At 65.4% G+C, this 57671-nt stretch carries 52 protein-coding genes (2 of these 52 only partly in view); 20 read left to right on the top strand and 32 right to left on the bottom strand.

Annotated elements, in window-relative coordinates; translation table 11 throughout:
* Together QOL68_RS16310 and QOL68_RS16305 are read right to left on the bottom strand one after the other, a co-directional pair.
* Window positions 1-42 carry the start of a hypothetical protein gene (locus QOL68_RS16310; protein WP_156416488.1) on the bottom strand. The gene continues 465 nt to the left of window position 1, outside the view, so the window shows 42 of its 507 coding nt (coding positions 1-42); it begins with the start codon at window positions 40-42; its stop codon lies off the left edge, out of view.
* Window positions 43-65: 23 nt separating this feature from the next.
* Window positions 66-1658, bottom strand: coding sequence for a peptide chain release factor 3 (locus QOL68_RS16305; RefSeq protein ID WP_058454797.1), 1593 nt, complete (start codon window positions 1656-1658; stop codon window positions 66-68).
* A 77-nt stretch (window positions 1659-1735) separates the two neighbouring features.
* Here QOL68_RS16305 and QOL68_RS16300 point away from each other — a divergent pair, with 77 nt between their 5' ends.
* The gene (locus QOL68_RS16300; protein ID WP_058454798.1) at window positions 1736-2383 is read left to right on the top strand and encodes a hypothetical protein; all 648 of its coding nucleotides are present in this window, start codon (window positions 1736-1738) and stop codon (window positions 2381-2383) included.
* Between the two features lie 22 nt (window positions 2384-2405).
* Here QOL68_RS16300 and QOL68_RS16295 read toward each other — a convergent pair whose 3' ends face one another.
* The 11 genes from QOL68_RS16295 to QOL68_RS16245 all read right to left on the bottom strand — a co-directional run bounded on the left by QOL68_RS16295 (window position 2406) and on the right by QOL68_RS16245 (window position 11498).
* Window positions 2406-2945 carry a 3-hydroxyanthranilate 3,4-dioxygenase gene (locus tag QOL68_RS16295; protein ID WP_058454799.1) on the bottom strand — a complete coding sequence of 180 codons (540 nt, stop codon included), beginning with the start codon at window positions 2943-2945 and terminating at the stop codon, window positions 2406-2408.
* A 4-nt stretch (window positions 2946-2949) separates the two neighbouring features.
* Entirely contained in the window at window positions 2950-3378 is a 429-nt protein-coding gene (locus QOL68_RS16290; RefSeq protein WP_058454800.1) for a RidA family protein, read from the bottom strand.
* Window positions 3375-4154: a 2-keto-4-pentenoate hydratase gene (locus QOL68_RS16285; RefSeq protein ID WP_282950110.1), complete on the bottom strand. Its 780-nt coding sequence runs from the start codon at window positions 4152-4154 to the stop codon at window positions 3375-3377. The genes QOL68_RS16290 and QOL68_RS16285 overlap by 4 nt, the downstream gene beginning before the upstream one ends.
* 9 nt (window positions 4155-4163) lie before the next feature.
* Complete coding sequence (locus tag QOL68_RS16280; RefSeq protein WP_282950109.1) at window positions 4164-5657, bottom strand: 2-hydroxymuconic semialdehyde dehydrogenase; 1494 nt, start codon at window positions 5655-5657, stop codon at window positions 4164-4166.
* Window positions 5654-6481 carry an alpha/beta fold hydrolase gene (locus QOL68_RS16275; protein ID WP_282950108.1) on the bottom strand — a complete coding sequence of 276 codons (828 nt, stop codon included), beginning with the start codon at window positions 6479-6481 and terminating at the stop codon, window positions 5654-5656. Before QOL68_RS16275 ends, QOL68_RS16280 begins: the two co-directional genes overlap by 4 nt.
* Window positions 6481-7230, bottom strand: a complete 750-nt coding sequence (locus QOL68_RS16270; RefSeq protein ID WP_282950107.1) for an ABC transporter ATP-binding protein — start codon at window positions 7228-7230, stop codon at window positions 6481-6483. The genes QOL68_RS16275 and QOL68_RS16270 overlap by 1 nt, the downstream gene beginning before the upstream one ends.
* Window positions 7227-7979, bottom strand: coding sequence for an ABC transporter permease (locus QOL68_RS16265; RefSeq protein WP_282950106.1), 753 nt, complete (start codon window positions 7977-7979; stop codon window positions 7227-7229). The genes QOL68_RS16270 and QOL68_RS16265 overlap by 4 nt, the downstream gene beginning before the upstream one ends.
* Window positions 7976-8545, bottom strand: a complete 570-nt coding sequence (locus QOL68_RS16260; protein WP_282950105.1) for a VOC family protein — start codon at window positions 8543-8545, stop codon at window positions 7976-7978. The genes QOL68_RS16265 and QOL68_RS16260 overlap by 4 nt, the downstream gene beginning before the upstream one ends.
* On the bottom strand, window positions 8542-9582 hold the full coding sequence (locus QOL68_RS16255; RefSeq protein WP_282950104.1) for an ABC transporter substrate-binding protein: 1041 nt from the start codon (window positions 9580-9582) through the stop codon (window positions 8542-8544). Before QOL68_RS16255 ends, QOL68_RS16260 begins: the two co-directional genes overlap by 4 nt.
* 5 nt (window positions 9583-9587) lie before the next feature.
* Entirely contained in the window at window positions 9588-10502 is a 915-nt protein-coding gene (locus QOL68_RS16250; protein WP_282950103.1) for a fumarylacetoacetate hydrolase family protein, read from the bottom strand.
* Window positions 10503-10670: 168 nt separating this feature from the next.
* Window positions 10671-11498: a sulfite exporter TauE/SafE family protein gene (locus tag QOL68_RS16245; RefSeq protein WP_282950102.1), complete on the bottom strand. Its 828-nt coding sequence runs from the start codon at window positions 11496-11498 to the stop codon at window positions 10671-10673.
* A gap of 174 nt (window positions 11499-11672) precedes the next feature.
* On the opposite strand from QOL68_RS16245, the gene QOL68_RS16240 reads away from it, so the two are divergent.
* Window positions 11673-12476: an aspartate dehydrogenase gene (locus QOL68_RS16240; RefSeq protein WP_282950101.1), complete on the top strand. Its 804-nt coding sequence runs from the start codon at window positions 11673-11675 to the stop codon at window positions 12474-12476.
* A gap of 13 nt (window positions 12477-12489) precedes the next feature.
* The gene (locus tag QOL68_RS16235; protein WP_058454809.1) at window positions 12490-12936 is read left to right on the top strand and encodes a VOC family protein; all 447 of its coding nucleotides are present in this window, start codon (window positions 12490-12492) and stop codon (window positions 12934-12936) included.
* 78 nt (window positions 12937-13014) lie between these two features.
* Here QOL68_RS16235 and QOL68_RS16230 read toward each other — a convergent pair whose 3' ends face one another.
* Complete coding sequence (locus QOL68_RS16230) at window positions 13015-14031, bottom strand: amidohydrolase family protein (protein WP_282950100.1); 1017 nt, start codon at window positions 14029-14031, stop codon at window positions 13015-13017.
* 161 nt (window positions 14032-14192) lie between these two features.
* Here QOL68_RS16230 and QOL68_RS16225 point away from each other — a divergent pair, with 161 nt between their 5' ends.
* Window positions 14193-15185 carry a LysR family transcriptional regulator gene (locus QOL68_RS16225; protein WP_058454810.1) on the top strand — a complete coding sequence of 331 codons (993 nt, stop codon included), beginning with the start codon at window positions 14193-14195 and terminating at the stop codon, window positions 15183-15185.
* On the opposite strand, the gene QOL68_RS16220 is transcribed toward QOL68_RS16225, so the two are convergent.
* The 8 genes from QOL68_RS16220 to QOL68_RS16185 form a co-directional block, all read right to left on the bottom strand.
* The gene (locus tag QOL68_RS16220; protein ID WP_282950099.1) at window positions 15137-16519 is read right to left on the bottom strand and encodes an amino acid permease; all 1383 of its coding nucleotides are present in this window, start codon (window positions 16517-16519) and stop codon (window positions 15137-15139) included. The two genes, QOL68_RS16225 and QOL68_RS16220, sit on opposite strands and share 49 nt — an antisense overlap.
* Before the next feature lie 22 nt (window positions 16520-16541).
* Entirely contained in the window at window positions 16542-17795 is a 1254-nt protein-coding gene (gene kynU / locus QOL68_RS16215) for a kynureninase (protein WP_282950098.1), read from the bottom strand.
* Entirely contained in the window at window positions 17785-19227 is a 1443-nt protein-coding gene (locus QOL68_RS16210; RefSeq protein ID WP_282950097.1) for an aldehyde dehydrogenase family protein, read from the bottom strand. The genes kynU and QOL68_RS16210 overlap by 11 nt, the downstream gene beginning before the upstream one ends.
* Entirely contained in the window at window positions 19224-20852 is a 1629-nt protein-coding gene (locus QOL68_RS16205; protein WP_282950096.1) for a thiamine pyrophosphate-binding protein, read from the bottom strand. Before QOL68_RS16205 ends, QOL68_RS16210 begins: the two co-directional genes overlap by 4 nt.
* Window positions 20853-20948: 96 nt before the next feature.
* Window positions 20949-21632, bottom strand: coding sequence for a fumarylacetoacetate hydrolase family protein (locus tag QOL68_RS16200; RefSeq protein WP_282950095.1), 684 nt, complete (start codon window positions 21630-21632; stop codon window positions 20949-20951).
* 16 nt (window positions 21633-21648) lie between these two features.
* A complete protein-coding gene (locus QOL68_RS16195) occupies window positions 21649-22566 on the bottom strand; it encodes a hypothetical protein (RefSeq protein ID WP_282950094.1) in 918 nt (305 codons plus the stop codon).
* Window positions 22567-22588: 22 nt separating this feature from the next.
* Entirely contained in the window at window positions 22589-24340 is a 1752-nt protein-coding gene (locus tag QOL68_RS16190; RefSeq protein WP_282950093.1) for an LVIVD repeat-containing protein, read from the bottom strand.
* A 16-nt stretch (window positions 24341-24356) separates the two neighbouring features.
* Window positions 24357-26735 carry a TonB-dependent receptor gene (locus QOL68_RS16185; protein WP_283404329.1) on the bottom strand — a complete coding sequence of 793 codons (2379 nt, stop codon included), beginning with the start codon at window positions 26733-26735 and terminating at the stop codon, window positions 24357-24359.
* A 287-nt stretch (window positions 26736-27022) separates the two neighbouring features.
* Here QOL68_RS16185 and QOL68_RS16180 point away from each other — a divergent pair, with 287 nt between their 5' ends.
* The gene (locus QOL68_RS16180; protein WP_282950091.1) at window positions 27023-28804 is read left to right on the top strand and encodes an LVIVD repeat-containing protein; all 1782 of its coding nucleotides are present in this window, start codon (window positions 27023-27025) and stop codon (window positions 28802-28804) included.
* Between the two features lie 10 nt (window positions 28805-28814).
* Here the strand turns inward: QOL68_RS16180 and QOL68_RS16175 are convergent, their stop codons facing one another.
* The 6 genes from QOL68_RS16175 to QOL68_RS16150 all read right to left on the bottom strand — a co-directional run bounded on the left by QOL68_RS16175 (window position 28815) and on the right by QOL68_RS16150 (window position 35516).
* On the bottom strand, window positions 28815-30131 hold the full coding sequence (locus tag QOL68_RS16175) for an MFS transporter (protein ID WP_282950090.1): 1317 nt from the start codon (window positions 30129-30131) through the stop codon (window positions 28815-28817).
* On the bottom strand, window positions 30128-30895 hold the full coding sequence (locus QOL68_RS16170) for an aspartate dehydrogenase domain-containing protein (RefSeq protein WP_282950089.1): 768 nt from the start codon (window positions 30893-30895) through the stop codon (window positions 30128-30130). Before QOL68_RS16170 ends, QOL68_RS16175 begins: the two co-directional genes overlap by 4 nt.
* A 23-nt stretch (window positions 30896-30918) precedes the next feature.
* Window positions 30919-33222 (bottom strand): TonB-dependent receptor, encoded by a 2304-nt coding sequence (locus QOL68_RS16165; RefSeq protein WP_282950088.1) that lies wholly within the window; start codon window positions 33220-33222, stop codon window positions 30919-30921.
* Window positions 33223-33818: 596 nt separating this feature from the next.
* On the bottom strand, window positions 33819-34166 hold the full coding sequence (locus QOL68_RS16160) for a putative quinol monooxygenase (protein WP_282950087.1): 348 nt from the start codon (window positions 34164-34166) through the stop codon (window positions 33819-33821).
* 46 nt (window positions 34167-34212) lie between these two features.
* Window positions 34213-34626 (bottom strand): nuclear transport factor 2 family protein, encoded by a 414-nt coding sequence (locus QOL68_RS16155; RefSeq protein ID WP_282950086.1) that lies wholly within the window; start codon window positions 34624-34626, stop codon window positions 34213-34215.
* Between the two features lie 107 nt (window positions 34627-34733).
* Window positions 34734-35516: an SDR family NAD(P)-dependent oxidoreductase gene (locus QOL68_RS16150; protein WP_282950085.1), complete on the bottom strand. Its 783-nt coding sequence runs from the start codon at window positions 35514-35516 to the stop codon at window positions 34734-34736.
* Between the two features lie 125 nt (window positions 35517-35641).
* Here QOL68_RS16150 and QOL68_RS16145 point away from each other — a divergent pair, with 125 nt between their 5' ends.
* A complete protein-coding gene (locus QOL68_RS16145) occupies window positions 35642-36403 on the top strand; it encodes a ThuA domain-containing protein (RefSeq protein ID WP_282950084.1) in 762 nt (253 codons plus the stop codon).
* Here the strand turns inward: QOL68_RS16145 and QOL68_RS16140 are convergent.
* Window positions 36400-38037 carry a GMC family oxidoreductase gene (locus QOL68_RS16140; protein WP_282950083.1) on the bottom strand — a complete coding sequence of 546 codons (1638 nt, stop codon included), beginning with the start codon at window positions 38035-38037 and terminating at the stop codon, window positions 36400-36402. The two genes, QOL68_RS16145 and QOL68_RS16140, sit on opposite strands and share 4 nt — an antisense overlap.
* 122 nt (window positions 38038-38159) lie before the next feature.
* Here QOL68_RS16140 and QOL68_RS16135 point away from each other — a divergent pair, with 122 nt between their 5' ends.
* The 5 genes from QOL68_RS16135 to QOL68_RS16115 all read left to right on the top strand — a co-directional run bounded on the left by QOL68_RS16135 (window position 38160) and on the right by QOL68_RS16115 (window position 45297).
* A complete protein-coding gene (locus QOL68_RS16135; RefSeq protein ID WP_282950082.1) occupies window positions 38160-38906 on the top strand; it encodes a glucose 1-dehydrogenase in 747 nt (248 codons plus the stop codon).
* Complete coding sequence (locus QOL68_RS16130) at window positions 38906-39619, top strand: SDR family NAD(P)-dependent oxidoreductase (protein WP_282950081.1); 714 nt, start codon at window positions 38906-38908, stop codon at window positions 39617-39619. Before QOL68_RS16135 ends, QOL68_RS16130 begins: the two co-directional genes overlap by 1 nt.
* Before the next feature lie 139 nt (window positions 39620-39758).
* The gene (locus QOL68_RS16125; RefSeq protein WP_282950080.1) at window positions 39759-42131 is read left to right on the top strand and encodes a TonB-dependent receptor; all 2373 of its coding nucleotides are present in this window, start codon (window positions 39759-39761) and stop codon (window positions 42129-42131) included.
* Between the two features lie 108 nt (window positions 42132-42239).
* Window positions 42240-43697 (top strand): carotenoid oxygenase family protein, encoded by a 1458-nt coding sequence (locus tag QOL68_RS16120; protein WP_282950079.1) that lies wholly within the window; start codon window positions 42240-42242, stop codon window positions 43695-43697.
* Between the two features lie 19 nt (window positions 43698-43716).
* Window positions 43717-45297 carry a fatty acid--CoA ligase gene (locus QOL68_RS16115; RefSeq protein WP_282950078.1) on the top strand — a complete coding sequence of 527 codons (1581 nt, stop codon included), beginning with the start codon at window positions 43717-43719 and terminating at the stop codon, window positions 45295-45297.
* Window positions 45298-45399: 102 nt separating this feature from the next.
* Here the strand turns inward: QOL68_RS16115 and QOL68_RS16110 are convergent, their stop codons facing one another.
* Entirely contained in the window at window positions 45400-46212 is an 813-nt protein-coding gene (locus QOL68_RS16110; protein WP_282950077.1) for an SDR family NAD(P)-dependent oxidoreductase, read from the bottom strand.
* A 10-nt stretch (window positions 46213-46222) separates the two neighbouring features.
* Window positions 46223-47221: an NADP-dependent oxidoreductase gene (locus QOL68_RS16105; RefSeq protein WP_282950076.1), complete on the bottom strand. Its 999-nt coding sequence runs from the start codon at window positions 47219-47221 to the stop codon at window positions 46223-46225.
* Window positions 47222-47339: 118 nt separating this feature from the next.
* On the opposite strand from QOL68_RS16105, the gene QOL68_RS16100 reads away from it, so the two are divergent.
* From QOL68_RS16100 to QOL68_RS16060, 9 genes are all read left to right on the top strand, one after another.
* The gene (locus QOL68_RS16100; protein ID WP_282950075.1) at window positions 47340-49463 is read left to right on the top strand and encodes a molybdopterin-containing oxidoreductase family protein; all 2124 of its coding nucleotides are present in this window, start codon (window positions 47340-47342) and stop codon (window positions 49461-49463) included.
* A gap of 9 nt (window positions 49464-49472) precedes the next feature.
* Window positions 49473-50489, top strand: coding sequence for an NADP-dependent oxidoreductase (locus QOL68_RS16095; protein WP_282950074.1), 1017 nt, complete (start codon window positions 49473-49475; stop codon window positions 50487-50489).
* The gene (locus QOL68_RS16090; RefSeq protein WP_282950073.1) at window positions 50486-51262 is read left to right on the top strand and encodes a ThuA domain-containing protein; all 777 of its coding nucleotides are present in this window, start codon (window positions 50486-50488) and stop codon (window positions 51260-51262) included. The genes QOL68_RS16095 and QOL68_RS16090 overlap by 4 nt, the downstream gene beginning before the upstream one ends.
* Window positions 51263-51337: 75 nt before the next feature.
* On the top strand, window positions 51338-52585 hold the full coding sequence (locus QOL68_RS16085) for a cytochrome P450 (RefSeq protein ID WP_282950072.1): 1248 nt from the start codon (window positions 51338-51340) through the stop codon (window positions 52583-52585).
* Complete coding sequence (locus QOL68_RS16080) at window positions 52582-53643, top strand: acyl-CoA dehydrogenase family protein (protein WP_282950071.1); 1062 nt, start codon at window positions 52582-52584, stop codon at window positions 53641-53643. Before QOL68_RS16085 ends, QOL68_RS16080 begins: the two co-directional genes overlap by 4 nt.
* On the top strand, window positions 53640-54032 hold the full coding sequence (locus tag QOL68_RS16075) for a Zn-ribbon domain-containing OB-fold protein (protein WP_282950070.1): 393 nt from the start codon (window positions 53640-53642) through the stop codon (window positions 54030-54032). Before QOL68_RS16080 ends, QOL68_RS16075 begins: the two co-directional genes overlap by 4 nt.
* Window positions 54029-55177: a thiolase family protein gene (locus tag QOL68_RS16070; RefSeq protein ID WP_282950069.1), complete on the top strand. Its 1149-nt coding sequence runs from the start codon at window positions 54029-54031 to the stop codon at window positions 55175-55177. Before QOL68_RS16075 ends, QOL68_RS16070 begins: the two co-directional genes overlap by 4 nt.
* A 7-nt stretch (window positions 55178-55184) precedes the next feature.
* Window positions 55185-56393, top strand: coding sequence for an acyl-CoA dehydrogenase family protein (locus QOL68_RS16065; RefSeq protein ID WP_282950068.1), 1209 nt, complete (start codon window positions 55185-55187; stop codon window positions 56391-56393).
* 92 nt (window positions 56394-56485) lie between these two features.
* Complete coding sequence (locus QOL68_RS16060) at window positions 56486-57256, top strand: helix-turn-helix transcriptional regulator (protein ID WP_204994012.1); 771 nt, start codon at window positions 56486-56488, stop codon at window positions 57254-57256.
* A 32-nt stretch (window positions 57257-57288) separates the two neighbouring features.
* Here QOL68_RS16060 and QOL68_RS16055 read toward each other — a convergent pair whose 3' ends face one another.
* Window positions 57289-57671, bottom strand: partial view of a VOC family protein gene (locus QOL68_RS16055; protein ID WP_282950067.1) — the 3' portion only. Its footprint extends 154 nt past the window's final position; 383 of the gene's 537 nt are visible here — the last part of the coding sequence; its start codon lies beyond the right edge, outside the window; its stop codon occupies window positions 57289-57291.

Here is a 57671-nt window from a genome sequence, read left to right as displayed (position 1 = left end):
TCCGCGCATCGATACCCCCGCCATGACCGACCTTGACGTCATGGTGCCGGACTTGGCGGACCCGATCAACCCGCGTCGGCGAAAACGCGCTCTTTCGTCGCGGTGAAACGGATCGCCGGGTGGCGTTGGGTCACATAGCCGACTTCCCACGCATCCTTCGCCATGAAAACCGGCGCGCCGTCGCGGTCGGCGGCGCTGGCGCCGCGGTGGTCGGCCTGGAAGGCTTTCAGCGCGGCGGGATCGTCGCTCGCGATCCAGCGCGCCGTGTCCCAGGGCGATGCCTCCAGCTTCGCCTCGACCTTGTATTCGGCCTCGAGCCGGCTGATCAGCACTTCGAGCTGAAGCTGGCCGACCACCCCGACGATCATGTTCGACCCGATCTCGGGATAGAAGACCTGGATGATCCCCTCCTCGGCCATATCGTCGAGCGCCTTGCGAAGCTGCTTGGTCTTGGTCGGATCGACGAGCGCGACGCGGCGCAGGATTTCGGGGGCGAAGTTCGGCAGGCCCGTGATCGTGATGTCGGTGCGTTCCGACAAAGTATCCCCGACGCGCAAGGTACCGTGGTTCGGAATGCCGATGATGTCGCCGGGATACGCCTCTTCGGCCATTTCGCGGTCCTGCGCGAGGAACAGCATCGGGCGGCTGATCGCGATCGCCTTGCCCGTCCCGCCCTGCATCAGCCGCATCCCGCGCTCGAACTTGCCCGAGCACAGACGCATGAAGGCGATGCGGTCGCGGTGCGCCGGGTTCATGTTCGCCTGCACCTTGAAGACGAAGCCGGTGACGGCCTCGTCGTCGGGCTGTACCGGCGCGGGCTCGGCGGGCTGCGCGCCGGGTCCGGGGGCGTGCGCCGCCAGTGCATTGAGCAGGTCGACGACGCCGAATTCCTTGAGCGCCGATCCGAAATAGACCGGCGTCAGATCACCATTCCGATACGCCGCCGGGTCAAAGGGCGCATAGCAAGCCGACGCCAGCTCGGTCTCTTCCTTGAGGTACGCGAGCGCGTCGGCGCTCAGCTGCGCCGCGAGTGCGTCATCGTCGAGCCCCGTGACGCCGACGCGATCACCCTCATACATGCGCGACGCATCGCCGCCGGGCTTCATGATCGCGGGATCGACCAGGTCGTAAATCCCCTCGAACTGCCCGCCCATGCCCGCGGGCCAGTTCATCGGGCAAACGTCGAGCGCGAGCCGGTCAGCGACCTCGTCGAGCAATTCGAACGGCGGCAGGCCTTCGCGGTCGACCTTGTTGACGAAGGTGATGATCGGCACCGAGCGCAGGCGGCAGACCTCGAACAGCTTCAGCGTCTGCGGCTCGATGCCTTTTGCGGCGTCGATCACCATGACCGCGCTGTCGACGGCGGTGAGCGTGCGATAGGTATCCTCGCTGAAATCCTCGTGCCCCGGCGTATCGAGCAGGTTGAAGACGAGCCCGTCATGTTCGAAGGTCATCACCGACGAGGTCACGGAAATCCCGCGCTGCTGCTCGATTTTCATCCAGTCCGAGCGCGCGCGCCGCGCCTGGCCGCGCGCCTTGACCTCACCCGCCATATGGATCGCGCCGCCCGCGACGAGGAGTTTCTCGGTCAGCGTCGTCTTGCCCGCGTCGGGGTGTGAGATGATGGCAAAGGTGCGGCGGTCGGGATGCTTGGACATGGCGCGGGCGCCTAGCAGGGTGCGGGGCAAGTGGAAAGGGGCTGGCGCGATGCCGTCGCCGCGCGCAGTATCGCACCATGCGCCAGCTTCTCCTCGCCATCGCTCTTCTCGCCGCTCCAGCGATCGCACAGGACAACGCCTTCGTCGGCGAATATGGCATCGCAGAAGGGCCCGACGTCGGCGGCGGGCTGCTGATCCGCGGCGACGGCCGCTTCCAATATGCGCTCGCGGCAGGCGCGCTGGACGAACGCGCCGAGGGACGCTGGGAGGCGCGGGGCGACGGCATCTGTCTGACGACCGAACCCAAGCCGGTGCCGCCGGCCTTCGAGAAGGGGGTGCCGATCGCGGTCGAGGGCGCCATCCCCACCCTCCTCGTCACCTGGCCGAACGGCGAAGGCATTCCGGGAGTCGATTTTCGTATCGGGTTCGACAGCGGCGATCCCGCCGAAGGCTATACCCAATATTATGGCTGGACGATGCCCGAAGACGACCATCGCTTGCCGCGCTGGGTCGAGGTGAGCGAGCCGATCCACGGCGTTACCGCACCGCGCTTCGAGCTGTCCGGCGCCGACCGCGGGAAGCTTCGCCTGACGCTAATCCCCAATGATATCGGCGTCGTCGATATGGAGAGTGCATGCGTCGAAAAAACGGATCGCGGCGTCGTCCTGCACCGCAGGGACGGCGACATCCGTTTCGTGCGATTGGGGAGCGAGAGAGGCGAATAAGTGATGGCGTTCGCCCTCGTCGTCAGCCCTCGGCGCGCGCGCCATGTTTGCCGGGGTGGACCGTTCCGCAGTGCCCGCAGGTCCGCAGGTCCTCACTGGCATAAAAGGCCTCGAACAGGGGGGGCAGGTCGCGCACGATACTCTGGAGCTGGACCTCGACGCGGTGGACGATGTGGCCGCAATCGTCGCAATACCATTGGAAGGCGTCGACCATTCCGTCGGGCCGCTTGCGCTCGATGACGAGCCCTACGCTCCCTGCGACCGGGCGCTGCGGCGAGTGCGGGACATGCGGCGGCAGCAGGAAGATGTCGCCCTCGCGGATCGGCATGTCCTTCGGCCCCTCGTCGGTCCACAGCCGCAGGTTCATGTCGCCTTCGATCTGGTAGAAAAACTCCTCGAGCGGATCGTCGTGATAGTCGGTGCGCTGGTTGGGACCGCCGACGACGGTGACGATGAAATCGGCGTCCTCCCAGATTTGCGTATTACCGACAGGCGGCTTCAGCACGTCGCGATGCGCCTCGATCCACTCGCGGAAGTTGAAGGGCAATCCATAGGTCAGCATGGTGTCATCCTTTAGGGGGGCGCGGAATGAAGGCGGTCGCCTTGATCTCGATCAGCAAATGCGGGTGCGGAAGCTGATGGACAGCGACGGTAGTGCGCGCGGGGCCGGCCTCATCGAAATATTCGGCATAGACGCCGTTGTAGCCGCCGAAATCGTTCATGTTGACGAGGAAGCTGGTCACGTCGACGACATCGGCAAGCGAGCCGCCCGCGTCGGCGAGGATCGCGCCGATATTCTCGATCACCGCGCGCGTCTGTTCGGCGATGTCGAGGCTGACCGTTCCGAACTCGTCGGCCGATGCGCCTGCGAAGCTGTTGTCCGGGCGGCGCGAACTGGTGCCCGACACGAACACGAAATCGCCCGCGCGGCGATAGTGCGGAAAACGCCCGCGCGGGCGCGCCTTGCCCGGAATCACCCGTCCTTCGCTGCTCATGCCGCATCCCCCTCGATGATGAACCCTACCCGGCCGAGGTGGCCCGCGTCGAGCGACACGGTGCGTGCCGAACCGATCGCCGCTGCTGCGGTCGCCCCGCCCAGCATCACCGTCCAGCCGGGCTGGAGGATCAGCCCCTCCGCATCCGCCAGTCGCGCCGCGGCGATGAGCGATCGGACCGGATCGCCGAGGATTGCCGCGCTCGTGCCGGTTTCGGCGACGGCTTCATCGACGCGCATCACCATCGCCACATCGGACACGTCGGTATCGGCGGAAAGCCATGGCCCGACGACGAAGGCCGAGGAAGACGCATTGTCGGCGACGACATCGCCGAGCGCGAAGCGGAAATTCTCGTAGCGGCTGTCGATGATCTCGAGCGCCGCAGCGACCGCATCGACCGCCGCGAACGCCTCCTCGCGCGACACCTCGCCCGACAGCGGCACCTTCAGCCGCACCGCGACCTCGGGCTCGACGCGCGGGTGGATGAAGCGTGCGCGGTTGATCGTCGCGCCGTTGGTGACGACCATGTCGGAGGTCAGCCGGCCCCATATCTGGTCCTTGAGCCCCATCTGCGCCATCTTGGCTTCGCTGGTGAAGCCCATCTTGACGCCAACCAGCGTCGCGCCGCGCGCGAGGCGATGATCGATCGCGGCGCGCTGGATGGCATAGGCCTCGGCGAGCGGCAATTCGCCCCCCTCGCCCGTGATTTGCGGGATCGCCCTCGCCTGCCTTGCGGCATCGTCGAGCCTTGCAGCGATTGCGGCAATGTCTGCCATACTTTCCTCTTACAGTTTTACGCAGATATTGGTCGGCTCCGAATAGAAGCCCAGCGAATGTTCGCCGCCTTCGCGCCCGATGCCCGAGAGCTTCATCCCGCCGAAGGGTGTGCGGAGGTCGCGCAGGAACCATTCGTTGACCCAGACGATCCCCGTTTCCATCTGCGCCGCGACGCGGTGCGCGCGCCCGACGTCGCGCGTCCAGATCGCCGCGGCGAGACCATAGTCGGTGTCGTTGGCGAGCTCGATCGCCTCGTCCTCGCGGTCGAAGGGTGCGATGTGGCAGACGGGACCGAAAATCTCCTCGCGCACGCAGCGCGCATCGGGCCCGAGCCCGGTCAGGATCGTCGGTTCGACGAACGCCCCGCCTGCGAGCGCGCCGGGCAACGCGGGGATCCCGCCGCCCGCAACAATCGTCGCTCCTTCCTGACGCGCGAGCGCATAATAGCCGAGCACCTTCTCGCGATGCCCGTGCGAGATCAGCGGCCCCATGTCGGCGCCCGACCAGGGATCGCCGACGGTGAGCGCCTTCGCGCGTTCGGCGAGCGCGTCGACGAAGCGGTCGAAGATCGGCCGCTCGACATAGACGCGCTCGGTGCAGAGGCACACTTGCCCGCAGTTCGAGAAGACCGAGCGCACCGTCCCCGCGACCGCCTCGTCGAAATCGCAGTCGGCGAAGACGAGCGCGGCATTCTTGCCCCCGAGTTCGAACGACACGGGTTTCACGCCCGCAGCCGCGACGCGCATGATCGCACCGCCGGTGGCGGACTCACCGGTGAAGGTGATCGCGTCGATATCGGGATTCGCGGTCAGCCATTCCCCCGTCGACCCTGCACCAAAACCGTGAACGAGGTTGAAGACCCCCGGCGGCACGCCCGCCGCATCCATCACCTCGGCGAGCAGGGTCGCGGTCGAGGGCGTTTCCTCGCTCGGCTTCACCACGACGACATTGCCGCACGCGAGAGCGGGCGCGACCTTCCATGTCATAAGGAGCAGCGGCAGGTTCCAGGGCGAAACGATCGCGACCACGCCCAGCGGCCGCGCGATCGCATAGTTGATCGCGCTGCGTCCATCGGGAAGGTCGGTGCGAAAGCTCGGCATCGCGCGCGCCTCGGCGATCGCGGCGAAGGCTCGGAAATTGGCGGCGCCGCGCGGAATGTCGATCGTGCGCGCCTGATGCAGCGACTTGCCGGTGTCGGCGATCTCGGCAGCGGCGAATTCGTCGAAGCGCGCCTCGATCCCCTCGGCAACGCGGACGAGCAGCTTGCAGCGCTCGGCCTGCGACATTCTGCCCCACGGCCCCTTGAGCGCCGCGCGCCCGGCGGCGACGGCGCGGTCCACGAGGTCGCGGCTCGCGAGCGATACGCGGGCCGCGACGCTGCCATCGACAGGGTTCACATTGTCGAACCAGCCGTCGCCCTCGACGAAGGCGCCATCGACATAGTTCAGCACCGGGCGCTCAGAGAAGGGGTAGGCAGCGACGGGATAGGCGGCGCCGGTCATGCCGCACCCCCGACCGGAACATAGCCCGCGGCATTGCTATGCGCAGCGCCTGCCGTGCCGATATGGCCGGCCATCTGGAGCAGCGACAATATGGTGTCGTTGAACTGCATCGGCGCTTCGAGGAAAGCCGAATGACCCGCGTCATTGACCTCGACGAGGAAGGAACCAGGCACTTCGGCCTGCGCGAGTCGCACCGCCTCGATCGGGAAAAGGATGTCGTCGACGCCCGCAAGGAAGAGGATCGGGAAGCCCTTGCCGCTGAGCTCGGCGGCAGGACGCGCATCGAAGCTGCCGGTCAGGCTGTGCCGGTCGACGGCGTTGAAGCTCGCGATCTGGCGATAGAGCACCGCCAGCTCGGGTGGCGCCCCCGCCCCGAGCACGCGTTCTATCTGACCGAGCGGCGCGGTCTTCGCACGCGCCGCGCCCATGATCGCCTTGACCTGCGCGCTTTCGGCAATGCCGTGAAGGCTGTCGCAGATCGCGAGCGCGGCGACGCGGCCGGGCGCGCGGTGCGCGATGCCGATGCAGGTGCCCGCACCCATCGACTGGCCGACGAGCGCCGCCTTCTCCACGCCGAGATGATCGAGCAGCGCGGTCAGATCGTCGACAAAGGCATCGCGCCCGCGTCCGTCGAGATCACGCGACAGCCCGAAGCCGCGATGGTCGAAGGTGATGACCCGGTTCGACCGCGACAGGGCATCGATCTGGCGATACCAGATCGCATGATTGCCGCCGATCCCGTGCGCGAGCACGACCGCCGGGCCGGCCCCATGCGCCTGCCAGTAGATTTCGGCGCCCGCCGTCGCCAGCACACCGCTTTCCATCACGCTACCCCCATCAATTTGCTGAGCCGCACGACATAGTCGCCGAACGCCGGATCCTCGCGCGTGGCGCTGGGATCGCGCGGGCGCGGCAGGTCGATGCGGACATCTTCGATAATCGTCCCGGGCCGCTCCGACATCACGAGCACGCGGTCGGAGAGCAGCACCGCCTCCGAAATGCTGTGGGTGACGAGCAGCACCGTCTTGCGGTCGCGCTGCCAGATGCGGAGCAGTTCCATGTTGAGCCGGTCGCGGGTCAGCGCGTCGAGTGCCCCGAAGGGCTCGTCCATCAGCAAAACCTGCGGGTCGCGGGCGAGCGCCTGCCCGATCGCGACACGGTGACGCATCCCGCCCGAGAGTTCGCTTGGATAGCTCGCTTCGAAGCCGGTGAGACCCAGCGTCTCGACGAGCGCAGCGATCGCCGCTTCGTCGGGACGTTGCGCCTGCCGGTCGAGATCGACGCCGAGCAGCAGATTGTCGCGAACGGTGAGCCAGGGCAGCAGATTCGACGTCTGGAAAACGAACCCCATTTCGGCCGAGGGCGTAGTCACGTCGGCCCCGCCGAAGCGGATATGACCTTGCTCGAAGGGGACCAGCCCCGCGATCAGGCGCAGCAGCGTGCTCTTGCCGCAGCCCGAGGGGCCGAGGATCGAGACGAATTCGGCAGCGCCGATCTCGGCACTAACGTCTTTCAATACCTGGCGGCCGCCGAACAGCTTGCCCGCGCCGGAGAGAGAGATCACCGATTTCATGCTGCGCGCCACCAGATGAAGCGTTCCCAATAGGCGACGCCGTAGAAGAGAAGAAGCGACAGAACGGTCACCGCGATCAGCGCCGCGAAGGTCAAGGTCGTATGCCCCGACCCCGATGCGGTCAGGATCAGGTTGCCGAGCCCGTCGTTCGACCCGACGAATTCGCCGACGACCGCGCCGATCACCGCGAGCGGCATCGCGACCTTGCAGCCGTCGAGGAAGCTTGGCAGCGCGGCGGGAACACGGAGGCGCCAGAAGCTCTGCATCGGGCTGGCGCGGAGCGCGCGGAAATGCTCATCAAGATGCGCAGGCGTGCTCGCCAGCCCGCCCAGCGTCGAAATGATGATCGGGAAGAAGGCGAAGAGAAACGCCATGATCAATTTCGAGGTAAGGCCATAGCCGAACCATACCACGATCAGTGGCGCGAGCCCGATCTTCGGAATGCTCTGGAGCGCGACGAACAGCGGATAGACCGTGCGCTTCGCGGTGCGCGAGAAATGGATCAGCGTCGCAATCGGCACGCCGAGCGCCACCGCGATGAGGAAGCCCCAGAAAACTTCGGTCAGCGTGACGAGGCTCTGCGACAGGATCGCGCCGCGCGATGCCCAAAGCTCGCCGAGGATCGCGCTCGGCGGCGGCAGCAGATAGGATTGGACGCCCGACCAGCGAACGCCATATTCCCATGCCAGCCCGAGAGCCAGGAAAAACCCCGCGCTGGTCGCCGTATCGCGATTCAACCATCTGCTCACGCGTCGCCCTCCCTCTTTTCGGCCGCGTCCAGCAGCGCCTGGATGCGCGCCGGTGGCGGCACGAGGAAGCGATCGAGATGCCAGCGGTCGAAGGTTTCGAGATCCTTCCCGTCCCACACCGACGGCTCATAGGGGCTGTCGGCGGTGATCTGCGTCATGTCGGTGTAGAATTCGACATTGTTGCCGTCGGGGTCGCGGAAGACGAGGAAGCTGTTCGCGCCGGGTCCATGCTTGCCGATGCCGCGGTCGATTATGATCCCGCGCGCGACGAGCATGTCGGCGACCTGCTCCATCTCCTCCAGCGTTTCGAGGCGGTAGGAGAAATGTTCGACCGCCGGATAATGCCCCTCTGGGATATCGGAATGCCCGAGCGGCAGCTGGAGCAGCGCGAGATCATGATGGTCCTCGCCCGCGCGCAGGAAGACCATGATGTGGTCGATCCAGTCGGAGACTTCGAGACCCACGACCTCGGTATAGAAGGCGAGGCTGCGATCGATATCGCGGACCTTGAGGACGAGATGCCCGAGCCGCGTCGGACGCGGACGATAGGAGGCGGGATCGGTCATGGCTGGTTTCCCATCGGAACGAAGGCGTTGGTGAAGAGCTGCGGCGCCTGATCGAAGCCCTGAAGCTGGCCGCTCGCCTGCAGATAGGTGACGGTACGCTCGACCTTTTCGGGCTTCAGGCGATGCGATCCGCCCTCGGCCGCCATCAGCGCCGTGGTCTCGCGGATCTGGCGTTCGGTCACGGCCTCGTCGAGCAGCGGATAATATTTGCGGATGATCGCGAGCGCCGCCTTCGGGTCGCGCGCCGCGTCGGCATAGCCGCGATAGGCGGCCTTCAGAAAGGCGCGCACCATCTCGGGCTCCTTCTCGATCAGCGCATCGCGGGTCGCGAAGCCGCTGCCGTAGACGTCGAGCCCGTAGTCGGCGTAGCCGATGCGCCCGATCGTCACGCCCTTCGCCTTCGCCGCCTTGTCGAACAGCGCAAGCGAATTGCCGAGCCAGCATTCGGCGGCGTCGATCCGTCCCTCGACGAGCGACGAGACGACGATCGCGGGGTCCAGCTGGATCCGTTCGACGCGCGCGGGATCGACGCCATTAGCCGTGAGCCAAGCTGGGAGCAGCGCCTGGATCATCGAGCTTTGCCCCGCACCGAAACGCAGCCCCGCAAGGTCGGCCGGCCTTTCGATCCGGTGGCGTTCCTTGACGAAGCAGGCGCCGGCGGGAAGCCGCATGTTGATACCGCCGATCATCCGTACCTTGCCGCCCTTCGAACGATTGAGCGCGACCGACAGCGGGTCGATATAGGCGAATTCGAACATGCCCTGGTCGAGCTCGTTCGCGGTACGCATCCCGCCAAAACCGCGCGCCGGTTCGACGTTGATCCCCGCTTCGGCGAAATAGCCCTTGTCGATCGCGACGAAGATGCCCGCCATGCTGCCCTGCGGAAGCCAGGCCATGTTGAAGCGTATGCTGCGCGCGCTTTCGGACTGTACGGCGCGCGGCGCGCTGCCACCGAAGGCGCTCCATAGGGTCAGCGCGGCGACCGCCGCGACGACGAGCAGCGGGACGATCAGCGATCGGCGATGGAAGGCGACCATCTCGCTCACCCCCTCGGCAGGTGCGGCGCGGCGACGGGGTTGCGCAGCTCGCCGATCCCCTCGACCCACGCATCCATGACGTCGCCATCCTTCAGGAAGACGCCCCGCCCCATACCGACCCCGGCGGGGGTCCCCGACGCGATCAGGTCGCCGGCACGAAGTTCGAGGATCGTCGAGAGATAGGCGATCTGTTCGTAGATGTTGAAGATCATCTCGGACGTGTTGCCGTCCTGCATCGCCTCGCCATTGACCTTGAGGCCAAGGCGGATGTCGTGCGGATCGCCGAGGCAGTCGCGCGGCACAAACACCGGGCCCAAGGGCGTGAAGCTGTCGAAGCTCTTGCCGCGGAACCAGTCGTGCGAGAAGGGAAAGTCGGTCCGCCGGGTGCGGTCGCGCGCCGACACGTCGTTGACGATCGTATAGCCGGCAATCAGATCGTGGGCGGCATCCACGGCGACATTCTTGCCCGGCTTGCCGAGCACGACACCCAGCTCGACCTCCCAGTCGGGACGCGAGACCTGCGGCGGCACCACGACCGTATCGCCCGGCCCGACAACACTCTCGATCGTCTTCAGGAAGATATAGGGCTCGCTCTCGGCCTTCGCGGCGAGCTTGGTCTGCATTTCCTCGGCATGTTCGATGAAATTCGACGCGGCGGCGAAGATACGGCGCGGCTCGAACGGCGCGACAAGCTTCGGCGCGCCGAGCGCCGCCGAGGAACCGCCCACCGCGCTGGCGAGCGCGAACAAGCCGTCACGGCGCGCGTCCCAGTCGCGGATGATCGTGGTGACGTCCCCCGCAACGGCAGAATAGCCGTGCGCCGCCGCGGCATCGACGAGATCGTGAAAGGCGTCACCGACCTGGATCGTGGGGCGCGGTCCTTCGGCCGTGGCGCGAGTGGCAAGGGCAAACCGGGTCATGCGTCGATCTTTCTTTCCAGTGGAATGGGCGAACGCCGGCGATGCGCAGCCGAGCGCGATGGCGCCCCCGATCTGCGCGAGCGCGGCGCGGCGATCCAATATGCGTTGCGCATAGAGCGGGCCGATTTTCTTATAGGGCGGGTTTTTCCGGAGCCTGGGCATCGCATCTCACCCGAACGCCCTGAGCAGCATCCGCACCGCGACGACGGTCAGGAACAGGCCGAACATCAGGCTCAACTGCCGCTTCGACAGCGCATGGGCGATCCGTGCGCCGAGCGGTGCCGTCAGGTACGAAACCGGCGCTATGATCGCGAGGCCGATCAGGTTGACATAGCCGAGGCTGCCCGGCGGCAAGCCCTCGACGTTCCAACCGGTAGCGATGAAGACAATGGTCGCGGGCGCGCTGATCAGCAGGCCAAACAGTGCTGCCGTGCCGACTGCGCGGTGGATCGGGAAGTTGAACAATGTCATCACCGGAACGCTGAGCGTGCCGCCGCCGATCCCCATCATGCTGGAGATGCCCCCAATCGCGAAGGGAATGAGCTGCCCGCCCGCGCCGCCCGGCACCGCTTCGGCAATATGCTTGCCCTCAAGCGGCAAGAGCATCTTGATCGCGACGAGCAGCGCAACGATCCCGAACACCGCCGACAGCGTATCGCCCGAGGCGCGCGAGGCCAGGATGACCCCGGCGATCGCGCCTAGAAAGATCGCAATGCCCCAGCGTTTCAGCTGGTCGTGATCGACCGCGCCCTTCGCTTCGTGCGCGCGCGACGAGGAGATGGCAGTGGGGATGATCGTCGCGAGCGAGGTCGCGACGGTAACATGCATCCGAATGTCGGAATCGATCCCGAGCGACGACAGAACGAGGTCGAGAACCGGGACGATCACGATGCCGCCGCCGACGCCGAGCATCCCGGCGATCACGCCGCCCGCTGCTCCGGTGACGAGCATCATCGCCGCCAGCGTCAGCATTTCCCCGTCCAGCATATCGAGCATCGGCTTCCCCCAAAGGTCGGCCTTGCTTTTGCGTCGCACTGCATATGCGGTCAAAGATAGAAATTTGGGTTATATATAATCAAAAATATATAATGAGGCCTATATGGTTTTGGGAATAGGAGGCCGGCCAATCAATATTATCCGGCATATGAGAGACGCCGTAGCGCGGTCGGCATGACACAAGTGGGCATCGCCGGATTCGGCACCATCGGCCGCGTCGTCGCGCGCCATATCGAAGCAGGCGGGCCGCCGCTGACCCTCGCCGCCGTATCCGCGGGCGACCGGGCGCGCGCCGAAGCCGCGATGACCGCGTTGAAACGTCCGGTGCCGGTCGTCGGCACCGAAGAGCTTGTCGCGCTGTCCGACGTTGTCGTCGACAGCGCACCGACGGCCGCCTTTCGCGATATCGCCACCGCGACGCTCGCCGCCGGCAAGACGCTGGTCACGGTCAGCGGCGCGGCGCTGATGCAATGGCCCGAGGCGGTCGATATCGCGCGCGCGCATGGCGGTCGCATCGTCCTTGCCACCGGCGCCCTGCTTGGCCTCGATGCCGTCCGCGCCGCCGCGATCGGCACGATCCACTCGGTGACGATGGTGACGCGCAAGCCGGTAAAGTCACTGGTCAAGGCCGAGCATGTCGTGCGCAACAACATCGACCTCGCCGCCCTCGCCGAACCGCTCAAGATCTTCGAGGGCAGCGCGCGCGAGGGCGCCATCGCCTTTCCCGCCAACGTCAATGTTGCAGCGGCGCTCGGCCTCGCGGGCATCGGCCCCGACCGGACGCGGCTCGAAATCTGGGCCGACCCCGCGCTCGAACGTAACACGCACCGCATCGTCGTCGATTCCGACAGCGCGCGCCTCGAACTCGCGATCGAGAATATTCCCACTGTCGAGAACCCCGGCACCGGCCGGATCACCGCGCAAAGCATCGTCGCGGCGCTCCACGATCTCGTCAGCCCCATCCGCATCGGAACCTAGAAAGGCCAAACCCATGACCACCCGTCTCCGCCACGTCGCGATCGCATCCGCCGACCCCGACAACTCGGTCGGCTTCTTCACCGACGTGCTCGGCTGGACCCTCGCCGGGAAGATCGATAGCCGCAATGCGCGCGGCTATTATGTGACCGACGGCCACATCAATATCGCGCTGCTCTGCTTCAAGAACCGCCCCGCCGCCGGGATGGAGTTTCCCGAGGGCTACACGGGGCTGCACCACATCGGCTTTCAGTGCGACGACATCGCCGCGGTCGTCGAGCGCTTCGAAAATTCGGGCTACGCGCCGCGCCACGACGTCAATCTGGCGCAGGGTCTTGGCAAGAATCCGGCGAAGGACAACGCCGAATACAAGATGACCGGGCCAGAGAATGTGATGGTCGACGTTTCCGAACGCGGCTGGGCCGGGACCGAGAGCTTCAAGGGCGCGCCGCCGGCCGCCTGACAGGCGAGGCCTCCCCCTCGAAACTCGAAGGCCGCCGGAGCATCGCTCCGGCGGCCTTTCCTTGTTCGCTGCTGAGGTTCAAAGATTCAGGAAGGCGCGCGAATTGCCGCTGAAGATCTTCGCCTTCTGTGCCGCGGTCAGCCCGTTATGCCCGCGCACCAGCGCGCCTATGTCCTGCTCGCCGAGCGGAAACGGATGGTCGGAGCCCAGAAGCACGCGATCGTCGCCCATGACGTCGATCAGCAGGCTCAGTGCGCGCGGATCGAAGACCGCTGAATCGACGAAGAAACGGTCGACGTAGCTCGAGGGCGGATTGGGGCAATCGGCGCGGACAATATCGCGATATTTCCACGCATTCTCGACCCGCCCGAGCAGGAAGGCGAAGCTGCCGCCGCCATGGCCGAAACAGATGCGCAGGCTCTTGGGCAAGCGATCGAAAGCACCTGACAGGATCAGCGACAGGATCGACAATTGCGTCTCGGCAGGCATCGCGACGAGCCAGGGCAGCATATATTTGGGCATCCGCTCGCGCGCCATCATGTCCCACGGATGGACCAGCACCGCGGCGCCGATCTCGGCGCAATGCGTCAGGAAGGTCAGGATGCCCTCGTCGTCGAGGTTGCGCAGCCCCATATGGTTGCCGATCTGGACCCCCAGATGACCGCTCTCCATCGCCCGGCTCGCTTCGGCGCACGACAGCTCGATGTCCTGCAAGGGCACCTGCGCCAGCGCCTTCATCCGGCTCGGCGCATGGCTGCAAAAGACCAGCGCCTCGTCGTTGAAGCGGCGCGCGCAGTCGAGCGCCAGACCGGCCGGGCGGCTGTAGCCGAACATGATCGGGGTCGCGCAGATGATCTGGAGGTCGATGCCCTGCTCGTCGAGCGCCTCGACCCGGCGCGCCGGATCCCAGAGAATATCGTCGACCGGGCGGAACTCCTTGTCGCCCTGCATGATGAAGCCCTTCCCCGCCCCATCGTCACGCAGCCAGGGCAGTCCCTCCTCCTGCGCACGCGCGCGATAGGCCGCGTCCATCGCGGGAAAGAAGTGGCTGTGCATGTCGATCACCGCCGCCTGCCTTGCGCCATCGTCCGTCATGATTGTCGCCGCACCCCTGTCCCGTGGTCAGCCCGCCGGTCGCCGATGCGTGCGGGCCATGAGGGTGAGTAACCCCGCTCAGCTATCAACAATAATCCAGAGACTTGCCCACGCTATTACAAAAAGGCTATAGCTGTCCCCAACGGGGCGGGAGATGCGCGATGCCTAAATTTCACGAGAATTTCCTGCTGAGCCGACTGAAGCTGCGCCAGCTACGCCTGCTCACCGCCATCGCCGACGAGGGCACGGTTCTCAAGGGGTCGCAGGCGCTGAACATCGCCCAGCCCGCCGCGACGAAAAGCATCAAGGAGCTGGAGGACGCGCTCGGCGTCCAGCTTTTCGAACGCTCGTCGCGCGGTGTGACCCCGACCGATTTCGGCCGCGTGATGATCAAGCACGCCAAGCTGATCCTCGCCCAGCTCCGCCACGCCAGCGAGGAACTGCAATCGCTGGAGGAAGGCCTGTCGGGGCGCGTCCATGTAGGGACATTGCTCGCGGCCTCGACCTCGCTGCTTCCGCGCGCGCTCGCGCGGCTCCGCGAGCGACGGCCGGGGATCGCGGTGACCGTGGCCGAGGGGACGATCGACCGGCTGATGCCGGGCCTGCGCACCGGCGACATCGATGTCGTCTTGGGACGCCTGCCCGAATATCGCGAGCGCGAGGGACTGAGGCAGGAAGTGCTTTATCTCGACACCGTATCGATCATGGTTCGCGAAGGCCACCCGCTCACGACCCGTGCATCGCTCACCCTCGCCGACCTCGTCGATCAGGCGTGGGTGATGCCGCCGACGCAGACGTCGTTACGTCGCCAGATCGACCAGGCGTTTCGCCACGAAGACCTGGAACCGCCGCTCGACGTGATCGAATCGGTTTCGATCCTGACCAACCATGCGCTGTTGAAAAATACCGACATGCTCGCGGCGATGCCGCATCAGGTGGGCATCGGACAGGCCGGGCTCGTCGCGCTGCCAGTGACGCTCGAAGGCGCGAATTCCAGAATCGGCGCGACGATGCACGCCAATGTCGAGCTATCCGCGGCGGCCGCCTATTTCATGGAGGTCGTCGGTGAGGTCGCTGCGGAGATCCGCGCCGAGCTGGGCCAGGATCAGGACGGGCTCGCCGAGCCGCCCGCCAGTCGCCGCCAGACGAAATAGGCCGCAGTGATCGCGATCAGCCATGGCACGCCCGCGAACACCGCCACCTGCCAATCGGCGTCGATCGCCATCGTCACCGTGATCGCGCCGAGCAGTCCGAGGCCCAATATCTGCGCATAGGGGAAGAATGGCATCCGCACGGGCAAGCTGCTCGCGTCATGCCGGCGCCGGAACCGCAGGTGGCTGACGAGGATCGCGCTCCACACGAGCAGTCCGCCGAAAAGCACAATCCCGAACAGATAGTTATAGGCGTAGGGCGTCAGGATCGACAGCGACGCCGCGGCAAGGATGCCGATGCCGGTGACGATCGTCGCGCGCATCGGCACATGCTGCGCGTTGAGTTCGCCGAACGCGCGCGGCGCATAACCGCCGCGCGCCAGCGAAAAGAGCATCCGCGACCCGAGGTAGATGCTGGTATTCATCGCCGACAGCGCCGCCGAGGCGACGACGAAATTCATGATCCCCGCCGCATAGGGGATGCCCGCACTCGCGAACATCTTCACGAAGGGGCTTTCGGTGACGACCTTCGCCCCCGACTGGGTCCACGGCAGGAAGGCGACAATGATGAAGAGCGCGAGGATGTAGAAGAGGAACAATCGTCCCGCCATCGTGCGCAGCGCGGCAGGAATCGCGGTCTTCGGATCCTTCGCCTCGCTCGCGGTGCCGACCACGAACTCGAGTCCCATGAAGGAGAAGAGCGCCATCAGCACCGCCAGCCATACGCCCGAAAAGCCATTGGGCAGGAAACCGCCGGGAAGCCCGGTCACATTGTGCAGGCCGATCGGATCGCCGACGATCCCGGCGATGCGGCTGAGGCCGACGATGATGAAGGCGACGATCGCCGACACCTTGATCACGGTCAGCCAATATTCGACCGACCCGAAATTATGTACTGCGCGCGTGTTGACCCAGACGACGGTCGCGGCGCTGCCGAGCGCCCACATCCACACCGGCATATCGGGGAACCACCAGCCCATATAGATGCCGACCGCGACCGCTTCGCTGCCGATCAGCAGCATCTGCTGGATCCAGTAGGTATAGCGGACGACGAAACCTGCGAGCGGCCCCAAGTAGATTTCGGCATAGGTGCCGAACGAACCGGCGGTCGGATGGACCACGGCCATTTCGGACAGGCTGAACACCATGATCACCGCGATCAGCGCCGCGATCATATAGCTGACGAGGACGCCCGGCCCGGCATAGCCGATCGCGATCCCCGACCCCATGAACAGGCCGGTGCCGATCGCCCCGCCAAGGCCGATCATGATGATCTGCGCCTTGCTCAGCCCGCGCTCGAGCCCCGCTTCGCGGTCCAGATAAGCCTGTTCATCCATTGTGCTACCCCTTGCGCGCCGTTCAGGTGACGGCTTCGCGTGCCTGATATTCCGATTGCTTCCAGATGTCGCCATTCATGATCGCCGCGAGACGGTCGACCGCATCCCACACATCGACATGGCGGACATAAAGCGGAGCGAATCCGAATCGCACCGTGTCGGGCGCGCGGAAATCGCCGATCACGCCCGCGGCGATCAGCGCACGCATGATCGGATAGCCCTCGACGTGCGCGAAGGATACCTGGCTGCCGCGCGCGGCCGCCGCGCGCGGCGAGGCGAGCGTGAAGCCGTGCCCCGCGCAGCGCGTCTCGACGAGGCGGATGAACAGGTCGGTGAGCGCCATCGACTTGGCGCGGATCGCCGCCATGTCGGCTGCCAGATGGATGTCGATCCCGGTCTCGACGAGCGCCATCGACAGGATCGGCTGGGTGCCGATCAGGAACTGGCGAATATCCCGCTGCGGGCGATAGCCGGGTTCGAAAGCGAAGGGCGCGGCGTGACCCCACCAGCCGGTCACGGGCTGCAGCGCCTGTCCCTGGTGCCGCTCCGCCGCGAAGAGGAACGCGGGCGAGCCCGGACCTCCATTCAGATATTTATAGGTGCAGCCGACCGCGAAGTCGGCGCCCGCGCCGTTCAGGTCGACCGGCATCGCCCCCGCGCTGTGGCACAAATCCCAGATCGCGAGCGCGCCCGCGGCATGGGCGCGTTCGGTGATCGCCGCCATGTCGTGGATATGACCCGTCTTGTAGTGGACATGGGTGATCGCGACCGCAATCGTGTCCCCGTCTATGGCGCCCGCAATCTCGTCCTTTTCGCAGAGATGCACCGTCACGCGCCCTCCGGTCGCCGCGGCGACGCCCTCTCCGATATAATTGTTGGTGGGGAAATTGCTGCCCTCGAGGATCAGCACGCTGCGGTCGGGGCGCAGCGCGACCGCGGCGGACAGCACCTTGAACAGGTTCTGGCTCGTCGAATCGCAGATCACGACCTCGCCCGGCGCGGCGCCGATCAGCGGCGCCAGCTTGTCGCCGAGGCGCACCGGCAGGTCAAACCACCCGGCGCTGTTCCAGCTCTTGATGAGGTCGATGCCCCATTCGCGCGTCACGACGTCCTGCGCGCGCGCCGCTGCCCCCTTCGGCATCGCGCCGAGCGAATTGCCGTCGAGATAGATCATCCCCTCGGGCAGGGCGAAACGGTCGCGCAGCGGCGCCAGGGGGTCGGCGCGATCGAGCGCCGCGCAGGCAGCGCGGTCGAGATTGGCGGCATCAAGCGTCATGAAAACATATCACCTTCGTCTGCGACATTTCGCGCGCGGCGAAGCGCACACCTTCGCGTCCCATATTGCCCCGCCCTGCCCCGCCGAACGGCATGGCGTCGAGCCGGTAGTCGGTCGAATCATTGACCATCACCCCCGCCGCGCGCAGCCGCCCGGCGGCATGGCGCGCAGTGCGGAGCGATTCGGTGAACACCGCCGCGTGGATCGCATAGTCGGCGCGATTGGCCGCATCGATGGCTTCGTCAAGCCCGGCGAAGCGGAACAGGCTGGCGACCGGACCAAAGGCTTCGTCACACGCGACGCGCGCATCGCCCGGAACATTTTCGAGCAGCGTGGGCCGAACCAGCGTCCCAGCCCGCTCGCCGCCTGTCAGGAGTGTCGCCCCACGCGATACCGCCTCAACCGTCCACGCGACGATCCGCTCGGCCTCCGCTACCCCGATCATCGGACCGACGTCGGTCGCGGAATCGGTGGGGTCGCCGACATGCAGTGCGCGCGCCGCCGCGACCAGCGCATCGCGAAACACATCGTAGATCGCGTCGTGGACATAGATGCGCTGGACGCCGATGCAATTCTGCCCGGCCGCGCCGAATGCGCCCGATGCGCAGGCGGCGGCAGCCCGTTCGATATCGGCGTCGTGCATCACGATCACCGGCCCGTTGCCGCCGAGTTCCATCGCGAGACGCTTGATCCCGGCAGCGCGGCAGATCGCTTCGCCGACGCGCGCGCCGCCGGTGAAGCTGATCATCGCGACGTCGGCATGACCCGTCAGTGCGTCGCCGAAATCCGCGCCGCGCCCGGTCAGCAGGCAGAGCGCTTCCTCGGGCAGTCCGGCGGCGAGCAACAGCCGCGCCAGCATGATCGCGACGAGCGGCGCCTGTTCGGCAGGCTTCAGTATCACCGCATTGCCTGCGGCGAAGGCCGGACCGAGCTTATGGCAGACGAGGTTGAGCGGATCGTTGAACGGCGTGATCGCTGCGATCACTCCGACGGGTTCATAGACATAATGGCCCGAGCGTGCTTCGCCGCCCGGAAAGCCGTCGAACGCGATCGTCTCGCCCGCGAGCCGCACCGCCTCTTCGGCCGAGAGGCGCAGCGTGTTCACCGCACGCGCCACTTCGTGCCGTGCGCTGCGGATCGGTTTGCCCGTCTCGGACGTGATCGCGGCGGCAAATCGTCCGGCATCGCCTTCGAGCGCGGTTGCGGCGGCATGGAGGATGCGCCCGCGTTCACCGGTCGACAGCAGGCGCATCGCCTCGGCCCCGCGCAGCGCGCTCGCGACGGCGCGCTCGACATGCCCGGCGTCTGCGCAGGCAACTGCGTCGATCGGCCGCCCTGTCCACGGATCGACCACCGCCATCGTCTCGTCCGCCGCCTCCCAGCGACCGTCGATCAGCAGCGATCGGCCCCCGCCCACCGCGGCATGCATCATGGCTTGTCCCTGCGCAGCACCAGTTCGTCATATTCGCGGCTGTCGAGCAGCGCCTCGACGATCACCGGCCCGTCGGCGGCAAAGCCCCCCTCGAGCGCCGCGCGGAACTCGGCGGGATCGCGCGCGACCGTCACCGGAACGCCGAACAGCGACGGGCCGCCGATCGTCCCGTCGGCGCGCACCGGCGTGCCGTAAATCGGGTTCTGCTTCTTTTCCTGCTTGATGCGGATCAGCGCGAGATCATTGTCGGTGAAGATCACGATGACCAGCGGCAGCTTCTCGCGCACCGCGGTCGCCAATTCACCGGCGGTCATCAGGAAGCCGCCATCGCCGAGCACACAGCACACCGGCGTATCGGGGCGGCTGAGCTTCGCCGCGATCGCGGCAGGAAGTCCGAAGCCCATCGCCGACCAGCCGTTGGTCATGATCTGCGTGCCGGGCTTCGGCGTCCGCCAATGCTGCCCGATCAGATGCGTGTGCGCACCGACGTCGCAGGTCATGATGCCCTCGTCGGGCAGGACGTCGCGCAGCACATCGAGCGCGGCGCACGGACCGAACGGCCCGTCGCGGCCGACGAGCTTGGCGAACATCGCCGCCTTGCGCTCCGCAAGTGCCAGGAGATCCCATGCCTTCGGCCCGGCCGGCAGCGCGAGCAGCGCGTCGAGCGCGGGGGCGATCGCCCCGACGACCTCGGCGACGACGGGATGCATGTCGCGATCGATATCGGCGGGGACGACGTCGATGCTCGCAAGCGCCAGCCCGTCCTTCATCCAGCTTTCATAATTGAACTCGATCGGGTCATAGCCGACCGCGACGACCAGATCGGCCTCGGCATGGGTTTTCCCGACCATGTCGGACAGCGCGTGGAACAGGACGCCGGCATAGTTGGGGTGATCCTCGGCCACCATGCCCTTCGCCATCGGGGTCAGCAGCACCGGCAGGCCAAAACGCTCGGCGAGCGCGACGATGCGGTCCTCGACCCGCGCATGGACGGCGCCGAGGCCGATTGCCAGAACGGGTTTTTCGGCCACCGTGAAAGCGGCGACCAGCGCATCGATGTCGGCCGTTGCGGGAGCAGGCACGGGATCGGCGGCAATCGTGCCGATGGTCGCCGCCTCGACCGCATCCGCGCTCATGCCCTGCGGCAGCCCGACGTGGACCGCGCCGGGACGGCCGGACAGCGCGATGCGCGCGGCATCGGCAAGCGTCGCCACCGCGCCGTCGGCCTCGATCCGCATCGTCGCCTTGGTGAGCGGCGCGAACAGCGCCTGATGGTCGATCGCCATCTGTACCGTTCGGCCGCGCAGCGATGCGGGCATTTCGTCGGTCAGCGCGATCATCGGCGAGCGGTCGAGCGTTGCCCCGCCGACCCCCGTCGCGAGGTTGGTCGCGCCGGGCCCAAAGGTGCCGAAGCAGACGCCGGGCACGCCGGTCAGCCGGCCGCAGACGTCCGCCATGAAGCCCGCGCCGCCTTCATGGCTCGTCAGCACGAAGTCGATGCCGTCGGTGGTGCGGATCGCCTCCATATAGTCGACCCATCCGCCGCTCGGCACGCCGAACACATGGCGCACGCCCATGTCGCGGAGCGCGCCCACGACATTGCGGGCAACATTGGTCGATTTCATGCGCGATCCTTCATGCAAGAGCCGTTCTGGCAATCGGCCTAGGCGCGTCCGCCATAAACAAATAATACCGAATGACCGCCGCGATATACCTATGCGTTATATAAAGCGGTTCGCGATCGTCCCGACGCCCTCGACCCCGCCCTCGACCAGATCGCCTGTCGCGATACCGCCGACGCCCGCCGGCGTGCCGGTGTAGATAAGGTCACCCGCCTTGAGTTCGACATAGGTCGACAGTTCGGCGACGATGTCGGCGACCGGCCAGATCATGTCGGCGATGTCGCCCTCCTGCCGCGCCTCGCCATTGACCGTCAGCCAGATCCGCGCCTTGGCGGGATGGCCGATCTCGTCGGCGCGGCGGATCGGCGAGATCACGGCGCTGGCGTCGAAGCCCTTTGCCATGTCCCACGGCCGCCCAGCTGCCTTCGCATCGGCCTGCAGATCGCGGCGCGTCAGGTCATTGCCGGCCGCGTAGCCGAAGATCGTTTCGATGGCCCTGTCCTGCCCGATGTCGCGGCCGCCGCTGCCAAGCGCCACAACCAGTTCGATCTCGTGATGCAGGTTCGCGGTGCGCGGCGGCATCGCGATATCCGCGTTCGCTTCGACCAGCGCGTCGGCAGGCTTCGAAAAGAAGAAAGGCGGCTCGCGATCGGGCGCACCGCCCATCTCGCGCGCATGCTCGGCATAATTGCGGCCGACGCAGAAGATGCGCCGAACGGGGAAACGGTCGTCGCTTCCCGCGATCTCTACGGTCGGCACGGCAACGGAAAACGGCAGGCTCATGGCATGATCCTCGGCATCAGGCAGGCGGATAGAGCGCCGCGCGACACTTGCCGGAATCGGCGCCTTCTAGGCCGCCTTCCCGCACCGCGTTCCACGGGCTCCCCATCTTGTCTTCGGGGCGATACCAGAAGCCATAGAGCTTGCCGTTCGCCGCGACCAGCGTCGCCGCGCCGATGCTGCCCTCTTCCCTCGAGAACCAGGCAAGCCGCATGATCCGGCCGAAGATCGTGCCGCGCAGCGTACCCAGCCCGTCATTGTAGCAGCCGAAAATCTCATTGCCCTTTTGCCGCAGCGCGATCGGGCCATATTCATGGCCATAAACGCCGCTGACGTCGGCGACGGCGGCGGCGCCGCGCTGGTCGAGCGTGCCGATGACGGCAAGGTCTGAGAGCCGCGTCGGTCCCTTGCCCGACCAGTTGCTGTCGATCCTCAGGCGGAGCCAGCGCGCCGAGCTTTCCTTCGGAAGTTTCACGACCGTCCGGGCGTCGGCCTTGGCCTCCCCTTCGACGAGCGTTTCGAACGGCCCTTCCGGCCCCTTGGTCGAGCCCAAGAGCGCGAAGCGGCGGACCGGCGAGCCTTCGGCGGTTTGCGACATCGATCCGTCCTCGCGCACCACGGGCTCGAACCGGTTGTCGAGTGCGACGGCAGCGATCTTGCCGTTGCCCGCGAGTTCGAAATTGAGCGCGTGCGGCAGCGTCGTGCCCTTGTCGGACAGCCAGCCATAAGCCGCGCCGCCATCGACGAGGTTGATCGTCCAGGTCGACCAGTGCCGCTTCGCCTCGCCGGGATCGGCCTCCGCGATCCCGCCCCAGCTGATGTGGAGGATATTGTCCCCCGCGGGTTCCGCAGGCTTATCCGCCGCCTTTTTTGCGGGTGCGGTCGAGCATCCGGCAAGGAGCAATGCTCCCGCCAGCGCGATAGTCCATGCGCGCATAATCTATTCTCCGGTCAGGGGGTCAGCGGCGTTCGGGCCAGATTTTCTTCGGGGCACCAAGGTTCGGCTTGCCAAGCAGCGGGCTCGACAGCGCGTATACGCCGTTCACCGAAAAGGCCCAGATGATGTTGCGGTCATATTCGGTGTACACGGCAAAGGTCGAATTGCCGAACGTATAGCTCGGCAACTCCTTCTCGGTCGGGAAGCGCGGGACGAAATAGCCCGCGATCGCCGGCTTCGCCGGGTCCTTGACGTCGAAAATCTGGATGCCGGCATTGTAGAAGGCATAGATCGCCAGCCCCTGCCGCCCGCGCTCGGGCTGGCCGAGCCCGCCCGACCGCTTCGGCCCGAAGCTGCCCCGCCGCTGGCAATAATCGGTGAAGCCCGCGCCCGCCGGCGGCACCGGCCGCGGGAATTTCGCCGCGACCTTCGGATGCGCGGGATCGCGCACGTCGATCGAGAAAATATCCTTGTACGGCTCGAAGCAGCTCTCGTTCATCGGATAGCCGTTCGAGAAGACGAAGCCGGTGCGGTCGTACTGGCTGACATCGACATTATCGAACTCGGTCCCGGCGTAGCTCGGCGGGACGGTTAAATGGCCGAGCGCTTTCGGCTGCGCCGGATCGCTGAGGTCGAAGGTGTAGAAGCCGAGCCCGCCCATCCCGCCGAAGCCGATCTTGCCGCCCTGCTCGACCGGCTTCGTGAGCACGATCGGGTTGCGCGACCCCATCCAGCTCGTCCGGTTGCCCGCGCGCGGATTGGCGCGGTACGCCGCCTCGCTCGCCTTGTCGCCGATCACCTGCCCCGGCACGGTGATCTGCGAAACAAACTTCGGGTTCGCCGGATCGTCCATGTCCCAGACCTGATAGCCCGGCGAATAGAGATAGTCGGGATATTCGGTGAGGCCGTAGCTGTCGTCGGGCGCGGCCGACAGCAGCATATATTTGCCGCCCCACCAGGTCACCGCGTCGAGCGCGCCCGATCCCTGTTGCTCGCCAATCGGCGCGTCGGGATGCCTGTAGTCGGTCGTCCGCGTCGCGATCAGATCCCATTTGTCGGGCGTCGGCCCGTTCATCACGAAGACCTTGAAGCCCTTCAGCGAATTATAGTGGCGCTGGGCGGCGACCTTGTCGGGCTCGCGCCTTTTGTCCTCAAGCAGGCCGAAGCGACCGATTTCGTATGAGGCGATCAGGACGTTGCGCTGGAGCTTTTTGTTCCATGCGACGGTGACGCCACCGAAGTAATCGGCAACGGCAGCGGCGTCCCAGTCCTCGCTCGATCCATCGGCACCCCAGACGCCCCCTTTCGACCAGACGATCTTCGCCTTGCGCGGATCGGTGACGTCGAGGATGCGCAGATAGTCGCGGTCGTGCGTGTAGAGATACCGCCGTCCGCCGAAATCGACGACATTGGCCCAGGCGTGCCACGGCGAGGTCACCGCCGGATAGAAGGCGATGACCTCGACATTCTTGGCGTAGCTCTTCTGGTCCCAGTGTTCGAGCTGACCGGGAAAGCCCGGAACGTCGGTGGTCAAACGCGTCGAGGCGGGATGGCGGAAGCTGCCATCGGGATTCATCCCGTAATCGACGCCGGGCACCGGGTCCTTCGGCGGATTTTCGGGCGTCGCCTCCTGCCACGCCTTCAGCCACGGATCGGGGATATTGATGGGACCGGCGGGTTTCTCCTGCCAGTCGGAGGCGGAAAGCGCCGCGGGAGCGAGCAGCGCCGCCAGCATCGCCGCGCCGCCCGTCCAATATCTGCTGCTGCCCGTCATCGACGACCCTTTCTGCCTAGAAGCGGAACCGCGCGGTCACGCCATAGGTGCGCGGAGGGATATAGGTCCCATAGATCGTGCCGAACAGCTCGAGCTTGCTCGTGAAGTTGAGCTCGTTCGTCAGATTCTTCGCCCACGCCGTCAGCTCCCATTTGTCGTCGGCGTCCCGCACACCGATGCGGGCATTGAGCAGGATTTCGCTGTCGAACTTGAGGATCGGCGTGTTGGGATTGTCGAAGAAATTGGCGCCGGTGTACTGGAAGTCGCTGCCCGCGACGAGTACCAGGCTGTCGCTGATCGGCTGGTCGAGGTTCGCCGCCACACTGAAGGCATGTTTGGGCGTGCGGCGACAGCTGTTGCCGTCGAGGTCGGTGCCGTCGTCGTCGATGATCAGCTCGCCGGTGAAGTTGCACTTCGAATAGGCGTAATTCCCCGACAGCGTGAAGCTGTCGGTCACCCGCGCCTGGAAATCGAGCTCCAGACCGTAGGCACGCGTGCCGTTCTTCGCGTTGAACACGAAATTGTCGGGCGGCAGCCCCGGTCCCGGCGACAGGAACTGGTTGGTCTGGAGATTGTCGTAGGTGGTGTAATAGGCGGCGGCGTTCAGGAAGATACGCCGGTCGGCGAGCGCCAGCTTGGCGCCGGCCTCGAAACTGTCCGCCGTTTCGGGATCGAACGACACCAGCGCCTCGGCCGGGGTATTCGCATCCTCACCGGTCCAGCCGCCGGGCTTGTATCCCTTCGCGTAGCGCACATAGAGCGTGACATCGTCGCTGGGCTCGAACCGCAGCGTCGCGCTGGGTAGCCAGGCGTCCCAGCTCCGCGTTTCGCCGACCACGAAGTTGACCGGCGCACCCTCGAACGACACGCCCGACCGGTTGTTCGAATAGACCTTGCGGTCATAGGCATAGCGCAGCCCCGCTTCGAGCGTGAGCTGGTCGGTCAGATCGTAGCTGAGTTCGCCGAAGACGCCGATATTGTCGTTCTTCGACGTCGTCACCGTATGGTTGGAGCCCGGAAACGGCGTCCCCGGCGTGCCGCCGAAGGCCATCGCAAAGGCGAATTCCTCGATCGCCTGATAGTCGGGGAACAGGAAATTCACGTCCTCGGCGCGGCGAATTTTTTCGCGCAGATAATAGACGCCGCCTTCGATACGAAGCGGTCCGCCATCGTCCCAGCGCAACCGCAGTTCCTGCGAGAATTGCTTGACGTCCTCGGCCTTGCCGCTGTCGAAATAGCTGTCGGGGACGGTCGCGAGATAGGTGTCGATCCCGGCCAGCATGGCGGGCGTGATATCGGGCGCGGTCGTCGCCGGATCGATCGCGAAGTCGAAAAACATTCCCGACCCATCCTCGCGCGCCGCCAGCGATGAATCGCGGTAGGCGGTCTGCGTGGTGATGCTGAGCGCGGAACTTGGCTGCCAGTCGATGCTGCCGCTGACACCGTACATGTCCGAATTCTGGAAGCCGGTAAAATTATGCGCGCCCGACCGGCGCTTGGCGCTCTGGAACGGCGCGTTGCGGTTCGGCAGGACGAAACCGGGCAGGCCGGCGATCGGCGGCGCATAGAAGCCGAGGTAGGTGACCTCGTTGCTGTCGGCGGGGTCGATGATGTCGACCCAGCGCGCGCCGTCGCGGTGGCGCGTATAGTCGGCCGAAAGATTGATATCGAGCGACGCGTCGGGCTGCCAGCGGAGCTGCCCGCGCACCGACTGGACATTCTGGTCCTCCTCGTCGCCGCCGCGGGTGTTGGTCGCATAGCCGTCATGCTTGCGCGAGCTGACGGTCAGGCCGAGGCCGAACGTATCGGACACCGGTCCGCGCACCGAAGCGGCGACGTCGAGCTTGTTGTAATTGCCATAGGTCGCCTCGAAGCGCCCCTCGAAATCCTTGCCCGGCTTTTTCGTCACATAATTGATCAACCCGCCGACGACGCTTTTCCCGAAGCGCAGAGCCTGTGGCCCCTTCAGCACCTCGACCCGTTCGAGGTCATAGAGGTCCAGCAGCGATCCGGTCCCACGCGACAGATAGGCGCCGTCGAGGAAGATGCCGACCGCGCCGTCGGCGCCGGCGCCCTGGATGTCGGAGCCGATGCCGCGGATGAACAATTCGGTGTCGACCGCACGCTCGGCGCTCAGCTTGAGACCCGGAACGCGATACGCGATTTCGGAGAAATCCTTGATGCCCGAGCGTTCGAGCGCGGCGCTGCTGAACGCCTGCACCGAGATTGGCACATCCTGCAGGCTTTCCTCGCGCTTGCGCGCGGTGACGACGATCTCGTCGCCCGACGCCTCAACGCCGTCATCGGGAGCAGCCTGGGCCTGCGCCGCGGCGGGTGCCGCAAGGGTGGCGACGGTGGCAAGAAGTGCCCAACGCAGGGCGCGTGTCGATTCCATCATGTCCTCTCCTGCAGCCGGACGCGCCTTGTCCTCTACGGGAAAGCATCTGCGCCGGCCTGATTGAATGGCAGGCCGGTTCTTAGTCGCCGTTGTATATCTAGATAATAGATTATGCATCTTATGATATTGCATAATCGCTATATCGTCGCTCGATGACGCCGCGACGCGGGCCACACGCGAGGTGCGCTATTCCCATGCGATTATAATGACCCTGCCATAGGATATTGGATCGCCGCCCCCACAAGGCTGACAAGTCTGGCGGGATTATGGCTCGGGAGGTCTCCATGCGCGACAGGGTGAACAACTATGCTGGCGCCGCGTGCGCCCTTGCGCTCGCGATGGCGAGCATGGCGCTGCCCGCTTTTGCCGGGGAACCGCCGGAAAGCACGGCCAAGGAGCCCCCGCTCACGGCACAAGAAAGCGACATTCCTGATCCAGATATCCGCGCGTGGTGGAACCTAACCTACAATCGCAAGCCCGCGCCGCCGGTGCCCGGCAAGGATTATGGCATGGACCCCGCGACGGGTCGCTTCACACATCCCAAAGCGACGCCGCTCGTCCGGCAGGCACCGAATTTCCCGGGCCAGCTCGGTTACTGGGACCAGAAAAGCTATGCGAAGAACGTCGAGGTACTGGCGTTCTACAACTTCATTCCGTCGACCGGCCACACCTGGCAGTCGATCGCCGATTTCGGCGGTAAGCGCTACATGTACACCTATTATCGGGCGGGCATGGGGGTGTTCGATATCACCGACCCGCGCAAGGCGAAGCTCGTCTATCGTCGCGGCCAGCGTATCGGCGCCTATGGCAAGCCCGACATCGTCAACCCCTATGGCAAGGGCGAGGGTTTCGGCGCCGCCAACATTTCGTGGCACAAGGGGCTCGGCAAATATGTGATGGTGCAGGCGTTCGAAGTGCCGCGCTATGGCATCATGGACGAGAAATATCTCGAACCCGAGGGTGTCGAAACGCTGAAGCGCTGGAAAGGCCTCAAGGGCTTTCGCGTCTATGTAATGGACGGCCCGCTGCCCGACCAGTGGAAGCTCGTTGCCGAGCGGACGACCGATTATCGTCATCCGGACGCGCCGCCGGGACAGCAACAGGGATCGGGCGCGCTCGACATTCCGGCATGGACGGGCGGCAAATATATGTTCCTGTCGACCGCCCCCGACGACCGCTTCATGCTGACCGAGTTCGCCGACTATATCTACACGCCGGGTTATCAGGTGTGGGATATGAGCGACCCCGCGAATCCCAAATTCGTCAGCCAGTTCGCGGGACCGGGTCAGATCCTTGGCGACGCAGAGCATGAGGCGGCCTATCTGATGAACCCGCGCGCGGGCAACCGCACCTCGTGGTTCGGGTCGCGAATGCCGCCCTTCATGACCAAGGCGCCCGACGAGGGCGGCCGGATCGCCTTCGGCGCGATGGCGGGCCTCGGCCTCTATTCGCTCGACATCAGCGATCCGGCGAACATCCGGATCGTCGGCCATGTGAATCAGGTGCCGAAGTTCGCCGGGACCGAATTCGATAATGTCGACCTCAGCCAATATGAGCGCACGGGCTATATCTTCACCAACGGCTATCCCATGAACGACGAATGCTATGAGCCGTACAAGGATATCCTCGTCATCGACGCGCGCAATCCGGCGGACCTCAAGATCGTGACGAAATTCCCGCGCCCGACACCCCCCGCCGATGCCGCCTTTACCGACTTCTGCCAGCGGCGCGGCAGCTTCGGCCCGAAACGTTCGGGCTACCTCACCCAACCAGGACGCTTCCGCGACGGCATCGTCGCCTATGCCTTCTACAATGGCGGAGTGCAGATCTTCGACGTCAAGGATCCGACCAAGCCGGCGATCGCGGGCTATTTCGTCCCGCGCTTTCCGACCGAGGCAGAAACCGGCGGCCAGTCGCAAGGCAATCTGACCTATGGCATCTTCGCCGAATATGACCGCAACATACTGTGGGCGTTCACCAATCACGGCTTCTATGCGCTGACATCGCCGCTGCTCGGCAAGCCGTCGTTCAAGGCGCCCGCGAAACCCTGGCCGCCGCGCGATTAAGGTCAGGACCCTAGCCGCGCGGCGGCAGGTGGCGGTCGACGAGCAGCATCGCGGCCGCCAGCACCAGCAGCGCCGTGGCGACCAGCGCGAAGAAGAGCAGCACGCCATTCGGCCGCGCGAGCAATAGCCCGGCGCCGAATGCGCTCGCGATCGCGCCGAGCCGCCCGACGCTGATCGAATAGCCGATCCCCGCCGATCGGCACTCAACCGGAAACACGTGCGCCGACAGAGTGAGCAGCAGCACCTGCAACGACAGGACGCCAGCCCCCGCCAGCGCGACGCCGATCAGGATCGCTGCCTGCGGAACGCCGGGCATCGAGAGTAAAGCCGCCCACACCGCGAGCGCCACCAGGCCGCCGCAAATCGTGCCGATCATCGTGCGCCGCGATCCGATACGCAGCATCAGCCAGGTCAGTGCGAATGACGTCGCGACCCCCGACAGGTTCAGGATCATCGCCCCGCGGATCGCGCTCGCCATTTTAAAGCCGGCGCCCGTCAGCAGCACCGGCACCCAGCTCAGCAGCGCATAGACCGCCATCAACGCCGCGAAAAAGGCGAGACTCATGCCGATCGTCGAACGCCGAAGCGACGGCGCGAAGACATGTCCGCCCTGCGCGACGACCGGCGGCGGTGCGAAGGGCCCGGTCGCCGTGCCGCCTGCCTGCGCGACAAGCTGTGCGATCCGGTCGTCGGCATCGCCGCGCCGCGCGAGCAGGATCGGCGATTCGGGTAGCGCCCCGATCATGACGAGACCGAGCAGCAACGGCAGGCCGCCCCCGACCAGAAAGGCGGCCGGCCAGCCGTAAGCGGGGATCAGCCATGAAGCGAGCGCGGCGCCGACGATTCCGCCGCACGGCACGCCGACCGAGATCACGGTGAGCGCGTAGTTGCGCGACCTTTCGGGCATCCATTCGGCCACGAGCGCCGTCGCGTTCGGTACCGCCGCCCCGAGGCCGAGGCCGGTGATGAAGCGCAAGACGGAGAAGCTCGTCACATCGCGGCAGAGCGCGGTCAGCATCGCGGTAACGCCGAACCAGAAGGCGGCGCCGATCAGCGCCGCGCGGCGCCCATAGCGGTCGCCGATCCGCCCGCCGACGCTTGTCCCAACCGCCATGCCGAGCAGCGACGCCGCCATCACTGGCGCGAGCGCCGCCGATCCGATCTGCCAGTCGGCGAGGATCGCCGGGGCAGCGAAAGCCGCGAGCTGAATGTCGAAGCCGTCGAGCAGGATCACCCCGGCAACCAGCGCGAGCACGCGCACATGGAAAGCCGTAAAGCCCAACCCGTCGATGACTGGCTGGATCGGAACGGCTTCGCCCGGTCTCATACGAACGCCATCGCACCCGAAGCACCGACGATACGGCGCACCGAAGCATGCACTGCCGCCGCCATTTCGCTACCCGACACGCCGCGCGCGGGCTGACGGCGGCGGATCGCAAGGCTCGACCCGTCGCTCCCGCGCGCCTCGACCGCAAGTTCGAGATGGTCGATCGCCGGATCGGCGATCAGCCGCGCGCGGCAGCGGTCGAGCCCGACCGTCGCGAGCGCGCAGGCGACCATGGCGTTGACATTATGCGGATAGCGCGCCGCGATGTCGCGGACGCTGCCGTCGAACAGGATGCCCTCCCGCAAGGCATCGGCGCCCGAAACCCCCAGGCTCGCGGGCGGCTTCCGGAAGCTGATCGCGACCTCGTCCCACATTGCGCGCCATTCGACGAGACTGTCGAGCCCGACGAGCGCACCATGCGCGACCAGCAGCGAGCGCCCCGACCCCGCGGCGGCCGCGGTCAGCCGTTCACGCAGCCCGTCGTCGGCGAGCGCGGTCAGCGACAGCGGCATATAATGCGCGAAGCCCAGAAATATCTCGCCGTGGCGGTGGCTGATCTCCGGACCTGCAATCTCGACGATCAGATCGGGTGCGGACTCTGCCGCCTTCGACAGATCGTCGAGGATCAGTTCGCGGGGCAAGCCCGCCAGCCGCTCGCGCGATCGGCTGTGAACAAAGACGATCTCGCCCGGCCCGCCTTCAGCGGCGATGCGCCGGTAGAGTTCGGCCCCGATGAACCCGAAGCCGATCAGCCCGATACGCATCGCCGCTCGCCCCGCTTGCGGCGTCAATATTTCCAGCGGAGCGTCGCGCCATAAGTGCGCGGCGGATTGTACGAGACGAGCACCGACCCGATCACGTCGCTCTTGCCCGCTTCATACAGCTCGTTGGTCAGGTTCTTTGCCCAGACGCGGAATTCCCATTTGTCGTCCTCGGTCGCGACACCGATCGATCCGTTGAGTACCCCGACCGACTTCTGCAACGTGCGCGGGCTGTTCTCGTTGTCGAAGAAGAAATCGTCGGTCCAGTTGTAGTCGGCGCGGACGAAGGCGTTGAGCCGGCTGCTCACCGGCACCGTGACGTCGCCGCCGATGCTGAACGAATTTTCGGGCGATCGGCGCAGGACATTCCCCTTGAGGTTCGTCGGCACCGGGACCGAGCAGAAGCAGCTCGGATCGTACTGGAGTTCGGTGCTGATCAGGTCGCCGGTGATCTTCGCGTCCATGTATGTGTAGTTGGCGAACAGCGTCAGTCCGCGAACGGGGGCGAGCGCGGTTTCGATCTCGATGCCTTTCACCCGCGCCTTGCCGGCGTTCGAGATGACGTTATCGGCAGGCAGGTTCGGATCGAAGATCACGAACTGCTGCGTCTGCAGATCCTCATATTCGGTCCAGAAGCCGGTGATGTTGAAGCGCAGCCGGTTGTCGAGCCAGGTCGTCTTGGCGCCGATTTCATAGTTCCACGCATATTCGGGGTTGTAGGCGACGCGCGCCTCGCCCGGGTTGGTCGCATTCTCGCCGTTCCAGCCGCCCGACTTGTAGCCCTTCGACACGAGGCCATAGAGATAGACGTCCTTGGCGGGCTGCCAGTGCAGATTGAGGCTCGGCGTCCATGCGTCCCAGCTCCGCCTGTCGGAAGCGGAAAAGGCGCGGGTGAAATTGCCGTTTTCGTCCTCGAATTCGGCACCGAGGAAATCGCCGATCGTCTCGCGATAGACCGAAAAGCGTTTCTTGTCCTTGGTGTAGCGGATCCCCGCGGTCACGGCGAGCGTGTCGGTGATGTCGAACGTGCCCTCGACGAAGGCCGCCCAGGTGTCGCTTTTGAGCCGCGTCTCCGCGATCTCCTTCCCCTGCGCATAGAATTCGACGAAAATATAATCGGCGATCTCGGTGCGATCGACCGTCTCATGCTGGTAGAAAAGGCCGGCGAGGAGGTTGAACGGCCCGTCGAAGTCCGAGCGGAAACGGATGTCCTGCGAGAAGCTCTTCGCGGTCTCATCCTTGTCGTTGATATAGTAATCATCGTTGAACAGCGAATGGTCGATCGCGCCGAAATCGATGCGGCCGTCGGGTCCGTAAATCATCTTCGTGAAGTCGATGAAGCTGCCTGCATCGTTGTTCAGCGACGCGAACTGGCCCTCGCGCCACGCCGTCACCGAGGTCAGCGTGCCGACGCCCGTATCGTAATTGACGCTGAGGTGTACGCCGCCAAGGTCGGCGTCCTGCTTGCCATCGATGTTGTTTGGCCCGCGCCGTCGCTCGGCATTCACGAACGGGATATTATGGTCCGACGGGATCTGGATATCGACCCACTTGCCGCCGCCGCGCCGCCGGGTCAGGTCGCCGGTCAGCAGGATGTCGAGCCCGTCGCCCGGCTGGTAGCGAAGCTGCGCCATCACGCCATAGGCATCGAGATCCTCGACATCGTTGCCGGTGAACGTGTTGCGGGCATAGCCGTCATGATGCCGGGCGCTCGCCGCGATGCTCCCCGACAGACCTTCCGCCAGACCGCCGGCGACATTCGCCTTGACGTCGAAGCTGCCGTAATTGCCGATCCCGGCCTCGGCGCCAGCGCGGAATTCATCGGTCGGCTTGCGCGTGATGAAGTTGATCGCGCCGCCGACGACATTCTTGCCATAGAGCGTGCCTTGCGGTCCGCGCACGATCTCGACGCGTTCGAGGTCGAACAGTTCGATCGCGGTGCCCTGCGCGCGCGACAGATAAACGTCGTTGAGGAAGAAGCCGATCGCCGGGTTCGACGCGGCGCTTTCGATGTCGGTCCCGATCCCGCGCAGGAAGATATTCGGTTCGGACACGTTATCGGGGTTGAAGGTAAAGCCCGGGACGCGGCTGGCGATCTCCGAAAACTCGTCGATCCCCGATTTTTCGAGCGCCTCGCCGCTGAACGCCGCAACCGAAAGCGGCGCGGTCTGCAAATTCTCTTCACGCTTGCGGGCCGTGACGATGATTTCATCAAGCCCGCCGCTGTCCGAAGCCGACGCATCCTGCGCGAATGCGAGTTCGGGCACGATCAACGCGGACACCGCCCCCATCAACACCGCCATCCGGCTCTTGCGCGAAATCCCCTTCATTTCCCAGCCCCCTCTTTTTTGCCGGACAATCGCCCCGCAGCTACCCCAGAGACAGAAAATGACGCGCCATCACCTATCTGAATAATAATAATGCATGTCTGCTCTATATGATTTCCCTTATATATGGACCGAAATGGGCTCGCGGCCTCCAGGTCGGCGACGAGCAGATACCGGGCCAAAAGTCGGGATAATCGCCAATGTGCAAGGCCGCCGCGTCGGATGACAGCCGGCGGTGCGGGCTGATCCCGACACCGCTCCGATCAACGGTCCGCGCGCGCCGGCGACAAAATGCGGAAAATCGCGGGTGGAGATTCTCACTCAAGGGCTGCTTTTGTATCTGCGCCAAGATAAGCGGACGCATATCATTCAAGCTGCTTGCCGGAGTCTGTGCCTTTCGCTGCGACCGCGCTGCCGATGGATGCTCGCAACGCGGTTGCGGGCGGTGACCCGATCGGCAATTCGCTCAGCGCCGCGATCTGCTAGTGGCAATGGCCGACAGCGCCCGGCGGATCTCGCGATCTAAAGGCTAGAGGACGATGAATATCCTCCGGAACCGAAAAGCAAAGCCAGTCTGGCGGAAATTCCGGCAATCATGCTCAGGGTGAAGACTCGAACTCAGCGCTGGCAACGCCTGCGGCGTTATAGACAGCACCCTCCCGCTCAACCGCAAATTTGCGGCTAACCGCGTTGGTGATGCCGAATTGCGAGATATGGTCGAGCATGCCGCGATATTGCGGGCCGGCAAGGTGCGTGGCCAACGCATCGGCGCTTTCCCATTCTTCAAACACATGAACGCGCGCGGGATGGTGCGGGTCGGCGGTCCAGAAATAGCCCAGGCAACCGGCCTGAGCCTGAGCCCCTTCGATCCATGGCCGAGCCCCGTCCAATGCCTCGGCTCGGCGCGCCGCGTCGATATCGACCTTTGCTTCGACGATGATCTTCATGGCAGACCCTTTCATGATTTCCGAAATATACGCCGGAACGGACGGCTCATTGCGCGACCCGCTGCCGATGCAGCGCGCGAAAGCGGCGGCAGACAAAATACCAGCGTCCTTCGATCTTTGAGCAAGTATCCGTATATTCGCCAAGATCGCTCTGGGTATGTCCGTCGCGGGAGTAGGTTTCGGCGGTGTAGGATCGCATCGTAGCGCGATCGCCTTCAACGATCATCTCGCCAGGCCAGGCCTGGAATATGATACCGGGAAACCCCTTCATCGCCGCGCGCCAGGTTTCGACGACCAGAGCCTTGCCGCGAAAAGTCCCGAAGCCTTCGAGTTCCCATTCGCAACCTTCAGCCCAGGTTGCTGCCCAAGCATCCGCGTCGTGACGACAAACCGCGTCGGCATAGCTGTCGAGCAACTCGCGAAGGGCAATCCGATCTTCCAGCGAACCTGAAAAGGCCATCCCGCCCTCCTTGTACCGTCGCCCGCGTTGTGCGGATGGATGAGGAAATATGGAAGGCGATGCGCCACAGCGGCACTGTTAAATGCGTTAATCGGCGCGATTTGACTTTAGACCCCCATCATCCCCGCAGTCGTCGCGCCGTCGATCACATAATCGGCGCCCGAGATGAACCCGGCCTCGTCGGACGCGAGGAACGCGACCAGCGCGCTGATTTCGTCGAGTTGCGCCATGCGCTTCATCGGCGCCATACCCTCGAACGCTGCACGCGCTGCCGCGGGATCGGGCGAGCGATCTATGACGCCGCGGATCATATCGGTTTCGACCACACCGGGAAGGATCGCATTGGCGCGGATTCTATAGCCCTTGCCCGCGCAGTGGATCGCCGCCGATTTGACGAGCGCGACGACCGCCGCCTTGGTCACCGAATAGGCGACGTAATTGCCCATCGCGCGGTGTGCGTTCATGGATGAATTGACGATGATCGATCCGGTCGGTCCTTGCGGGTTCTTGGCCATCGCGCGGATCGCATGCTGGACGGTCAGCATCGCCCCGGTCTGGTTGACCGCGACGATATGACTCCAGGCGTCGATGCCGATGTCCTCGACGCTGGCATCGCCCGCCTCGGTCCCGGCATTGGCGAAGGCGATGTCGAGCCGGCCATATTCGGCCTCGATCTCGGTCATCAGGGCATCCCAGGCCGAGGCATCTTCGACGCGGTGGGCCCGGAAGATGGCGCCGGTCCGGCCTTCGACGCGCGCTGCCGCTTCGACATTCGAGCCGGTGAAGACGACCTGCGCGCCCTCCTTGACCAACCGCTCGACCGTTGCCGCGCCGATCCCGCTCGTCCCGCCGGTGACCAAAGCGACCTTGCCGCCCAGCCTCTGATGCATCGCGCCTCTCCTCTCGCCTGCCCTCTTGCCAGTTTCATGGTCTTCGGGAACCTATCAATACAGCAAGGTGACGGCGGCGCACGGCATTCGCATGATGGCGCCATAACAGGAGGAGAGGATCGGCGATGAGCGACAGCGAACATCCACCCCGCATCAACTGCGTGCTGATCTGCGGCGGCGTCTGGCACGACATGGATTTCGCGCGGCTCGAGCTGCTCAAATTGCTCGCCGAGGACCAACGCGTCCGCACGCGCGTGTTCGAGAATTACGACAATATCGAGGCGATCGAGGGCGCCGACATCCTCATCACCTACACCTGCGATGTTACCCCGTCGCTGCCCGCGCAGGAGGCGCTGAAGCGCTGGCTCGCGAAAGGCGGGCGCTGGTATGCGCTCCACGGCACCAACTCGATCCTCCGCCTGCTCGACACGGGCGTGTGGGATGCGCCGCGCTGGGCCCCGCTTATGATGGACCTCCTGGGGTCGCAGTTCATCAGCCACCCGGCGATCGAACCCTATACCGTCCGCGTCGTCGATCCCGATCACCAGCTCACCAAGGGGATCGAGCCGTTCGAGACGACCGACGAGCTCTATCACCTCGAAACCCACGGCGACCTGCACGTGCTGATGGATACCGAGTGCACCGGGCCGGGCACGGGTTTCGTCGAGGCCGAGGATGCGCCGGGCACCTACCCGGTCTTCTACATCAAGCGGCATGGCGCGGGAGCGGTGCTCTACCTCACGCTCGGTCATTGCCGCGGCCATTACGACCTGCAGCCGATGATGGACTGGTGGCCGACGGTCGACCGTTGCGCGTGGGATCTGCCGGTCTTCTACGACCTGCTGCGCCGGGGGATCAGCTGGCTGAAGGAACGCGAGAGCGCCTAGGCGACCGCGCGCAATCTACGCCGATCCTCGCGGATTAGCCCGCCGGCGCGCAAGGCCAAGGCCATGGCCGGGGCATTGGTGTTCCCTGTCACCGGCGAGGGCATTACCGAACAATCGACGACGCGAAGCCCACGCACGCCATTGACGCGCAAGCGGGCGTCAGTGACGGCCCGATTGTCGCCGCCCATCCGGCACGTCCCGACCCCGTGGAGGCCGCAGGTCGACAGGCGGCGGAAGGCGGCGAGGATTTGGGCATCGGTCTGCACCGCCGCGCCGGGAAGCAGTTCGCGCTCGACGAGGCCGACGAGCGCAGGTTGCGCCATATAGCGGCGCATCGCATGCACCGCGGCGATCGCAGTGCGCTCGTCCTCGCGCGTCGAAAGCCAATTGGGCTTGATGTCGGCAGGCGCGTCGCTGCCCGGCCCGGTGATCATGATACTGCCCTCGCTCGTCAGGCGGAGGAGCTGGCCATAGATGGTCATGCCTGGCTTGCGGTCGATGCTGCTGAGCGGCACCGGATGCTTGTCGTCGCCGAGCGCGAAGGTGTAGCCGCCAAGATAGAGTTGCAGGTCGGGCCGCGCGTCGCGGCTGGTCAGGTTCAGAAAGGCACCGACCTCGAAGGGCCCCGTCGCCATGATCCCGCCGCGCGTCAGCATATATTGGGCCATCGCGCGCAGCAGCCCGATGCCGAAGAAGCTGCGGTTGCTGCCGACATCGCGCGACAGGCGATGCGGCATCGAAAAGCCCAGATGCTCGCGCATCCGCCCGCCGACATCCGGAGCATCGACGACCGGATCGACCCCTGCCGCCCGCAGCACTTCGGCCGGCCCGATCCCCGAGCGCTGGAGCAGCAGCGGACTTTCCAAGGCGCCCCCCGAGACGATAACTTCGCCGGCGCAGTCGAAACGCAGCGGCTGGCCCGCGACCTTCGCCTCGACCCCGACGACCCTGCCGCTCTCGATGACCAGCCGCTCGGCCATCGCATGCGTCACGACGCGCAGGTTCGGCCGCTTCTTCGCCCGCACGAGAAAGGTCGTCGCCGCGCTTTCGCGCCGCCCACTCCGGACGTTATGCGCGTAAAAGCCGACGCGATCCGACGTCGATGCGTTGAGATCGTCGACGGGCTTTAGCCCCAATTCGACCCCCGCCTGCACCATCGTCTCGGCCAGCGGATAGCTGTGGATTTTCGGCGCCACCCTGACCGGCCCTCCCGCGCCGCGCATCGCGCTGGCGCCGAGACCATGATCTTCGAGCTTGCGGAAAGCATCAGTCATCGCATCGCCGTTCCAGCCGGTGCAGCCGAGCTTTTCCCATTCGTCATAGTCGGCCGGTTCGCCGCGGCTCCAGATCATGCCGTTGATCGCCGACGATCCGCCAAGCCCCTTGCCGCGAATCCACACCTCGCCGGGTGCGCTGCCGTCGCCACGCGGCTGTGACACACCATAGGCCCAGATGTGGTCGGGATTGGTGACGAGCTTCGCGACGCCCTTCGGTATTGTAACCCAGCGGCTGTCATTGGAGCCGCCCGCTTCGAGGAGCAGCACGCGGATGTCCGGGTCGGCGCTCAATTGCTCGGCGAGCACGCAGCCCGCGGACCCCGCGCCGACGATGATATAGTCCCAGCTGTCCTCCATGGCGCCTCTCCTGTCCCACCACGATGTGATCCCGACCGGCCGTCCGCCGCACCTAGCGCAATAAATAGTCCCCTCGCCTCGCCCGCGCCATGATAGTGCCGTCGCAAAAGAGGGAGGACAGGATGGAAGGGCAAGGCCGCATTTCGGGCAAGATCGCATTCGTGACCGGCGGCGCGTCGGGGCTGGGCCTCGACATCGTCCGCCGCTTCGTCGCCGAGGGCGCGAGCGTCGTCATTGCCGATATCGACGTCGAGGCAGGCGAAGCGCTTGCCGCAGAGCTCGGCCAGCGCTTCGTCAGGCTCGACGTGTCGAAGGAGGCCGAATGGCTCGCCGCACTGGCCACCTGCGACCGGATCGACATCCTGGTCAACAATGCCGGGATCACGACGCATGGCTCGATCGAGGATCTGACGCTCGAGGCTTTCCGGCACGAATTTTCGGTCGACGTCGATGGCGTTTTCCTCGGCTGCAAGCATGTGATTCCGCAGATGAAGGCCAATGGTGGCTCGGTGATCAACATGTCGTCGATGTGCGGTGTCCGTGCGCAGGCCGACCTCGCCGCTTACAACGCCGCCAAGGCCGCGGTGACGCATCTCACCAAGTCGGTCGCGCTGCATTATGCGCGCAAGGGTTATGGCATTCGCTGCAATTCAGTGCATCCGGGCGCAATCCACACGCCGATCCTCGAAAAGGTGATGGCGCAGGTCGAGGACGGCCAGGCGCTCTACGACAGCTGGGTCACGACGCACCCGGTGGGCCGCCTCGGCAGGCCCGAAGAGATTTCGGCGATCGTGCTCTATCTTGCCTCCGACGAATCGGCGTTCGCGACCGGCGCCGAGTTCCGCGTCGACGGCGGCAGCTCGCTCTGATGGCTGGGCGCCTCGATGGCCGTGCTGCGCTCGTCACAGGCGCCGGATCGGGGATCGGTCTCGCGGCCGCCCGCCGCCTCGCTGCCGACGGCTCGCGCGTCCTGACCACCGACCGATCTGGCGAGGTCGACATCCTTGCCGACGTGACGGCGCCCGGAATCAACGCAAAGCTGGTCGCCGAAACCGAAGCTCGGTTCGGGCGGCTTGACATCGTTGTCGCCTGTGCGGGGATTACGGGCATGCAGATGCTCGACGGCGCGAGCGACGACTATTTTGACGAGATGATGGCGGTCAATGTCACTGCGGTGTTTCGCCTGATGCGCGATGCTCTGCCCCTTCTCAAACGATCGCCGCACGGACGGATCATCCTGATCGGATCGGTGATGTCGAGCTTCGGCGAAGCGGGCATGACCGCCTATAGCGCATCGAAACATGCCGTGCTGGGCATGACCAAGTCGGTCGCGGCCGAGGTTGGCGCATATAGCATCACGGTCAATTGCATCCAGCCCGGCGCGATCGAGACCCCGATGACCGCCCCGGCCTTCACCACGATGCCCGAGTTCCGGCAGAAGTGGGTCGACAAGGCGGCGCTCGGTCGGCTCGGACAGCCGGAAGACATCGCCGACGTCGCCGCCTTTCTGGCCAGCGACGAGGCGCGTTTCATGTCGGGTCACGGCGTCTTCGTCGATGGCGGCGCGACACAGCGGCAATAGAAAGCAAGGAAATCAGCGCATTTCGTGCCGCTACGGCATGCCTGATATTTTTGATGATTGTTGAATCGAGGCATAAAGCGGACCTTGCCCTCAACGTGACCGGCGAGCCTATGCGCCGGCGCGAGAGGGAGGAACGACGATGACCACGCATGCCCGAACGCTGCCTGCCATCCATGCCACTGTGTCGCTCGCTGCACTTGCCATCGCCACGCCGGCCTTTGCCCAGGAGGCACCGGTTCAGGACGACGGCGGCGGGGCGATCCGCGAAATCGTCGTCACCGCACAGAAGCGCCAAGAAAGCGCCCAGTCCGTCCCGGTCGCGATTACCGCCTTGGACGAAAAGGCGCTGGATACCGGCATGGTGCAGGATATTCGCGATGTCGCGGGACGCGTTCCGAGCCTGGTGATCGACAGCGTGTCGGCCGGTCCGAGCGCGGCGGCGATCTCCATTCGCGGCATTTCGTTCGAGGACATCGAAAAAAGCTTCGACCCGACCGTCGGCGTCGTCGTCGATGGCGTGTTCATCGGCACGAACACCGGCCAGCTGCTCGACAGTTTCGATCTCGAAAGCTTGCAGGTCCTGCGCGGTCCGCAAGGAACCTTGTTCGGCCGCAACACGATCGGCGGCGTGATCGAGGTGAAGCGCACCAAGCCCACCGACGATTTCGGCGTCAAGGGCCGCCTGTCCTATGCCAGGTTCGACACCAAAAGTGCCCGGCTGGTCGCCAACAGCGGCAAGCTGGGAGATTTCATCGCGATCAAGGCGTTCGGCTTTTATGACAAGACCGACGGCTTTGTCCGCAACCTCAGCACCGGCGGCCGCGATGGCAAATATGAAACGCTGACCGGCGGGGCGACCCTTTTGATCGAACCCAGCAGCGACTTTTCGGCCGAGATAACCTATGAACATATGCGCGAGCGCGGCGAGACGGTTTCGATCCCGACATCGTCGAGCCTCGACCTGATCTGCCTGGCCGCGGGCGCACCCGGGTTTTCGCCCGTCGCCGAGTGCAACCGGTTCGCGCTGCCCGATCGGGGCGTCAATTCGACCTATCAATTGGCGCCGCATGACGTCTCCAACGACACCGACGCGGTGACCGGCAACATCACCTGGTCGCTAAGCGACAATGTCACGCTCTTTTCGGTGACCGGCTATCGCACCAATGACGAGAATGTCGCGCAGGACTTCGACGGCAGTTCGGCGGATTTCTTCGCCACCCGGCGCATCCAGCAATTCGAACAGTTCAGCCAGGAACTGCGGGTGCTGGCCGAGCTCGGCGACGCGATTAACCTTCTGGTCGGCGGCTACTATTACAACAGCAACTACCAGCTGGACCAGTTCACGCGTCTGGGACCCGTGCCCTCGCAAAGCGCCGCTGGCGCAACACTTCGCGCCTACACCGACAATAAGGCGAGGTCCTATGCCGGATTTGCCGACGCCCAGTTCAAGCTGTCCGACCGCTTCAAATTGTCGGTTGGCGGTCGCTATACCCGCGACAGAAAGCAAACCTTCAACAACTACGGCCAGGTCGTGGGGCTGGTCGAATTGAGCCAGCCGAATTTCGACGGACGGTCCTGCGTCAGCGTGACCGGCGTCTTTGGACCGGGGCCCCTGGCAGGGCTGCCGACTTACGGCCCTGCCACCAATTGTTCGGGCAAGGCATCGTTCGGCAAATTCACCTGGCGCGCCAACGCGACCTACGAAGTCGGCGAAAACAAGATCATATATGGGTCCTACTCGACCGGCTTCCGGTCGGGCGGCTTCAACGGACGCGCCGCATCGCCGACCTCGCTCGGCCCCTATTTCCCGGAGACCGTCGATGCGTTCGAGGTCGGTTTGAAGGCCGACTGGCTGGATCGCACCCTGCGCACCAACATCGCACTGTTCCACACCAAATATGACAACAAGCAGGAAGAGGTCGTCCAGCCCTCGCCACCGGGGTCGGCCCAGCCGCAGGAGACGGTCGTCGGAAATGCGGCATCGGCAAAGATCACCGGCGCCGAGCTGGAACTGATCATGCAGCCGTCCGAATCGCTGAACTTCACGGCATCGGCCAGCTACATCGACGCCAGGTACGGAACATTCCTGAAAGATCTGAACGGCGATAACGTCGGCGACGACGTGTCGACGCTGACCCTGCGCCGCGCACCGAAGTATCAGTTCTCGACCGGCGTCAATTATTCGAAGGAAATCGGCTCCGGACGTCTCGACGCCAATCTGCTGCTCCGCTTCCAGAGCAAGGTGGCCACCTGCATCGTCGCCAACCGGCCGATCGTCCTCGGCGCGGTTACCAACGATTTCCGCTGCTTTACCAAGGATCGCGAAAATCTGTCGGGACAGGTGTCCTACACCTTCCTGACGGGCAGCGGAGAAATCAGCGTCGCAGTCTTTGGCCGCAATTTGACCAATGTGCGCGACATCGGCAGCACCCTGCCGGTCGCCGGCCTCTTCACCTTCTCCGGCTCCATCGAGCCGCGCACTTACGGTGTCGAACTCGGCTTCAAGTTCTGACGATGGGACGTTCCCGCCAGGGCACGGCGGGGTCGTAAAGGGGGACCAGGAACAAGGGGCGGCGCATTGCACCGCCCCTTGTTTGGTGGACAGACCAGAGGAACCAGGATGACGCAGGCCTTTTTCGACCATCCCTATCTGTCGGGACATCATCAGCCGGTGCGCTTCGAGGCGACCGCGCCCGACCTGATCGTCGAGGGCGAGATCCCTGCCGATCTGGTCGGCGTCTTCTATCGCAACGGCCCCGAACCGCTCTATCCGACGCGCGAGGGCGAGTATCACTGGTTCGACGGCGACGGCATGGTCTATGCCTTTCATATCGCCGATGGCCGCGCGTCGATGCTCAACCGCTGGGTCAGAACCGAGAAGTTCGAGCTGGAAAAGGCGGCAGGCAAGCGCCTGTTCGGGCTGTTCGGAAATCCGATGACCGCCGACCCGTCGGTCGCGGGCAAGCGTTACAACACTGCAAATACCAACATCATCGTCCATGGCGGCAAGCTGCTGGCGCTGATGGAGGGCGCGCCGGCGGTCGAGCTCGACCCGCGCACGCTCGAAACGCTGGGCGAGGAACATTATGGCGGGACGATCACCACGACTTTTTCCGCGCACCCCAAGGTCGATCATCACAGCGGCGAGCTGGTCAACATCGGCATGGCGATCAATGGCCCGATGGGGCCGCCGCAATTGCGGTACGACGTGATCGCGGTCGACGGCAGCGTGCGCAAGGCGGAGGTCATCGACACGCCGCACAACGCGTTGATGCACACGTTCTTCCTGACCGAGAACTGGGTGGTTTTCCCGGTCATCCCCATCGACGCCGACCTCGGCCGCTTCATGAAGGGCGGGCCGATGACCGCGTGGGTCAACGGCCGCCCGACCAAATTCGCGATCATGCCGCGCGAGGGTTCCGCGAGCGACATTCGTTGGTTCGACTACGAGCCGCGCCACATGTTCCACGAACTCAACGTATGGGAACAGGACGGCAAGATCATCGCCGATGTCGCCGCTGCGAACGGCACCGCGCTGTTTCCTGACGAGACGGGCGCGAAAAGGACGCATGGCGACACACAGCAGAGCCTGCGCCGCTGGACGATCGATCCGGGCACGAACGGCAACGGGACGTGGATCAGGGAAGAGACGCTCAACGACCGCGACATCCAGTTCCCGCGCCCCGACGACCGATTCATGACGCGCGCCTCGCGCCACAGTTTTGCCAATATAAATTTGAACAGCCGCGACGGACGTGCGGAAGGGATGGACGCGGTGCTGCGCTTCGACGCGATCAGCGGCCAGGAGGACGTCTATCACTTCGGCAATGGCGCCTCGTGTGGCGAGCTGGTTTTCGCGCCGAAGATCGGCGCCGCGGGAGAAGGCGACGGCTATGCGATGACGCTGGTCCACCGCGCAGGCGCCGCAACCAGCGAACTCGCGATCTTCGACGCGCTCGACATCGCGGCGGGGCCGGTCGCGACGATCCATGTCCCGTTCCGCGTTCCGTCGGGTTTTCATTGCAATTTCTACGCCGCCGACTCCCGTCTCTACCGGCAGGCGTTCGGTCACGCCTGACCAGGGGAGAGGAAGTTAAGTGAAGGTTCCAGCCTTTCAGCGGATCGCCGACGTCGCGCGGACCAACGCCCGTGAGCGTCCCGACCGGATCCTCTTCCACTTCGAGGGCCGCGCAACGAGCTACGCCGATTTCGATGCGAACAGCAGCCGCGCCGCGAACGGACTGATCGCCCTCGGTCTGAGACCCGACGACCGCGTTGCCTATCTCGGCAAGAACAGCGACATCTATTTCGAGCTCGTGATGGCGGTCGCCAAGGCCGGCGGTGTCATGACGCCGGTCAATTGGCGCCTCGCCGTGCCCGAGATCGCATGGATCATCGACAATTGCGCTGCGCGTATCCTGTTTGTCGGACCGGAATTCGCCGAACTGGTCGCCGCGAACCGCGACGCCTTCCCCGGCGTCGCGCATGTCGTCGCGACCGAGGGCGCGGCAAGCGGCTTTCCCGATTATCGCGGATGGCGGGGCAGTTTCGCCGACACCGATCCCGACATCCCGGGCGGCGAGACCGACGCGGTGATCCAGATGTACACCTCGGGCACCACCGGCAAGCCCAAGGGCGCGGTACTCACCAACGGCTCGGTGCTGCGCTCGCAACTCGACCGCGACCCGGCGCTGCAGGCCGATTGGGAGCGGTGGGAAGAGGATGACGTCGGGCTCGTCGCCATGCCCTGCTTCCATATCGGCGGCACCGGATACGGCATCACCGTAATGACCAATGGCGCCACGGGCGTGATCACGCGCGAGTTCGATCCCGGCGGGGTGCTCGACCTGATCGAGGCCTATGGCATTTCCAAAATCTTCATGGTGCCCGCGGCGATGCAGATCATCGTCAATCAGCCGCGGGCGCGCGACGTCGATTTCTCGCGGCTGCGCCACATCGCCTATGGCGCCTCGCCGATCCCGCTCGACCTGCTCCGCCAGTGCATCGACGTTTTCCAGTGCGGCTTCGTCCAGATGTACGGCATGACCGAGACGTCGGGCACGATCGCCGCGCTGCCGCCCGAAGATCATGACCCGGCGGGCAACGAGCGGATGCGCTCGGTCGGCAAACCGCTGCGCGGGGTCGAGATGCGGGTGATCGACGCCTGCGGCAACGCGCTCCCGCCGCGCGAAATCGGCGAGATCGCGATCCGCGCGCAAGCGAATATGCGCGAATATTGGGGACGGCCCGAAGCGACGGCGGAGACGATCGACGCGGACGGCTGGCTGCGCACCGGCGACGCCGGCTACACCGACGAGGAAGGCTATTTCTACCTCCACGACCGGGTGAAGGACATGATCATCTCGGGCGGCGAGAATGTCTATCCGGCCGAGGTCGAGAATGCGATCTATGGCCACCCCGCGGTCGCCGACGTCGCCGTCGTCGGAGTCCCCGACGACAAATGGGGCGAGGCGGTGAAGGCCTGCGTCGTGCTGCGCGAAGGTGCGAGCGCCGATGCCGCCGACATCATCGGCTGGGCGCGCGAGCGAATTGCGGGCTATAAATGCCCGAAGTCGGTGGACTTCATCCCCGGGCTGCCGCGCAATCCGTCGGGGAAGATCTTACGCCGCGAACTGCGCGCGCCCTATTGGGAAGGCCGCGAGCGACAGATAAGCTGACGCCCGCCTCCCAAGACTCGTCATTGCGAGCGTAGCGAAGCAATCCAGGACGGTTTACGCGGACTCTGGATTGCTTCGCTACGCTCGCAATGACGGAGTGTCTTATTGTGCTTGCAGCTTTGCCATCGCGGCTCCGACTGCCGCCGCAATATCGCCCTCCTGCGGATTCCCGCGCAGCGCCAGCCCCCCGTTCGGCTGCAGATTCTCACCCGTAACGAAAGCCTCGTCGCTCGCCAGCCAGAGGCATGCGTTCGCCACATCTTGCGACGTGTTGAGCCGCCCCAACGGATAGCGCGGCAGGAAGGCGTCGACGAGCCCCGGCGTCGCGAACGCTCCCTCGGTCATTGGCGATTCCGTGAACGCCGGCGACACGATATTCGCCCGGATCCCCGCGGCGCCGAAATCATTGGCGACGCAGCGGATCAGCGCCTCCGACCCCGCCTTGGTGCCGATGTAGGCCGCATGATTGCCGATCGGCGAGCGCGTCGTCGCCGACGAGATCTGGATGATCGAGCCGCCGCTCGGATCGTTGGCGAGCATCGCGCCGACAAACGCCTGCAGGAAATGATGCACGCCGGTGAACTGCAACGCGACGATGGCGGCCAGTTCTTCTTCGGTGACATCGAGCAAGGGCTTGAGCAGCCCCCACCCGCTGGCATTCATCGCAATGTCGACCCCGCCCATCTTCGCCTTCGCCGTATCGGCGAGCGCGAAGACCGAAGCCTTGTCGGTGATGTCGCAGAGCGCGGCATGGCCGCCGATCTCGGCCGCCAGTGCTTCGAGCGGTTCGGCCTTGCGCCCCGCGACCATCACCGTCGCGCCCTCGCGCGCGAACAACCGCGCGGTCACCTGCGCCATATTGCCCGCCGATGCCGCGCCTATGATGACGGCGCGCTTCCCTGCCAGCCTGCCCATGTCGATCTCCCTACAGCTTCAACAATTGCTTGCCGCGGTTCTGGCCGCCGAACAGGCGCTTGAGGGTTGCCGGGGCATTTTCGAACCCCTGCTGCACATCCTCGCGATAGGTGAGCCGCCCATCCTGGACGAAGCCCTCCAGCCGTTTACGGATCGCCGGAAATTCGCTCGCCCAGTCGATCACGATGAAGCCCGCCATCGTGCCGCGGCGGAAGACCAGATTGAAATAATTCTGCGGCCCCGCGGGCAGCGATCCGGTCTCGTACCGGCTGATCCCGCCGCAGATAACGACTCGCGCGCCGGTCGCGATCTCACCGAGCATGTCGTTGAGAATCGTGCCGCCGACATTGTCGAAAATGACGTCGACTCCCCGCGGACAATGGTCGCGGAGCTGGGCCCGCACGTCGCCCGCCTTATAGTCGATCGCCGCGTCGTAGCCCGCCTCCTCAACCAACCAGCGACACTTGTCCTCACCGCCCGCAATGCCGACCGCGCGGCACCCGGCGATCTTCGCCAGCTGACCCACGACCGACCCCGTGGCCCCCGCCGCACCCGAGACGAGCACCGTATCGCCCGCCACCGGCCGCCCGACCTTGAACAATCCGCAGTAAGCAGTGACCCCCGTCGTCCCGAGCACCGACAGCATCGCGGTCGGCGGCAGCGCGGTGTCGATCTTGACCAGCCCTGCGCCGTCCGACCGGTGCCATTCGGTCCAGCCGGTCGACCCCATCACCAGGTCGCCGACTGCAAGGCCCGGATGGTTGCTCTCGACCACTTCGCTGATCGCGCTGCCCCGCATGACGTCGCCGATCGCCATCGGCGCGACATAGTCGGCAATATTTTCCATCCATCCCTTTTGCGCCGGATCGAACCCCAGATAGAGCGTCTTGAGCAGCATTTCGCCGTCGCCCGGCGTGCCGATCTCGGTCTCGACGAGCCGGAAATCGCCCTCCTCGATCCCGCGTCCGCGCGGATGTCCGTTCAGCAGCCATTGGCGCGATGTGGGCATCGATACTCTCCCTGTTCCCTGCCGCGAAATTGCGCCCACCCGGCCGCCGCAACCACCGCCAAAAGTGCCAGTCGATTGCGGGGCGCCGAGGCGTAGGGTGCGATCAGGGAGAGATATGATGCCTGAGGTTCGCCGCAGTTTCTGCCGCTTCTGCCATGCCAATTGCGCGATGCTGGTCACGATCGAGGAGGGCCGCGTGACCAAGGTGCAGGGAGATCCCGACGATCCGGTCTTCGGCGGCTACACCTGCATCAAGGGCCGCCAACTCGCCGAGGCGCACCATGGGCCGCAGCGGCTGATCGTCTCACAGAAGCGCGTCGGCGACGCCTTCGAGGATATAGCGACGGACAGCGCGCTCGACGAGATCGGCGCGCAACTCTCGGCCATCATCGCCGAGCTTGGACCGCATGCCGTCGCCATTTATGCAGGTACCTATGCCTTCCAGAACAGCGCCGGAGTCGGCAGCGCCATGGCCTTCGCGCAGGGGCTCGGCACCCGCAACATCTATACGTCGGTGACGCTCGACCAGCCCGCCAAAGTCTATACGACGATGCGCTACGGCAACTGGATGGGCGGCATGCACACCTTTGCCGAAGCCGACGTCGCCTTCTTCATCGGCAACAACCCGATCGTCTCGCACTATGGCCCGCCGGGCGGCCTGCCCCCCTTCTCGCCGTCGCGCCGCCTGCGCGACGCGCTCGAAGGCGGCCTCAAACTGATCGTCGCCGACCCGCGCGAGAGCGACGTCGCGGCGCTCGCGCATATCCACCTGCCCGTCCGGCCGGGCGAAGACCCCGCGCTGCTCGCCGGGATCATCCATGTCATCCTGTCCGAAGGCCTCTACGACAAGGCGTTCGTCCAGCGCTATGTCGACGGCCTCGACGAGTTGCAGCGCGCGGTAGCGGGCTTCACCCCCGACATCGCTGCAGCACGCGCCGGGGTCGAGGAAAGCCAGCTTGTGGCCGCGGCGCGGATGTTCGCGGGCGGCACCAAGGGCGTCGTCTCGACGGGCACCGGGCCCGAGATGGCGGGCAATGGCACGCTCACCCAATATCTCGTCTCGTCGCTCAACATAATCTGCGGGCGTTTCTGTCGCGAGGGCGAGAAGAGCTCGATCCCGCGCGTCTTCACCCCCGTGACCCCGCGCCGCGCGCAGGTCGCGCCGCCGATGGCGCTTTTTGGCGAGGGCTTCCCCGCCTCGCGCATCCGCGGCCTGACGCATCTCGGCATGGAGATGCCGTGCAATGTGCTCGCCGACGAAATGCTGACCCCGGGCGAGGGTCAGGTGCGCGCGCTGATCGTGATCGGCGGCAATCCGGTGGTCGCCTTCCCCGATCAGGACAAGATGACGCGCGCGATCGACGAGTTGGAGTTGCTTGTCTGCATCGACGTTAACGCCGGGTCCGCGACGGCGACGCGCGCCGACTATATCCTCGCCCCCAAAATGTGCCTCGAACGCGAGGACATCAGCAACCTTTCCGAATGGTGGTACGAAATCCCCTACGCCCGCTATACCGAGGCGATGATCGACGCACCCGAAGGGCTGCTCGAGGAGTGGGAAATGCTCTGGGAACTCGCGCACCGTCTCGGCACCGGCCTGCCGCTCGCAGGCGGCGCCTGCCCGATGGACAAACGGCCCACGAAGGAAGCGTTCCTCGACCTTATGGTCGCCGGCTGCTCGGTCGCGCCGAGTGTGGTGCGCGCCGATACCGTCGATGGCAAGGCCGTCATCTATGACGATCTGCATCCGATCGTCGAACCCGGCGATCCCGATGCACCCGGCCACTTCGACCTCACCGCAGGCGCAATGCCCGACCAGCTCATCGCCTATGGCGAAGCCGACCAACCGACGCCCGATTTCCCCTGGCGGATGGTCTCGCGCCGCAGCCGCCATCGCTTCAACTCGACCGGTCAGAATCTGCCCGCGCTGCGCGCCAAGCGCACCACCAACCCCGCTTTCCTGCATCCCGACGATCTCGCGCGCATTCCCTGCAACGACGGCGATACCGTCCGCATCCGCTCGGCAGTCGGCGAAGTCGTCGCAGTCGCGCGCGCGGCGGAGAATATGCGCCCCGGCGTCGTGTCGATGGCGCATGCCTTCGGCGGCCCCGACATCGGCCCCGACGGCGTCCACGAGCATGGCGCCTCGACCAACCGCCTCGTCAGCGAGAGCGTCGCCTATGACCCCATCACCGGCCAGTCGCTGCAAAGCGCGATCCCGGTTTCCATCGTCCCCGCCTGAGGAGCTTTCATGCCTGACAACCGCCGCTTCCTGCTCGTCCGCCGCCCCAATGGCGAACCCGTGCGGGCGGACTTCTCGCTCGTGACCGAACCGACGCCCGAGCTCGCCGCCGGGCAATTCCTGATCCGCAACCATTATGCATCGCTCGATCCCGCGATCCGCGGTTGGATGGACGATGCGCCGAGCTATATGCCGCCGATCCCGCTCGGCACGCCGGTGCGAGCGTCGACCGTCGGCATCGTCGAGGCGAGCAACGCCAAGGGCTTCGCGCCCGGCCAGTGGGTGATGGGCCTCAACGCGATCGAGGATTATTCGGTTGGCACCGTCGGCGGCTTCACCCAGCCGATCGACGCCAGCCTCGTCCCCTCTGTGACCAATTACCTCTCGGTGCTCGGCGCGGTCGGGATGACCGCCTATTTCGGCTATATCGATGTCTGCGAACCCAAGCCCGGCGACGTCGTACTCGTCACCGGCGCGGCGGGCGCGGTCGGGTCGCTCGTTGGCCAGATCGCAAAAATCAAGGGCGCGAGCAAGGTCATCGGCATCGCCGGCGGACCCGAGAAGTGCGCGAAACTGATCGATCGCTACGGCTTCGACGCCGCGATCGACTATCGCGGCAAGGATCTTGCGGCGCTCACCGCCGCGATCCGCGTCGAGGCGCCCGACGGCGTCGACATCATCTTTGAAAATGTCGGCGGCGACATCCTCGACGCCGGCCTCAACAATCTGCGCCACGGTGCCCGCATCGGCCTCTGCGGCCTGATCAGCGAATATAATTCGGTCGAAAAGATCGGCGCGCGCAACATCTGGCAGCTGATCGTCCACCGTGCCTCGATCCGCGGGCTGCTCGTCGCCGATTATATCGCGCGTTTCGCCGAGGGCGGCGCCGAGATGGCGGCGTGGCTGCAACAGAGCAAGCTGATCGCCGACGAGCATGTCGACGAGGGGATCGAAAACAGCTTCGACGCCTTCATGCGGCTCTTCGCGGGGAGCAACCAAGGCAAGATGATCCTCAAGATCGCATGACGGGAACACGCCGCCTTCTCGTCCTGTCGGGCGGCCATCCCTATGAAGCCGAACCCTTCGCCGATCTGCTCGCGAGCTTCGAAGGCTGGACCGTCACGCACCTGATCCATCCAGAAGCCGAGATCGCGGTCGCAGAGGGCGCAGCAGATGCGGCCGACGCGATCCTCTTTTACGACATGCCGGGATATAGCTTCGGCGACGGCAGGGCGGCGACGCGGCCACCATCCTTCACCTATCGCCGTGCCATCACCGACTATTTCGCGCGCGGCGGCGGCGCGGTTGCAATGCATCATGCGATCGCGGGCTGGGCCGAATGGCCCGAATGGGCCGAGATGCTTGGCGGACGCTTTCTCTACGATCCCGGCGAAGCCCACGGCGAGCAGCATCTCGACTCGGGCTATCGTCATGAGGTCCGTTACGACGCCATCGTCCTCGATCCCGCGCATCCGGCGACCGCCGGACTGCCGCCGCGCTTCCCGCTCTGCGACGAACTCTATCTCGCGCCGATCTGGGGTGCGACGAAACCGCTACTCCGCGCCGATCACGCCTTCGTTCGCGAAAATTTCTATTCGGCATCACAGGCCGTGACGGGGCGCATGTTCAGCAACGACGGTTGGGATCACCGTCCCGAAAGCGACCTGATCGCGTGGGACAAGCCGGTCGGCACGGGCCGTCTGATCTATCTGCAGCCCGGCGACGGCCCCACCGCTTATGCCGACCCAAACCTTCGCCGGTTCCTCGTCAACGCGCTCGCCCATGTCGCCGCTTCCTAACGAAAATGTGCATCGCGCCGCTGGAGCGGCTGCATATAGTTGCACGCATAATGAGAAGATTGAGGGAAGAGGCGCGTGAACGATATCGCCGCAGGCAGTTTTTTCGAACCGCAGGTCATCGCCGACCCGTTCGACTATTATCGCGCCTGGATGCCGAAGAGCCCGGTCGTGCAATTGTCGGAAGGCATGTTCCTCGTCCTCTCCTATGATCTCTGTTCGCAGGCAACCGGCGACGTCGAAACCTTCTCGAACAATTTCCAGGGCACGCTGTCGGGCGCGATGGCCGAAGACGGCGATGTGTCGGCGATCCTTGCCGAGGGCTGGCCGCAGGTCGACACGCTGCTCACCGCCGATCCGCCGGTGCACACCCGCTTTCGCAAGCTGGTCAACCTCGCCTTCTCGATGAAGCGCGTCGCCGCAATCGAAGAGGATATGCGCGGCGTCGTGATCGAGCTGATCGAGAAGATGGCGGCAAAAGGTGAGGCCGACTTCGTCCGCGATTTCGGCATTCCCCTGCCCGTCGCGATGATCGCCAGCCAGATCGGCATGACCGGCGACGACCTCGACAAGGTGAAGCGCTGGTCCGATGCCTTCGTCGATCGCCTCGGCCGCATGATCCCCAAGGAGCGCGAACTCGAATGTGCGCGCGAGGTCGTCGAATTCCAGCATTTCGTAAAGGCCAAGATCGACGAGCGCCGCGCCAACCGCACCGACGATCTGCTCTCCGACCTCGTCTATGCCGAGGTCGATGGCGAGCGCCCGCTCGAAGACGCCGAAATCCTGTCGATCATGCAGCAGTTGATGGTCGCGGGGAACGAGACGACGACCTCGGCGCTCGCCGGCGGGCTCCTCCAACTGATCGAGAATCCCGACCAGATGGCGAAAGCCGTCGCCGCCGCGGACGAAGGAAACGAGCGGGCGATCATCAATCTCGTCGAAGAAGTGCTGCGAACCGAGAGTCCGACCGCGGGCATGTGGCGGATGGTGCTGAAGGACACCGAACTTGGCGGGGTCAAAATCCCCAAGGGCGCGATGGTCCAGCTGCGCTATGCTGCAGCGAACCGCGACCCGGCTAAATACCCCGATCCCGACCGTTTCGACATCGAGCGCGCCAACGCGCGCAGCCATCTCGCCTTCGGCAAGGGCATCCATATGTGCGTGGGCAATATGCTGAGTCGCAAGGAAATGGCGGTCGCCTATACCGAACTTCTGACGCGCCTGGCCGACTTCCGCGTCGCCGACGGCCATGTGCCGAGCTGGCCGCCGAATATGCTGCTGCGCGGGCTGACCACGCTGCCGATCACCTTTCGGCGGCGCGCATGAACTTCGACCTGGACGAAGACCAGCAGCTGACGCGCGACACGATCGGGCGATTTCTGGGTCCGATCGATGTCGCGGCGCGGCACGCGATGCGGCGCGGCGCCGGCGGCTATTCGCGCGCACGCTGGCAGGAGATCGCCGACCTTGGCCTGCTTGCGCTCGCGGCGCCCGAGGCGCTGGGCGGCATCGGCGGGACGATGGTCGACTTGGCGCTCGCTGCCGAGGCACTCGGCGCGGGGATCGCGATCGATCCTTGGCTCGAAAATGGCGTACTGCCGATCCGGCTCGCCGCGGTCGCCGGCGATGCGGCGCTCGTCGGCGACCTGATTGCCGGACAGCGCCTCGCGGCCGTCGCCTTTGCCGAACCGGGTCGCCGCTATGAAACCACGGCGGTCGGGACGCGGGCCGTGGGCGACCAGATCGTCGGCGCCAAAATTTTCGTCCTCGGCGCGCCGCTCGCCGATATTCTGCTCGTCACGATCGCGGGCGATCGGCTGGCAAAAGTCGCGCCCGACGCCGCCGGGGTCGTGCGGCAGGATTATCCGGTGATCGACGGATCGAACGCCGCGACGCTCGACCTGCACCGGGTGCCCGCCGACATCTTCGAGCTGCCGGAAACCAAATTCCGGCGCGTCATCGGCGATGTCCAGACGCTCGCCGCCGCCGAAATGCTGGGCCTGGCGCAACGGATGTTCGACGACACGCTTGCCTATGTCGGCGAGCGCCGGCAGTTCGGCGCCGCAATCGGCAGCTTTCAGGCGCTCCAGCACCGGCTCGTCGAATGCTATGCGGCGCTTGAACAGGCCCGATCGATGGTGCTGCGCACCGCGATGCTCGACCCAACGACCGACGATGCCAACTGGCCGCGCATCGCTGCGGGAGCCAAAGCCTTCGTCGGCGAAGCGGCGACGAAGATCGGGCTCGAGGCGGTGCAGATGCACGGCGGCATGGGGCAGACCGACGAACTGGCGATCGGCCACGCGCTGAAGCGGGTTATGCTGCTCGACAAATTGTTCGGCGACCAGGACCACTGCCTGCGCAGCTTTGCGAGGGCGGCATGAGCGCGCTCGCCCCCATCGCGCCAGGCCTATGGACCGACGAGGCCGAACCGCGGCTGATCGGCGGCCGCCGTGCCGATGGAGAGATCGTCTTCCCGGTTCCCGATGGCGATGCCGCGGCGCTGGTCGAACCCGTCGCGCTGTCACGCAGGGGCAAGCTATGGTCGTGGACGACGCAGGCCTTCGAACCAAAAGAACCCTATAGTGGCCCGCAGCCGTTCGAGCCCTTCCTGATCGGTTATGTCGAGCTGCCCGGCGAGGTGATCGTCGAGACACGGATCGCCGATGCCGCCCCCGCAGACCTTGTGATCGGCATGCCGATGGAATTCGCCGTCGTTCCGTTCGACGATGCGAGGTCAACCTTCGCCTTTCGCCCGGAGCGCCAGCCATGAGCGACAACGTCTATATCATCGGCGCCGGAATCCACCCCTTCGGCCGCACCGACAGCCGATCGGGGCGCGACCAGGGCGTTTATGCCGTGCGACAGGCGCTGGCAGACGCCGGGGTCGAATGGGGAGACGTCGAATTCGCCTATGGCGGGTCGGCGGCGGCCGGCTCGGCCGACATCATGGTCAATGAACTCGGCCTGACCAGCGTGCCCTTCATCAACGTCGCCAACGGCTGCGCCACGGGTGGCAGCGCGCTCACGGCGGCGCAAAACGCGATCGCGGCGGGCGCGTGCGACATCGCGCTCGCGGTCGGCTTCGACAAGCATCCGCGCGGCGCGTTCAACGCCAAGCCCTCGGATTACGGCCTGCCCGAGTGGTATGGCGAGACGGGGATGATGCTGACGACGCAATTCTTCGCGCTCAAGATCCAGCGATACATGGCGCTGCACGGGATCAGCCGGCGCACGCTCGGCCTCGTCGCCGAAAAGGCCTTCCGCAACGGCACCCTCTGCGACCATGCTTGGCGGCGCTCGCCGGTCGATCTCGACACGATCCTGAACGCGCCGATGGTCAACGATCCGCTGACCAAATATATGTTCTGCTCGCCTGCCGAGGGCGCGGTCGCGCTGGTGCTGGCTTCGGCCAAGAAGGTCCGCGAGCTCGGCGCCGACGCGGTGCGCATCGCCAGCGTCGCCTTTCGCACCCGCCCCGAAGGCTCGTTCGAGGTCTTCGCGCCGTCGATCAGCGTCAGTGGCGGCGGCAAGCCGACCGAGATTGCCAGCAAGGCCGCATTCGAAATGGCCGGGATCGGCCCCGAAGATGTCTCGGTCGCGCAATTGCAGGACACCGAAAGCGGCGCCGAGATCATGCATATGGCCGAAAACGGCTTCTGCGCCGACGGCGAGCAGGAACGGTGGCTGGCCGAGGGCTGGAGCGAAATCGGCGGCAAGCTGCCGGTCAACACCGACGGCGGTTGCCTCGCGTGCGGCGAGCCGATCGGCGCCTCGGGCCTGCGGCAGGTTTACGAAAACACGGTGCAACTGCGCGGTCGCGGCGGCGAGCGGCAGGTGCCGAACAGCCCGAAGGTGGGCTATTCTCATGTCTATGGAGCGCCCGGCCTGTCGGCGGTGGCGATCCTCGAGCGCTAGAAGAAATATGGATCTGGATCTTACCAAGGACGAACTGGAATTTCGCGAGGAGGTCCGCGACTTCCTGCGCACGTCGCTGCCGGACTATGTGCGCGATGGCGCGCGGCGGACCCCCGGGGTCTTCGTCGAACCCGACATTGGCCTCGTCTGGCACCGCATCCTCAACGACAAGGGCTGGGTCGCCTATCATTGGCCCGAGGATTGCGGCGGCACGGGTTGGACGCCGATGCAGCGATATATCTTCGAAAAGGAATGCGCGATCGCGGGCGCCCCGGCGCTGTCGGTGCTGGGCCTGCGCCTCGTCGGCCCCGTCATCTGCGCCTTCGGCACGCAGGAGCAGAAGGACCGCTTCCTGCCCGCGATCCGCGCCGGCACCGATTATTGGTGCCAGGGCTATTCCGAACCGCAAAGCGGCTCCGACCTCGCCTCGCTGCGCACCCGCGCGCGGCGCGAGGGCGACGAATATGTCGTCGACGGGTCGAAGATCTGGACGACGCATGCGCATCACGCGAACTGGATCTTCTGTCTTGTCCGCACCGACGGCGAGGTGAAGAAGCAGGCTGGGATCAGTTTCTTGCTGATCCCGATGGACCAGCCTGGCGTCACCGTCACCCCGATCATCACCATGGCGGGCGATCACGAGGTCAATCAGGTCTTTCTCGACGGCGCGCGCACGTCGGTCGACAACCGCATCGGCGAAGAGGGGCAGGGCTGGACGATCGCCAAATTCCTGCTCGAGAACGAGCGCGGCGGATCGTTCCATGCGCCGCGCCTGATCCGCGCGATCGACCATCTGGAACAACTCGCGGCCGCCGCGCCGAGCGGACATAATGGGGCTTTAGGCAGTGATATCCAGATCGCGACGCGGATCGCGCGGTTGCGGCTCGAAGCCGAAGCCCTTGAGACCACCGAACTGCGCATCCTTGCCGACATCGCCAAAGGCCGCCCGGCCGGGCCGCAGACATCGCTCGTCAAACTGCTCTCCTCCGAGATTCACCAGCGGATCGACGGCGTCGCAATGGATCTGCACGGCTATGACGGCCTGCAATTGCCGACCGTCCGTCCGCTCTACGGCAACGAAGCCCCGTCGGCGATCGGTGACGAGGACGCACAGGTCGCCGCTGCGCGCTATCTCAACAGTCGTGCATGGACCGTCTTTGGCGGCTCGAGCGAAGTCCAGAAGAACATCATAGCAAAGACGGTGCTACGCCTATGACACATGCATTGCGAGTTGCGAACCAGTGTGAAATAGTCCCGCCTATGGGAGAGAGCGCAGCCAGGCTGCCGGACGACGGGCTTGCACCGCCGATGAATACCAGGGCGCTCGTCGACGCGGTCACGGTCCGCGGCGTGGAGGATATCCACGACGCGGCGGTTGCGCTGCGCGATTTCGCCGCCGCGCATGGCCTTCGCGCCGCGCTATGCGACGATATCGCCTCCAAGGAGACCATGGTCGATGCCGACGGAGCGGTGCTCGCCGCCGACCTGTTCGGCTGGCTGGGCGATGGCGAACGCTGGTGGGAGGATCACAGGCTCGCGCTTCACTCGCCGCTGCCCCGCTCGTGCCGTTATGAGAGCGAGGCCTTCTGGTGCAATGGCCAGGGGTTCCGCACCGCGGTGCCCAACCCGTATCTCGATGACATCGACCTCTCGCGCTATTTCGCCGCAAACCAGCGCTACCAGGCGGCGATCGTCGTTCCGGTCCACCTCCCGTTCGGGCAGATTTCGGCGAACAGCTATCACCCGATGGATCCCGAGATCACCGACCTCGGCGACCAGTTCGCCCAGATCGGGCATATCCTCGGCGCCGCGACGCGGCGCTTCATCGCGGGCTATGCCTCGGCGATGCGCACCAAGCGCCGCATTCCCTCGGATTGCGAGCTGTCGAAGCGCGAGGTCGAATGCCTGCGCTGGGCCGCGATCGGCAAGACCGACCGCGAGATCGGCATGATCATCTCGTTGAGCCACGCGACGGTGCGCTACCATGTCCACCGTGCGGGCGAGAAGCTGAACTCGGTCAACCGCGCGCAGACGATCTTCAAGGCCGGGCAGCTGGGGTATCTGGGGGCGAATAGCTGAATCGCGTTCCCAAACCTAACGGCCGGTCCGCTTCACCCCAACGACCTTAGCGGCTCGCTCCCGTCCCACCCCATCGCCGCATCGCGCATCATCGCGAACAGCTCGCGCGTGCCTGCCTGCGGTTCCAGCAATTCTACCAGCGTCCCCGGCCCGGTGCCGGGATCCGCGTAGATCACCCCGCCCGTGTCGCCGACCGGCGCCTCGAAGACGATTTCGGCGCCGACCTCGGCGCAGCGGATCCGCGCCTCCGCAATCGAGTCCACCAGCACGCACACATGGTGCAGTCCCTCGCCCACCGCATATTCGCCCCGATAGAGCGATTTTGCGTCATTCTCGGGCCGGATCAGCTCGATCTGCATCTCGCCCCAATAACCGAGCGCCATCGTGAAGACGGGATCGCTCGCTTCGCCGCGAT

The sequence above is a fragment of the Sphingopyxis sp. Geo25 genome, assembly GCF_949769135.1.
In the GTDB taxonomy this organism is placed as follows: Bacteria; Pseudomonadota; Alphaproteobacteria; order Sphingomonadales; family Sphingomonadaceae; genus Sphingopyxis.
The sequence above is the reverse complement of the archived record's forward strand: the minus strand, read 5'-3'. Positions and strand labels throughout refer to the sequence as shown.

Coding starts and splice junctions, on each gene's coding strand:
- QOL68_RS16110 (WP_282950077.1), bottom strand. CDS start 46,212: ATGGGCAGGCTGGCAGGGAAGCGCGCCGTCATCATAGGCGCGGCATCG.
- QOL68_RS16075 (WP_282950070.1), top strand. CDS start 53,640: ATGAGCGCGCTCGCCCCCATCGCGCCAGGCCTATGGACCGACGAGGCC.
- QOL68_RS16230 (WP_282950100.1), bottom strand. CDS start 14,031: ATGACGGACGATGGCGCAAGGCAGGCGGCGGTGATCGACATGCACAGC.
- QOL68_RS16255 (WP_282950104.1), bottom strand. CDS start 9,582: ATGGTCGCCTTCCATCGCCGATCGCTGATCGTCCCGCTGCTCGTCGTC.
- QOL68_RS16210 (WP_282950097.1), bottom strand. CDS start 19,227: ATGATGCATGCCGCGGTGGGCGGGGGCCGATCGCTGCTGATCGACGGT.
- QOL68_RS16120 (WP_282950079.1), top strand. CDS start 42,240: ATGACGCAGGCCTTTTTCGACCATCCCTATCTGTCGGGACATCATCAG.
- QOL68_RS16200 (WP_282950095.1), bottom strand. CDS start 21,632: ATGAGCCTGCCGTTTTCCGTTGCCGTGCCGACCGTAGAGATCGCGGGA.
- QOL68_RS16260 (WP_282950105.1), bottom strand. CDS start 8,545: ATGACCGATCCCGCCTCCTATCGTCCGCGTCCGACGCGGCTCGGGCAT.
- QOL68_RS16280 (WP_282950109.1), bottom strand. CDS start 5,657: ATGACCGGCGCCGCCTATCCCGTCGCTGCCTACCCCTTCTCTGAGCGC.
- QOL68_RS16140 (WP_282950083.1), bottom strand. CDS start 38,037: ATGGAGGACAGCTGGGACTATATCATCGTCGGCGCGGGGTCCGCGGGC.
- QOL68_RS16220 (WP_282950099.1), bottom strand. CDS start 16,519: ATGGATGAACAGGCTTATCTGGACCGCGAAGCGGGGCTCGAGCGCGGG.
- QOL68_RS16225 (WP_058454810.1), top strand. CDS start 14,193: ATGCCTAAATTTCACGAGAATTTCCTGCTGAGCCGACTGAAGCTGCGC.
- QOL68_RS16135 (WP_282950082.1), top strand. CDS start 38,160: ATGGAAGGGCAAGGCCGCATTTCGGGCAAGATCGCATTCGTGACCGGC.
- QOL68_RS16170 (WP_282950089.1), bottom strand. CDS start 30,895: ATGCGTATCGGGCTGATCGGCTTCGGGTTCATCGGGGCCGAACTCTAC.
- QOL68_RS16235 (WP_058454809.1), top strand. CDS start 12,490: ATGACCACCCGTCTCCGCCACGTCGCGATCGCATCCGCCGACCCCGAC.
- QOL68_RS16105 (WP_282950076.1), bottom strand. CDS start 47,221: ATGCCCACATCGCGCCAATGGCTGCTGAACGGACATCCGCGCGGACGC.
- QOL68_RS16065 (WP_282950068.1), top strand. CDS start 55,185: ATGGATCTGGATCTTACCAAGGACGAACTGGAATTTCGCGAGGAGGTC.
- QOL68_RS16250 (WP_282950103.1), bottom strand. CDS start 10,502: ATGACCCGGTTTGCCCTTGCCACTCGCGCCACGGCCGAAGGACCGCGC.
- QOL68_RS16285 (WP_282950110.1), bottom strand. CDS start 4,154: ATGGCAGACATTGCCGCAATCGCTGCAAGGCTCGACGATGCCGCAAGG.
- QOL68_RS16090 (WP_282950073.1), top strand. CDS start 50,486: ATGACGGGAACACGCCGCCTTCTCGTCCTGTCGGGCGGCCATCCCTAT.
- QOL68_RS16080 (WP_282950071.1), top strand. CDS start 52,582: ATGAACTTCGACCTGGACGAAGACCAGCAGCTGACGCGCGACACGATC.
- QOL68_RS16150 (WP_282950085.1), bottom strand. CDS start 35,516: ATGCATCAGAGGCTGGGCGGCAAGGTCGCTTTGGTCACCGGCGGGACG.
- QOL68_RS16160 (WP_282950087.1), bottom strand. CDS start 34,166: ATGAAGATCATCGTCGAAGCAAAGGTCGATATCGACGCGGCGCGCCGA.
- QOL68_RS16305 (WP_058454797.1), bottom strand. CDS start 1,658: ATGTCCAAGCATCCCGACCGCCGCACCTTTGCCATCATCTCACACCCC.
- QOL68_RS16195 (WP_282950094.1), bottom strand. CDS start 22,566: ATGCGCGCATGGACTATCGCGCTGGCGGGAGCATTGCTCCTTGCCGGA.
- QOL68_RS16095 (WP_282950074.1), top strand. CDS start 49,473: ATGCCTGACAACCGCCGCTTCCTGCTCGTCCGCCGCCCCAATGGCGAA.
- QOL68_RS16060 (WP_204994012.1), top strand. CDS start 56,486: ATGAATACCAGGGCGCTCGTCGACGCGGTCACGGTCCGCGGCGTGGAG.
- QOL68_RS16190 (WP_282950093.1), bottom strand. CDS start 24,340: ATGACGGGCAGCAGCAGATATTGGACGGGCGGCGCGGCGATGCTGGCG.
- QOL68_RS16125 (WP_282950080.1), top strand. CDS start 39,759: ATGACCACGCATGCCCGAACGCTGCCTGCCATCCATGCCACTGTGTCG.
- QOL68_RS16290 (WP_058454800.1), bottom strand. CDS start 3,378: ATGAGCAGCGAAGGACGGGTGATTCCGGGCAAGGCGCGCCCGCGCGGG.
- QOL68_RS16130 (WP_282950081.1), top strand. CDS start 38,906: ATGGCTGGGCGCCTCGATGGCCGTGCTGCGCTCGTCACAGGCGCCGGA.
- QOL68_RS16205 (WP_282950096.1), bottom strand. CDS start 20,852: ATGAAATCGACCAATGTTGCCCGCAATGTCGTGGGCGCGCTCCGCGAC.
- QOL68_RS16240 (WP_282950101.1), top strand. CDS start 11,673: ATGACACAAGTGGGCATCGCCGGATTCGGCACCATCGGCCGCGTCGTC.
- QOL68_RS16185 (WP_283404329.1), bottom strand. CDS start 26,735: ATGGAATCGACACGCGCCCTGCGTTGGGCACTTCTTGCCACCGTCGCC.
- QOL68_RS16245 (WP_282950102.1), bottom strand. CDS start 11,498: ATGCTCGATATGCTGGACGGGGAAATGCTGACGCTGGCGGCGATGATG.
- QOL68_RS16275 (WP_282950108.1), bottom strand. CDS start 6,481: ATGGAAAGCGGTGTGCTGGCGACGGCGGGCGCCGAAATCTACTGGCAG.
- QOL68_RS16180 (WP_282950091.1), top strand. CDS start 27,023: ATGCGCGACAGGGTGAACAACTATGCTGGCGCCGCGTGCGCCCTTGCG.
- QOL68_RS16165 (WP_282950088.1), bottom strand. CDS start 33,222: ATGAAGGGGATTTCGCGCAAGAGCCGGATGGCGGTGTTGATGGGGGCG.
- QOL68_RS16300 (WP_058454798.1), top strand. CDS start 1,736: ATGCGCCAGCTTCTCCTCGCCATCGCTCTTCTCGCCGCTCCAGCGATC.
- QOL68_RS16175 (WP_282950090.1), bottom strand. CDS start 30,131: ATGAGACCGGGCGAAGCCGTTCCGATCCAGCCAGTCATCGACGGGTTG.
- QOL68_RS16155 (WP_282950086.1), bottom strand. CDS start 34,626: ATGGCCTTTTCAGGTTCGCTGGAAGATCGGATTGCCCTTCGCGAGTTG.
- QOL68_RS16100 (WP_282950075.1), top strand. CDS start 47,340: ATGCCTGAGGTTCGCCGCAGTTTCTGCCGCTTCTGCCATGCCAATTGC.
- QOL68_RS16145 (WP_282950084.1), top strand. CDS start 35,642: ATGAGCGACAGCGAACATCCACCCCGCATCAACTGCGTGCTGATCTGC.
- QOL68_RS16270 (WP_282950107.1), bottom strand. CDS start 7,230: ATGAAATCGGTGATCTCTCTCTCCGGCGCGGGCAAGCTGTTCGGCGGC.
- QOL68_RS16295 (WP_058454799.1), bottom strand. CDS start 2,945: ATGCTGACCTATGGATTGCCCTTCAACTTCCGCGAGTGGATCGAGGCG.
- QOL68_RS16070 (WP_282950069.1), top strand. CDS start 54,029: ATGAGCGACAACGTCTATATCATCGGCGCCGGAATCCACCCCTTCGGC.
- kynU (WP_282950098.1), bottom strand. CDS start 17,795: ATGACGCTTGATGCCGCCAATCTCGACCGCGCTGCCTGCGCGGCGCTC.